This window comes from Pedobacter nyackensis (assembly GCF_032678475.1).
Lineage (GTDB): Bacteria > Bacteroidota > Bacteroidia > Sphingobacteriales > Sphingobacteriaceae > Pedobacter > Pedobacter nyackensis_A.
The window spans coordinates 57672-115342 of the sequence record NZ_JAVTSF010000007.1; the positions used below are offsets into that span (position 1 = coordinate 57672).

The 57671-nt window shown below is 39.8% G+C and carries 60 protein-coding genes, 1 tRNA gene and 1 pseudogene (1 of these 62 only partly in view); 52 read left to right on the forward strand and 10 right to left on the reverse strand.

Translation table 11 applies throughout. The features are described from left to right. The 4 genes from R2Q84_RS20075 to R2Q84_RS20090 all read left to right on the forward strand — a co-directional run. Positions 1–2593 carry the 3' portion of an FtsK/SpoIIIE family DNA translocase gene (locus tag R2Q84_RS20075; protein ID WP_316818387.1) on the forward strand. It extends 5 nt beyond the left edge of the window, so the window shows 2593 of its 2598 coding nt (coding positions 6–2598); its start codon lies beyond the left edge, outside the window; its stop codon occupies positions 2591–2593. Positions 2594–2608: 15 nt separating this feature from the next. Next, positions 2609–3262, forward strand: coding sequence for an outer membrane lipoprotein carrier protein LolA (locus R2Q84_RS20080; RefSeq protein WP_316818388.1), 654 nt, complete (start codon positions 2609–2611; stop codon positions 3260–3262). Between the two features lie 39 nt (positions 3263–3301). Further along, the gene (locus R2Q84_RS20085; protein WP_316818389.1) at positions 3302–4066 is read left to right on the forward strand and encodes an MBL fold metallo-hydrolase; all 765 of its coding nucleotides are present in this window, start codon (positions 3302–3304) and stop codon (positions 4064–4066) included. Positions 4067–4088: 22 nt separating this feature from the next. Continuing rightward, positions 4089–4172: transfer RNA gene (locus R2Q84_RS20090), tRNA-Leu, on the forward strand. Between the two features lie 757 nt (positions 4173–4929). Here R2Q84_RS20090 and R2Q84_RS20095 read toward each other — a convergent pair. Continuing rightward, a pseudogene (locus tag R2Q84_RS20095) lies at positions 4930–5712 on the reverse strand (recombinase family protein); the annotation flags it as partial. An 11-nt stretch (positions 5713–5723) separates the two neighbouring features. Continuing rightward, positions 5724–5891: a hypothetical protein gene (locus R2Q84_RS20100; protein ID WP_316818390.1), complete on the reverse strand. Its 168-nt coding sequence runs from the start codon at positions 5889–5891 to the stop codon at positions 5724–5726. 260 nt (positions 5892–6151) lie between these two features. Between R2Q84_RS20100 and R2Q84_RS20105 the strand changes: the two genes are divergently transcribed. Continuing rightward, on the forward strand, positions 6152–6382 hold the full coding sequence (locus R2Q84_RS20105) for a hypothetical protein (RefSeq protein ID WP_316818391.1): 231 nt from the start codon (positions 6152–6154) through the stop codon (positions 6380–6382). A 345-nt stretch (positions 6383–6727) separates the two neighbouring features. Here the strand turns inward: R2Q84_RS20105 and R2Q84_RS20110 are convergent, their stop codons facing one another. Next, positions 6728–8620: a hypothetical protein gene (locus R2Q84_RS20110; protein ID WP_316818392.1), complete on the reverse strand. Its 1893-nt coding sequence runs from the start codon at positions 8618–8620 to the stop codon at positions 6728–6730. A 381-nt stretch (positions 8621–9001) separates the two neighbouring features. On the opposite strand from R2Q84_RS20110, the gene R2Q84_RS20115 reads away from it, so the two are divergent. Genes R2Q84_RS20115 through mobC form a run of 3 tightly spaced genes read left to right on the forward strand, consistent with a single transcriptional unit; the run spans position 9002 to position 12452 of the window. After that, positions 9002–9556, forward strand: coding sequence for a BfmA/BtgA family mobilization protein (locus R2Q84_RS20115; protein ID WP_316818393.1), 555 nt, complete (start codon positions 9002–9004; stop codon positions 9554–9556). A gap of 2 nt (positions 9557–9558) precedes the next feature. After that, positions 9559–10449, forward strand: a complete 891-nt coding sequence (locus R2Q84_RS20120) for a DUF5712 family protein (RefSeq protein WP_316818394.1) — start codon at positions 9559–9561, stop codon at positions 10447–10449. Continuing rightward, complete coding sequence (gene mobC, locus R2Q84_RS20125) at positions 10446–12452, forward strand: conjugal transfer protein MobC (RefSeq protein WP_316818395.1); 2007 nt, start codon at positions 10446–10448, stop codon at positions 12450–12452. The genes R2Q84_RS20120 and mobC overlap by 4 nt, the downstream gene beginning before the upstream one ends. Before the next feature lie 111 nt (positions 12453–12563). On the opposite strand, the gene R2Q84_RS20130 is transcribed toward mobC, so the two are convergent. Continuing rightward, positions 12564–12800 (reverse strand): hypothetical protein, encoded by a 237-nt coding sequence (locus R2Q84_RS20130; protein WP_316818396.1) that lies wholly within the window; start codon positions 12798–12800, stop codon positions 12564–12566. A gap of 339 nt (positions 12801–13139) precedes the next feature. On the opposite strand from R2Q84_RS20130, the gene R2Q84_RS20135 reads away from it, so the two are divergent. Continuing rightward, positions 13140–14948 carry a DUF4365 domain-containing protein gene (locus R2Q84_RS20135; RefSeq protein ID WP_316818397.1) on the forward strand — a complete coding sequence of 603 codons (1809 nt, stop codon included), beginning with the start codon at positions 13140–13142 and terminating at the stop codon, positions 14946–14948. An 18-nt stretch (positions 14949–14966) separates the two neighbouring features. On the opposite strand, the gene R2Q84_RS20140 is transcribed toward R2Q84_RS20135, so the two are convergent. Continuing rightward, complete coding sequence (locus tag R2Q84_RS20140) at positions 14967–15176, reverse strand: helix-turn-helix transcriptional regulator (RefSeq protein WP_316818398.1); 210 nt, start codon at positions 15174–15176, stop codon at positions 14967–14969. A gap of 370 nt (positions 15177–15546) precedes the next feature. Between R2Q84_RS20140 and R2Q84_RS20145 the strand changes: the two genes are divergently transcribed. From R2Q84_RS20145 to R2Q84_RS20255, 23 genes are all read left to right on the forward strand, one after another. Further along, a complete protein-coding gene (locus R2Q84_RS20145; RefSeq protein WP_316818399.1) occupies positions 15547–15843 on the forward strand; it encodes a hypothetical protein in 297 nt (98 codons plus the stop codon). A gap of 39 nt (positions 15844–15882) precedes the next feature. Next, a complete protein-coding gene (locus R2Q84_RS20150; RefSeq protein ID WP_316818400.1) occupies positions 15883–16485 on the forward strand; it encodes an RNA polymerase sigma-70 factor in 603 nt (200 codons plus the stop codon). Between the two features lie 108 nt (positions 16486–16593). Next, positions 16594–17787 (forward strand): FecR family protein, encoded by a 1194-nt coding sequence (locus R2Q84_RS20155; RefSeq protein ID WP_316818401.1) that lies wholly within the window; start codon positions 16594–16596, stop codon positions 17785–17787. Positions 17788–18185: 398 nt separating this feature from the next. Next, a complete protein-coding gene (locus tag R2Q84_RS20160) occupies positions 18186–21482 on the forward strand; it encodes a SusC/RagA family TonB-linked outer membrane protein (RefSeq protein ID WP_316818402.1) in 3297 nt (1098 codons plus the stop codon). A gap of 23 nt (positions 21483–21505) precedes the next feature. Further along, entirely contained in the window at positions 21506–22939 is a 1434-nt protein-coding gene (locus R2Q84_RS20165) for a RagB/SusD family nutrient uptake outer membrane protein (RefSeq protein WP_316818403.1), read from the forward strand. Between the two features lie 3 nt (positions 22940–22942). Further along, positions 22943–24349 (forward strand): TlpA disulfide reductase family protein, encoded by a 1407-nt coding sequence (locus R2Q84_RS20170; RefSeq protein ID WP_316818404.1) that lies wholly within the window; start codon positions 22943–22945, stop codon positions 24347–24349. A gap of 50 nt (positions 24350–24399) precedes the next feature. Further along, positions 24400–25089 carry a hypothetical protein gene (locus tag R2Q84_RS20175; RefSeq protein ID WP_316818405.1) on the forward strand — a complete coding sequence of 230 codons (690 nt, stop codon included), beginning with the start codon at positions 24400–24402 and terminating at the stop codon, positions 25087–25089. Between the two features lie 139 nt (positions 25090–25228). Next, the gene (locus R2Q84_RS20180) at positions 25229–25519 is read left to right on the forward strand and encodes a hypothetical protein (protein ID WP_316818406.1); all 291 of its coding nucleotides are present in this window, start codon (positions 25229–25231) and stop codon (positions 25517–25519) included. Between the two features lie 52 nt (positions 25520–25571). Further along, positions 25572–26600, forward strand: coding sequence for a hypothetical protein (locus tag R2Q84_RS20185; RefSeq protein WP_316818407.1), 1029 nt, complete (start codon positions 25572–25574; stop codon positions 26598–26600). A 3-nt stretch (positions 26601–26603) separates the two neighbouring features. Next, positions 26604–27041: a MauE/DoxX family redox-associated membrane protein gene (locus R2Q84_RS20190; protein WP_316818408.1), complete on the forward strand. Its 438-nt coding sequence runs from the start codon at positions 26604–26606 to the stop codon at positions 27039–27041. A 352-nt stretch (positions 27042–27393) separates the two neighbouring features. Continuing rightward, positions 27394–28659: an aminotransferase class I/II-fold pyridoxal phosphate-dependent enzyme gene (locus R2Q84_RS20195; RefSeq protein WP_316818409.1), complete on the forward strand. Its 1266-nt coding sequence runs from the start codon at positions 27394–27396 to the stop codon at positions 28657–28659. Positions 28660–28721: 62 nt separating this feature from the next. Beyond that, positions 28722–29327, forward strand: a complete 606-nt coding sequence (locus tag R2Q84_RS20200; RefSeq protein ID WP_316818410.1) for a TetR/AcrR family transcriptional regulator — start codon at positions 28722–28724, stop codon at positions 29325–29327. A gap of 91 nt (positions 29328–29418) precedes the next feature. Then, positions 29419–30003, forward strand: coding sequence for a GNAT family N-acetyltransferase (locus tag R2Q84_RS20205; protein ID WP_316818411.1), 585 nt, complete (start codon positions 29419–29421; stop codon positions 30001–30003). A gap of 40 nt (positions 30004–30043) precedes the next feature. Continuing rightward, positions 30044–30991 carry a helix-turn-helix transcriptional regulator gene (locus R2Q84_RS20210; RefSeq protein ID WP_316818412.1) on the forward strand — a complete coding sequence of 316 codons (948 nt, stop codon included), beginning with the start codon at positions 30044–30046 and terminating at the stop codon, positions 30989–30991. 77 nt (positions 30992–31068) lie between these two features. Then, entirely contained in the window at positions 31069–32910 is a 1842-nt protein-coding gene (locus tag R2Q84_RS20215; RefSeq protein ID WP_316818413.1) for an ATP-dependent nuclease, read from the forward strand. 187 nt (positions 32911–33097) lie between these two features. Then, a complete protein-coding gene (locus R2Q84_RS20220; protein WP_316818414.1) occupies positions 33098–35515 on the forward strand; it encodes an ATP-binding protein in 2418 nt (805 codons plus the stop codon). Positions 35516–35730: 215 nt separating this feature from the next. Further along, positions 35731–36606: an RteC domain-containing protein gene (locus tag R2Q84_RS20225; protein ID WP_316818415.1), complete on the forward strand. Its 876-nt coding sequence runs from the start codon at positions 35731–35733 to the stop codon at positions 36604–36606. 147 nt (positions 36607–36753) lie between these two features. Next, positions 36754–37308, forward strand: a complete 555-nt coding sequence (locus R2Q84_RS20230) for a hypothetical protein (protein WP_316818416.1) — start codon at positions 36754–36756, stop codon at positions 37306–37308. A gap of 36 nt (positions 37309–37344) precedes the next feature. After that, the gene (locus R2Q84_RS20235) at positions 37345–37695 is read left to right on the forward strand and encodes a DUF4134 domain-containing protein (protein WP_316818417.1); all 351 of its coding nucleotides are present in this window, start codon (positions 37345–37347) and stop codon (positions 37693–37695) included. 2 nt (positions 37696–37697) lie between these two features. Beyond that, complete coding sequence (locus R2Q84_RS20240) at positions 37698–38045, forward strand: DUF4133 domain-containing protein (protein WP_316818418.1); 348 nt, start codon at positions 37698–37700, stop codon at positions 38043–38045. Then, entirely contained in the window at positions 38042–40516 is a 2475-nt protein-coding gene (locus R2Q84_RS20245; RefSeq protein WP_316818419.1) for a TraG family conjugative transposon ATPase, read from the forward strand. Before R2Q84_RS20240 ends, R2Q84_RS20245 begins: the two co-directional genes overlap by 4 nt. A gap of 29 nt (positions 40517–40545) precedes the next feature. Next, on the forward strand, positions 40546–40923 hold the full coding sequence (locus tag R2Q84_RS20250) for a hypothetical protein (RefSeq protein ID WP_316818420.1): 378 nt from the start codon (positions 40546–40548) through the stop codon (positions 40921–40923). 89 nt (positions 40924–41012) lie between these two features. Beyond that, positions 41013–41696 (forward strand): conjugal transfer protein TraI, encoded by a 684-nt coding sequence (locus tag R2Q84_RS20255; RefSeq protein WP_316818421.1) that lies wholly within the window; start codon positions 41013–41015, stop codon positions 41694–41696. On the opposite strand, the gene R2Q84_RS20260 is transcribed toward R2Q84_RS20255, so the two are convergent. Then, entirely contained in the window at positions 41693–42061 is a 369-nt protein-coding gene (locus R2Q84_RS20260; RefSeq protein WP_316818422.1) for a VOC family protein, read from the reverse strand. The genes R2Q84_RS20255 and R2Q84_RS20260 overlap by 4 nt on opposite strands. Before the next feature lie 34 nt (positions 42062–42095). On the opposite strand from R2Q84_RS20260, the gene R2Q84_RS20265 reads away from it, so the two are divergent. From R2Q84_RS20265 to R2Q84_RS20315, 11 genes are all read left to right on the forward strand, one after another. After that, positions 42096–42758: a hypothetical protein gene (locus R2Q84_RS20265; protein ID WP_316818423.1), complete on the forward strand. Its 663-nt coding sequence runs from the start codon at positions 42096–42098 to the stop codon at positions 42756–42758. Next, positions 42742–43383 (forward strand): TerB family tellurite resistance protein, encoded by a 642-nt coding sequence (locus R2Q84_RS20270; RefSeq protein WP_316818424.1) that lies wholly within the window; start codon positions 42742–42744, stop codon positions 43381–43383. The genes R2Q84_RS20265 and R2Q84_RS20270 overlap by 17 nt, the downstream gene beginning before the upstream one ends. A 97-nt stretch (positions 43384–43480) precedes the next feature. Next, a complete protein-coding gene (gene traJ, locus R2Q84_RS20275; protein ID WP_316818425.1) occupies positions 43481–44599 on the forward strand; it encodes a conjugative transposon protein TraJ in 1119 nt (372 codons plus the stop codon). An 18-nt stretch (positions 44600–44617) separates the two neighbouring features. Continuing rightward, on the forward strand, positions 44618–45235 hold the full coding sequence (traK, locus tag R2Q84_RS20280; RefSeq protein WP_316818426.1) for a conjugative transposon protein TraK: 618 nt from the start codon (positions 44618–44620) through the stop codon (positions 45233–45235). Positions 45236–45239: 4 nt separating this feature from the next. Then, a complete protein-coding gene (locus tag R2Q84_RS20285; RefSeq protein WP_316818427.1) occupies positions 45240–45464 on the forward strand; it encodes a hypothetical protein in 225 nt (74 codons plus the stop codon). 19 nt (positions 45465–45483) lie between these two features. Further along, a complete protein-coding gene (traM, locus tag R2Q84_RS20290; protein ID WP_316818428.1) occupies positions 45484–46548 on the forward strand; it encodes a conjugative transposon protein TraM in 1065 nt (354 codons plus the stop codon). A 1-nt stretch (position 46549) separates the two neighbouring features. Continuing rightward, positions 46550–47623, forward strand: coding sequence for a hypothetical protein (locus R2Q84_RS20295; protein ID WP_316818429.1), 1074 nt, complete (start codon positions 46550–46552; stop codon positions 47621–47623). Positions 47624–47645: 22 nt separating this feature from the next. Beyond that, positions 47646–48650, forward strand: a complete 1005-nt coding sequence (locus R2Q84_RS20300) for a hypothetical protein (RefSeq protein WP_316818430.1) — start codon at positions 47646–47648, stop codon at positions 48648–48650. Between the two features lie 68 nt (positions 48651–48718). Then, the gene (locus R2Q84_RS20305) at positions 48719–48895 is read left to right on the forward strand and encodes a histone H1 (RefSeq protein WP_316818431.1); all 177 of its coding nucleotides are present in this window, start codon (positions 48719–48721) and stop codon (positions 48893–48895) included. Between the two features lie 106 nt (positions 48896–49001). Continuing rightward, on the forward strand, positions 49002–49727 hold the full coding sequence (locus R2Q84_RS20310) for a hypothetical protein (RefSeq protein ID WP_316818432.1): 726 nt from the start codon (positions 49002–49004) through the stop codon (positions 49725–49727). Positions 49728–49871: 144 nt separating this feature from the next. Further along, positions 49872–50423, forward strand: coding sequence for a hypothetical protein (locus tag R2Q84_RS20315; protein WP_316818433.1), 552 nt, complete (start codon positions 49872–49874; stop codon positions 50421–50423). A 292-nt stretch (positions 50424–50715) separates the two neighbouring features. Here R2Q84_RS20315 and R2Q84_RS20320 read toward each other — a convergent pair whose 3' ends face one another. Beyond that, the gene (locus R2Q84_RS20320; protein WP_316818434.1) at positions 50716–51534 is read right to left on the reverse strand and encodes a PD-(D/E)XK nuclease domain-containing protein; all 819 of its coding nucleotides are present in this window, start codon (positions 51532–51534) and stop codon (positions 50716–50718) included. Between the two features lie 75 nt (positions 51535–51609). Then, positions 51610–52029 carry a hypothetical protein gene (locus R2Q84_RS20325; protein WP_316818435.1) on the reverse strand — a complete coding sequence of 140 codons (420 nt, stop codon included), beginning with the start codon at positions 52027–52029 and terminating at the stop codon, positions 51610–51612. A 190-nt stretch (positions 52030–52219) separates the two neighbouring features. On the opposite strand from R2Q84_RS20325, the gene R2Q84_RS20330 reads away from it, so the two are divergent. From R2Q84_RS20330 to R2Q84_RS20365, 8 genes are all read left to right on the forward strand, one after another. Continuing rightward, positions 52220–52786, forward strand: coding sequence for a UPF0758 domain-containing protein (locus R2Q84_RS20330; protein ID WP_316818436.1), 567 nt, complete (start codon positions 52220–52222; stop codon positions 52784–52786). 315 nt (positions 52787–53101) lie between these two features. After that, positions 53102–53782: a hypothetical protein gene (locus tag R2Q84_RS20335; RefSeq protein ID WP_316818437.1), complete on the forward strand. Its 681-nt coding sequence runs from the start codon at positions 53102–53104 to the stop codon at positions 53780–53782. Positions 53783–53838: 56 nt separating this feature from the next. After that, entirely contained in the window at positions 53839–54039 is a 201-nt protein-coding gene (locus tag R2Q84_RS20340) for a hypothetical protein (protein ID WP_316818438.1), read from the forward strand. Positions 54040–54050: 11 nt separating this feature from the next. Further along, a complete protein-coding gene (locus tag R2Q84_RS20345) occupies positions 54051–55130 on the forward strand; it encodes a DUF932 domain-containing protein (protein WP_316818439.1) in 1080 nt (359 codons plus the stop codon). Between the two features lie 44 nt (positions 55131–55174). After that, on the forward strand, positions 55175–55648 hold the full coding sequence (locus R2Q84_RS20350; protein ID WP_316818440.1) for a hypothetical protein: 474 nt from the start codon (positions 55175–55177) through the stop codon (positions 55646–55648). A gap of 12 nt (positions 55649–55660) precedes the next feature. After that, on the forward strand, positions 55661–55870 hold the full coding sequence (locus tag R2Q84_RS20355; protein WP_316818441.1) for a hypothetical protein: 210 nt from the start codon (positions 55661–55663) through the stop codon (positions 55868–55870). A gap of 11 nt (positions 55871–55881) precedes the next feature. Continuing rightward, a complete protein-coding gene (locus R2Q84_RS20360; protein WP_316818442.1) occupies positions 55882–56103 on the forward strand; it encodes a hypothetical protein in 222 nt (73 codons plus the stop codon). Then, the gene (locus tag R2Q84_RS20365) at positions 56100–56447 is read left to right on the forward strand and encodes a hypothetical protein (protein ID WP_316818443.1); all 348 of its coding nucleotides are present in this window, start codon (positions 56100–56102) and stop codon (positions 56445–56447) included. Before R2Q84_RS20360 ends, R2Q84_RS20365 begins: the two co-directional genes overlap by 4 nt. Before the next feature lie 98 nt (positions 56448–56545). On the opposite strand, the gene R2Q84_RS20370 is transcribed toward R2Q84_RS20365, so the two are convergent. Then, complete coding sequence (locus R2Q84_RS20370) at positions 56546–56896, reverse strand: hypothetical protein (RefSeq protein WP_316818444.1); 351 nt, start codon at positions 56894–56896, stop codon at positions 56546–56548. A gap of 14 nt (positions 56897–56910) precedes the next feature. Beyond that, the gene (locus R2Q84_RS20375) at positions 56911–57171 is read right to left on the reverse strand and encodes a helix-turn-helix domain-containing protein (protein WP_316818445.1); all 261 of its coding nucleotides are present in this window, start codon (positions 57169–57171) and stop codon (positions 56911–56913) included. 145 nt (positions 57172–57316) lie between these two features. Between R2Q84_RS20375 and R2Q84_RS20380 the strand changes: the two genes are divergently transcribed. Continuing rightward, complete coding sequence (locus R2Q84_RS20380) at positions 57317–57592, forward strand: hypothetical protein (RefSeq protein WP_316818446.1); 276 nt, start codon at positions 57317–57319, stop codon at positions 57590–57592. Positions 57593–57671: the final 79 nt, after the last annotated feature.

Here is a 57671-nt window from a genome sequence, read left to right on the forward strand (position 1 = left end):
GGTAAGGGGAAATCAATTTAAGTCTAATTCGTTCAAAAATGAGTCGGGAGAGAAGCCAGGTTCAAGATCATCGGCACCCAAACCATTCAAAGAAAGAATAGATATTTTACCTCGTCTGAATTTTCAGGATGGGAGGTTGTTTAAAATTATTGGACTGGTATTTCTGATTTTATCCCTCTATTTTCTGATTGCTTTTACGTCCTATCTGTTTACCTGGCAGGAAGATTATAGCTATGTAATAGATGCTAATGGGGGCTGGGATAACCTATTTAAAACTTACGAGGAGCTACAACAGGTAAATATTCCGCCGGTAGTACAGAACTGGCTGGGTAAGATTGGCGCTTTATTGTCGCACCAGTTTATTTATGAATGGTTCGGACTTGCATCTTTTCTATTTGTTTTTGTGTTTTTTGTAATCGGTTATCGCCTGTTGTTTAAGGTGAAGATCTTTTCTATTGAAAAAACGTTGGGATATAGCTTGTTCTTTTTGTTGTTCCTATCCTTAACATTTGGTTTTGCTCATGCTTTCGTTTCTAATACACCTCATTATATAGAAGGCGAATTTGGTTACTGGACAAATAAATTATTGGTGGCTCAAATCGGGGTTGCTGGCGTTGGGGGGCTGATTGCCTTTTTAGGATTAACGGTATTGATTATTGCATATAATATTGATTTTAAAATTCCAGAACGTAAAAAGAAAGAAGAGCTGGAGGAAGATCGCCTGGATTTTGTACCTCATGTACCTGAAAATGTTGAACTGGAAACTGAAGTTAGGTCGGAACCTGTAGAGTTTACACTGAATGATAAACTAGGAAATCAACGTAAACGTGAGCAGAATATCGTTATTACGCCTTCACGTTTTGAGGAAAAAGAGGAGGAAGAGCAGATCATTCCCCAATTTACACCTGCAGTAAACGTAATGACACCACCGCCTGTGGCTGTTGTTCCTCCGTTTGAAACAAACCTTCCAGTTGAAAGGAGTCTTCCGCTTGAAACAAATCTGCCAAAAGCTGAGCCTGAACTTACAATTGAAAAAACAGAAGAGGATAAGAAATCTGATGAACTGGTAGAGCAGTTTGGCAATTACGATCCAACTTTAGATCTTTCCAGCTATAAATATCCCCATCTGGATTTGTTGGAGAATTATGGTTCAAATAAAATATCAGTTAATGCCGATGAGCTTGAAGCGAACAAGAATAAGATCGTTGAAACGCTAAATCATTATAACATTGAGATTGATAAGATTAAGGCAACTATAGGCCCAACGGTAACACTTTATGAGATTATACCGGCACCTGGTGTACGTATATCGAAAATTAAGAACCTTGAGGATGATATTGCTTTGAGTTTAGCTGCTTTAGGTATCCGTATCATTGCGCCAATGCCAGGTAAGGGAACAATTGGTATTGAGGTACCTAATATGCATCCTGAAATGGTGTCTATGCGTAGTATTCTTGCTACTGAAAAGTTCCAGCAAACTACGATGGATTTACCGATAGCAATGGGTAAAACAATATCAAATGAGGTTTACATCGGAGATTTATCTAAAATGCCCCATTTATTGGTAGCGGGTGCTACTGGTCAGGGTAAATCCGTAGGTATTAACTCTATTTTGGTTTCCCTGCTGTATAAGAAGCATCCATCACAACTTAAATTTGTGCTGGTCGATCCTAAAAAGGTTGAGTTAACACTGTTTAATAAAATTGAGCGGCATTTTCTCGCTAAATTGCCAGGCGAGGCTGATGCGATCATCACTGATACGAAAAAAGTAATTAATACCTTAAATTCACTGTGTATAGAGATGGATCAACGTTATGATCTGTTAAAAGATGCGCAGGTTAGGAATTTAAAAGAATACAATGAAAAGTTTATTAAGCGTAAGCTTAACCCTAATAATTCGCATAGGTTCCTGCCTTATATTGTATTAATTGTAGATGAGTTTGCGGATTTAATGATGACGGCAGGTAAAGAGGTGGAAACACCAATTGCCCGTTTGGCGCAACTTGCCCGTGCTGTAGGTATTCACCTGGTACTGGCTACACAACGTCCTTCGGTAAATATTATCACAGGTACTATTAAAGCGAATTTCCCGGCCAGACTTGCATTTAGGGTATTATCGAAAATTGATTCCAGGACGATTCTGGATAGCGGGGGGGCAGATCAGTTGATTGGTCGTGGGGATATGCTGCTATCAACCGGAAATGATCTGATCAGGTTGCAGTGCGCTTTTGTGGATACACCTGAAGTAGATCGTATTTCTGAATTTATCGGTAATCAACGGGGCTATCCTGAGGCTTATCAGTTGCCCGAATATATTGATGAGGCTGCTGAAAATGCAAAAATGGACTTTGATGCATCTGACAGAGATTCGATGTTCGAAGACGCTGCCAGATTAATCGTTATGCATCAGCAAGGATCAACTTCGTTAATCCAACGAAAATTGAAATTAGGTTATAACAGGGCAGGCCGTATCATCGATCAGTTGGAAGCCGCTGGGGTAGTAGGACCGTTTGAAGGAAGTAAGGCAAGAGAGGTTTTAATTCCTGATGATTATGCTTTGGAACAGTTCTTGAATGACCTCAACAACAATTAAAAATTAACAGATAAGATGATGAAGAGAATTGTGTTGTTGCTAATGGCGACAATTGGATACGTACATGCGGTAAATGCCCAGACTGATGCGAAAGCAAAAACGATATTAAATGAAGTAAGTAAAAAGTATCGCTCTTATGATGTCGTGAAAGCTGATTTTACGTTGCTGATTGAGCATCAGCAGGGCAATGCTAAAGATACGCAGCAAGGTACTTTGTATGTAAAAGCAAACGCAAATAAGTATAAAATCATTATGACGGGGCAGGATATGATTAGCGATGGGAAGACGCTTTGGACTTATTTAAAGGAAGAAAAGGAGGTTCAGGTTACTAATGTAAATGCTAGTGACGAAGCGCTTAATCCAGCTAAAATATTTACTATTTATGAAAAGGGCTTTAAGTACCTATATACTGGCGATAAGAAAGTAGGGACTAAAGTTTATCAAGTGATAGATCTTACACCTATAGATATCAATAAATCTTATTTTAAAATACGTTTAACTATAGATAAGGCTGCAAAGCAAATTGCCAGTGCCCTTATTTTTGAAAAGAATGGGAATAAGTACACTTACAATGTAAAAAGCTTTGTCGCTAACGCTAAGGTCCCAGAATCAACTTTTATTTTTGATGCTAAGAAATATCCTGGTGTAGAGGTTGTAGACTTAAGGTAATTTATCTAAGTTTGGCTATATGCTTGCAACAAATATATTTTGAAGGTTACATTTTTAGGTACGGGCACATCGCAGGGAATTCCTGTCATCACTTGTAAATGCGCAGTTTGCCAGTCTGCAGATCATCGGGATAAACGCCTGAGGGTTTCTGTATTGGTGGAAACTGAGGATAAAACGATTGTTATAGATAGTGGGCCTGATTTTAGGTATCAGATGTTACGTGCGGGTGTAAAAGACCTGGATGCGATATTATTTACTCACGAACACAAAGATCATGTAGCGGGACTGGATGATATACGGCCTTTCAATTATCTGCTAAAAAAGAACATCGATATTTATGCTACAGAAAGGGTACAACATGCTTTAAAGCGCGAGTTCTCTTATATTTTTGCTGAAGCTCATTATCCTGGTTTACCTCAGATAGATTTGCATACGATTACAGATATGCCTTTTTACGTTGGTAATTCGGAGATTGTTCCGCTAAATATTATGCATTATAAATTACCTATTCTTGGGTTTAGGATCGGTGATTTTACATATATTACTGATGCAAAGACTATTGCAAATGAAACCTTGGAGAAAGTAAAAGGAACACGCATTCTTGTTGTAAATGCTTTACAACGAGAAGAACATATTTCTCATTTTACATTAGATGAAGCAATTGCATTTTCGCAAAAGGTTGGGGCAGAGACTACTTATTTTACACATATTAGCCACAATTTAGGACTGCATGGGAGTGTGGAAAAAGATTTACCAACAAATATAAAATTAGCCTATGATGGGTTGATGATATTATCTGAATAAATATATCTTTGCAACAGAAAATACCCAGGTGGCGAAATTGGTAGACGCACCAGCTTGAGGGGCTGGCGCCGGCAACGGTGTGGGAGTTCGAATCTCCTCTTGGGTACGCAAGCAGATTGAGTGTTTTTTGAAACGCTTAATCTGCTTTTTTTGTTTTCTAACTGTTTGTTAATCTGGTAAATAAGTAAGAATACTTCGTTCGTTTTTACAGTTCGATGTTTTCCTCCCTCAAAAGTCCACTTTTCTGAAAATATCGAACTAATTATATGACGTTTACCCGCAATATCTGCGTTTAAATACGTCAAATCAAGCTTTTTTAGGTTTTCCAGCACTTTATAAATCGTACCCTCATAATCCATTTCTGCCGTTGTTTTTGTACTGGCATCATTAAGCTGCGCTTCGAGTCTATTTAGTTTGTTTTCTGCTTCCTTTTTAATCTCTGAATATTCTATGTCGCTTAAAGTACCGTTCAATAATAATTCCCTTGCCCTATTTATCCTGTTATGGCAATCAGTAATGCCAGTGATGAGCTCCTTGCGCTCTATTTGAATGTATTTAGACTCATTCCTGTACAAGTCTGTCACAATTTCCTGAAACACTTCTGTAACTCCTTTTTTAGGTTTAAACAGTTTGAGCAAACCAACAAATGCCATATTGACCAATTTTGCATTTTCCCGCCATTTGCAAGGTGATTGACAATGATAATAATGTTGATGCTTAAACATTCCTTTGGAAGCACTCCCAGTTGCCCTACGCCTGCAAAATGGGCAAATTAAAAATCCCCTTAAAGGAAGGAGATCTAATGAAGTAATGCGTATTCCACGCTTACCATTAGAGCCGATATTTAGACGGCGTTTATCCAATACATCCTGAACCTGATAAAACAAAGCTTCTGAAATTAAAGCCTCATGTTGTCCCTGTACGGTATGGGCTTTTTCCTTACCATATTCAGGTACGAATATTCTGCCGCAAAAACCTACGTTCCGTATAGCCTTCCAAAAACTATGAATAGAACAGTTCAACCCTTTTGCTTTGGCTAGTCTCCAGACTTCAACTGTGGTATATTGGCTTGTAGCAAGGGTTTGAAATGCCCATACCATTATTGGTGCGAGGACTGGATCGATAGCTACATATTTGTCTCCGTTTTCTTTTGTTTTATTGAGATACCCTGGTGAGGCGATTCCCATCCATCGACCTTCTTTACGTGCCTGGTGCATACCATGTTTAACATTTAAGGAACGGCGGTCATTTTCAATTTCCGGGGCTGTAAGATAAATGGCCAGCATCATTTTATTTTCCGGTATGGATAAATCCAGCGGTTGCTCTATTGCTTGTGGCTCCACCTTCAATCTGTTAAGGGTGGCGATCATTTGATAGGCATCAGGTGCATTTCTGCTGAACCGATCCCATTTCACAAATAGGATATAGTCCGGCCGACTGGAATTCATGCGATAATTTTCAATTAGCTTTTTCCATTCCGGCCGGTTAAATGTTTTAGCTGAAAAATCTTCGTGTATTACCTTCCTGATGACCACATCATGTGTTTCACAATGTCTTCTTAAAGCCTCTTCCTGTGATCTTGGGGAATATCCTTTTGCAGCTTGCTCGTCTGTACTTACTCGAATGTATAAATCAGCGGTTTTCATTTGAATTGTATTTATAGGAATTTACTTTTGGTATAGGGTCTTAGTGCGATCTCAGCAAATTTGTACATCAAGTCGACTATTAATCTGGCTTGTTCCAGGTTAACGTGTGTACCATTTTCAGCAAGCAGTTTCATTGCCCTTTCCGGTGTTACTTTTCTTTTTTCTTTTAATTTTTCCATCCTGCCTTTTTTAGGCAAAAATGTTTGGGCAAAACAATACCAGTTAACACTTTCATAACACAGTGTTATTATTTTACAGTAAAATCCTGTTATTTTTAATTAGTTGATAGTGAGCAATGTGTTGAATTTTTAATTCATTTCAAAGACTAATTGCGTTATTATTTTTCTATATACCGGGGCTTAGAATTAGATAAAATCTATGTGTTTAAGTTTATGTGATTAGCACAATAAAAGCGCATTTCTGACGCTATATTTGCAATATGAATCTACCAATGCGCATCAATTTTGATGAAAAGGACTATATCTATTTGATCCTCACTAAGGGAATAACAAAACAAACCAGTACCATCCATATTAATTTGAATGGTATAGATTACGAGCTTGCCTGCAATGAGAAAGGGGATTGGGATGCTGTTGATGCGACTGTAAACGATCAGCCTGGATTACTTAGGGCGATAGGAAGAAATATCAAACTTCGGTACCGGTTGTGAGACTGCAAAAGGCTATTGTTTATTCAGAATTGCTTATTTATTTAGTAATGTATCTGTTGTTTCTATTTTTCATGGTGCCAACATGGCCCCTGATAAATGTTCTAATTCAGGAGGGGTTGTCTGTTGTTTTTCGTATACTGGTGTAAGTTAGTTGTCCGGTCGTTTGGGCATTGTGATATGTGAGGGGGTGTTTGAGAGGCGTTAATTGTTTATCTTTTTTGATGTGTTTATTGGGCTGCCCTTTGGGTGAATTTCATAAGCTTTATTGGATAAACTGTGCTTACTATTAGAGCTGAAAATTTTATTGAATAGGTTATTAAGATTGTTGATGAGCTATGTCAATTATTAATAGTCCTTTTTCAAAATGTTTATTTGTCCACTCTCTAAATCAGCCAAAATACAATCCTTTTTAAACTGATTCTTAAGAATAATCTCAGAGAGGCTTCCACTAGCTTCGTTATATTCCGAAATCATTTTATGAATGAAAAAATTTGAATATTGTTTTATAGTGTTGGCAAGGTATGGTAATAGCATGTTCCCATAGTGAGCATTGTGTACTATCATATTTCTACATCTATAAATTAATAGTAAGTTATTTTTTATGATTTCAATTTCTTTTTCAAAATGTTTTTTCAAAAAGTTGGGATCATTATATAATTTCTGAACATTTAGGATGCGGTAAGTCATATGTGGGTCTGTAATATAACTCCTGATTTCATCAAGACAATCTATGAAATTTTCAAGATATACTCGCCCTCCTTTCGCTCCTAAGTTAATCTGCGAACGTTCAATCAAATCATTATCCATTTTTGATATCAAGTTTTGAATCCCCATATTCGATACTAGGTACTCACGATTAAAATAATGGAACAATTCCCAGGCAGGGTCGTGTAGCGAAACAATTGCATATGCTGATGAAACACTTTCTTGTATTAAATGAATTTTGGATTTCTTTTTTCCAGTTAATATATCATTGGTAATATCTTTATCGAGAAAAAAGAGATTTTCAAGGGATATCCAATAATTAAGGATTTTATCTTCATGCTTTAAAGATTGTATACCCTTTCGATGCCAATGCAAAGAATTTGATATCTTGATTTGTGACCCTTTGTTTCCCCCAACAATTAAATCAAATTCATTTAGCACATCAATTTTAGGTTCTATTAGTTTTGCATCAAGAGCATTATGTAGACTTAGGAAAGTATCTTCTTTGTCTCTGCCATGGCCTCCTGAAATAAAATTACCATCTAAATCTACAACAGTATAATTAGTGGAATTCAATCTTAGTGCCGTTTTCGTTGTGAAGTACGAAGAAATGAGATCTAAAGCGTTTTCTACTTTTGATACTGCTTCTTGAAGGGTAGATTGTGGCATCAAATAGTTAACTTTTACTGCAACCTGAATGTGAGAATCTTTCAAGGTATGCATACTTAATGCAGGCTTACTTTCTTCGGACAAAAATGATTTTTTATCTGAACTGTAAAATGTGACATCCCCTAGATTTAACAAAGTTTGACCTTTTATTCCATTCATGGAAAACAGGTAGTACATAGGTTCTTTTTTCTTTTCGTAAAAGAAAAGAAGTGCATTCAGTCTTTCCTCTAAACTGAGATTATCAATGTACTCTATTATTGCAGCTTTATATTTTTGAAAATTAAATATTCCGGTCTCATCCATGAAATCTTTTTCATTTATATCATGTGGAAAGTCGGTTACTATAATCTCTTCATTAAGTACCTCATAATTGGATAAGATATGTTTTGGAAAATTCTTAATATCCTCTGCTGCATATCCCTTTTTAATAAATTCAATGATAAGTGACAATGATAAATACTTGACAAGATTGTAGTATTCAATATTAAACTCATTATTAGTTAGTATGGTTTTTTTTAATATAGAAAGAGTCTCTTTAAAATAGGAGCCGTTTTCAAACAGTTGCTTGATTCCCAGTGTAATCTGTTTAATTAAGTTCAATTTGTCAGAATTAAAATCCTTTCTGAGTAATTTAAATTGGGAATGGAATAGATTACTTATAATTTGATCACCCGTAAAATAGGCTGATAGTTTTTCATAAAAAAATGCGCGGTTGTCGTTATTCTGAAATGAATTGAATTCTATTTCATCTAGTATGTCATCAATCAGAATTTGAGGGTTATACAATTCAAAATCTGGGGCACCTTTGTCAACATTCTCTACAAGTTCTTCCCATAAATCTTTCCATTCTTTGGCTTTTTCCATTACTTGATTTTTACGGGTAATATAATAAAAGTGTCTTGTAATCCCGTTTATATTATTCTTTAGCGTTCATAGTCATATATTTATAACACTGTCCTGTCATAGTGTTAATTGAAAGTTTTTAGATATCTAACCTTTGTTGGCATATAAAGATGCCATGCAAGAGTTCTACCGAATTACCCCACCTTTACCGCACTGGTTTTGGTGTTTAGGAGCGTCCAATTTTCCTTCAGAAATTGGAGCAAGCGGAAATTGGGCAGCAGCCCTATTTTGCCCCTTAGGATGCTCCTATCAGGGGTTGACTTATACTCCGGGTATAAGTTATCTATATTGCAGGTACGCCAAAGCTGAAAAAAGTATAAGTCTACTTATAAACTAAAGGGTATGGCGACCAAAGACAATTACACCAAATCCTTACGATTTTCAGTAGAAACAGATACCAAACTAGGTAAACTGGCGCTAAAATATGGCTACAGCAAATTTCAGTTCTTTAACCAAATGGTTGAATACTTCCACCGGACAAAGAAAGACCCCGCCGATATCAATGATGAACTCTTAAAGCGGACTTTAAGCCGTAACCACGATGCTTACACCAGTTTTATCAAAACCCAGGAAAAGGTATTGTTGATTCCTATGCACCAAAGTGTAGAGCGAATGATCCGTAATCAGGAACAGATCGTAAAGCACTTTAATGAACAGGTGATCTTGGCCAATAAAGAATTACTTAAACATCAGCAGGACCAGAAGGTAAAATCCAAAGAAACAGAAAGCCTGATGAAAATGATCTACGAACAACTACAAAGCCGAAAGAAGTTAAAAGAGCAGTGCCTACACCTGTTTGACGGCTATGTAAAAAGCAGGGAAAATTTAGGCGCTTTTAAAGCCAGGGAAAGAGAAGAATTAATGGAACAGGTCAGAAAACAGATAGCCGATTTATAATCATGTTCATTAAGGTTACCGATAGTGAAAAATCCAATAATAAAGGTAGTAGCGGGGAACTGGTACATTACCTGGATAAGGAAAGTAGGTTGTTCCCAGATGCAAAGCAGGAGCATTGGTTTAATGGTAACGCGATCCAAATTCCGTCTTATGTAGTTAAAAATGCAATTGATGGCAACGTAGCTAAACTCTCTAAAACTGAAGCTAAATTTTTCCTGATCAATATCAGTCCCAGTCAAAAGGAAATTGAATGGTTAAAGCAGAAGCATGGTGAGCTAAACAAAAAGATTTTTAAAGAATATGCGCTGAAGATCATGAATGAATATGCCCGGAACTTTAATCGCCCAGGCATCAGTTCCCATAAAGATTTGTTATGGTTTGCAAAGCTGGAAAACCACCGCTATTACAGCCATAAGGATGGAGCGGTGAAAAATGGGGAAAAGAAAGCGGGGCAGCTTAAAGAAGGTGAGCAGATGCACATTCAGATCATTGTCAGTAGAAAGGATACTCGAAATAAGCTCAAGTTAAGCCCCATGAATAAATCAGGTGGTAGAAACAAAGTACATTCCAGGAAGATGGGAGAATTCAACCGTTCTGCTTTTAAGCAGTCTGGGGAGCGTGTGTTTGATCAGATGTTTGGATTTGATCGGCCGATTAATCAGACCTATAAATATGCCAATGTCCGGAAGAACGGCAGTGTGGATCAGCGGCTGGATCTGCATAAGGAGATTAGTAAGCAAGCGCCGCAAGCGCAGCTGTACGAAGCCAGGCAGGTTGACACCAGTTTACTGGATATACTTTTTATGAAAGCTGACTATGATCCCCTGACCAGTTTTAAAAAGAAAAAAAGGCGCAGGAAATCACAAAGTAATGATCAAAACTTAACACTATGAATACGGGAGAAGACGCGCAAGGTTTACGCAAGATTATTGATCTGACCAGGCTAATCAGTCTGGTGATCTTAGCGATTCATTTTTACCTGGTTTGTTATCAGGCTTTTTTTGAATGGGGATTAATATCGAAGATTACCGATAGGCTGTTCAGCAATCTGGCTAGGATAGCTTTATTCAAAAGTTTGTTGTTGCCGAAGTTAGCAGCTTTGCTTTTTTTAGGGATTTCGCTGATCGGGGTAAAAGGGAGGAAGGATGAAAAGCAGCAGATAAAACCAATCATCGCTTATTTGCTTACAGGGCTGTTATTGTATTTTATCAGTATCCTTTGTTTGTATTTGGGGGCTGGTTTACAGCTTGTCGCTGTTTTGTATATGGGGATTACGATGAGCGGTTATCTGCTTGTGCTTTCTGGTGGTACTTTGCTTTCCAGGTTAATTAAAGCGAATTTGAATACGGATGTTTTTAATTTAGAAAGTGAGACTTTCCCGCAGGAAGAAAGGCTACTACAAAATGAGTACAGCATTAATCTGCCAGCTAAGTACCGCTTAAAAGATAAGGTTCGTGACAGCTGGATTAATATCATTAATCCTTTCCGGGGGATATTGGTGGCGGGTACGCCTGGGGCGGGTAAGAGTTATTTTGTGATCCGGCATATTATTGAGCAGCACATTAAAAAGGGGTTCAGCATGTTTATTTATGATTATAAGTATGATGATCTGTCGAAGATTGCTTATAATATGCTGCTGAAATACCACCGGAATTATAAGGTGAAACCAAAATTTTGTGTGATTAACCTGGATGAGGTGATGCACCGTTGTAACCCTTTGGAGCCTGGGACGATGGAAGATATTACTGATGCTGGGGAGGCCAGCCGTACCATTATGTTTGGGCTGAATAGGGATTGGATTAAAAAGACGGGTGATTTTTTTGTGGAGAGTGCGGTAAATTTTGTGACGGCGGTGATCTGGTTTTTAAGGAAGCATGAGGATGGTAAATATTGCACTTTACCACATGCGATTGAGCTGATGCAGGTGGAGTATGATCGGCTGTTTGCTGTAATGAATGAACAGGAGGAGGTGCGGACGCTGATCAATCCTTTTATTTCTGCTTTAAAGCGTAAGGCGGCGCCTCAGCTGGAGGGGCAGATTGCATCGGCGAAGATTGGTTTGGGGAGACTTGCTTCTCCTCAATTGTATTATACGCTTTCAGGTAATGATTTTACGCTGGATATCAATAATCCTGAAGAGCCTAAGATTGTGTGTATGGGGAATAATCCGCAGAAGCAGCAGATTTATGGTGCGGTGTTGTCGCTGTATATTTCCAAGATGATTAAGCTGGTGAATCGTAAGGGGCAGTTGAAGAGTAGTCTGGTGTTTGATGAGTTTCCTTCGATTTTTTTGAATGGTACCGATGGGCTTTTAGCTACCTGTAGGAGTAATCTGGTGAGTGTGACTTTGGCGGTGCAGACTTTTGAGCAGTTGAAGAAGGATTATGGTTCGGAGCAGGCGGATGTACTAGTGGGGATTGTGGGGAATATGATCAGTGGGCAGGTGACGGGGGATACCGCTAAAAAGATGAGTGAGAATTTTGGGAAGATTATGCAGGACAGGCAAAGTTTGAGTATCAATAGTGCTGATGTGTCTGTTTCTAAATCTACGCAGCTGGATTATGCGATTCCTGCGGCGAAGATTGCCACGCTATCTTCTGGTGAATTTGTTGGGATTGTGTCGGATAATCCTGAACAGAAGGTGGATTTAAAGATGTTTCATGCTCAGATTCAGAATGATCATAATGCTATTGCTTTGCAGGAAGCTGGTTTTAAGCCGATTCCTAAAGTTTCTCATGTGAGTTATGGGGAGGTGATGGAGAATTATATTAAGATCAAGTATGATATTGAGCAGTTGGTGGAGCGGGAGTGTGAGAAGTTGAGGGATAAGGCGGAGGTTGTTATTGAAAAGGCTGATGATGGTGGGGCGGGTGATGAGCAGGCGGTGGTGTTGTAGGTTATTTTTTTTCTGGGCTGAGGTCGTGATAAGTGAATGGTTGTTTGAGAGGCATTAATTTCTTAACCATTTGGGAAAATCTTAGCATTTAACAAAAGTGTTTTAATAAAATTACGTGTCGAAGTTTTTGCGTATAACAGCACCTATACGTTGTACATATTCCGCTTTCATATCGCCTTCCAGATGTATCCAATTATCCTGTTCTAAGCGTTGAATGATATTAATTGAAAATGGATCTTTTACCTCAAATTTAAGGCGGTTTACACCATTGTCATTAAATGGAATGGGTGTAACAGATACATGGTATTTAGTACCATCGTCAATTGTGAAGATCAGTTCTTTTGTCATGTGCAATTTATATTCTTAGGCATGATACGCCATATTGTTATCAATTAATGTTTACTGTAAGTGACAATATACAAAATTTAAGAAATATAATCGAGGTTGAAAATGAATGGAAAGGTAGGAACCTATTTAGGTTAAATAAATTCAATTTGGTTAATTGGCGATTAATTATCTAACTTAGTCTTTGAGAGCGTTAATTTAAAACCGGGGCCTGTCGTCTGACAAGTTCCGGTTTATTTTTTCTAACCTGTGCCTTATAAGTAATTAGCGGGTTGGTTCACACCACCAATTTATATTTCCATTAAATTTTTTATGTTTGGATGATACCAAATAAAACCAATTATGGATTACCGTTCTACCTTACCTAAATCTAATCCCAATGAAGATCTGGAAACTATTTCCAGAAACAAATTCGTGCTTTTGCTGGATACCACATTGTTCGAGGTCAGGCAGGAAGTACAACGGGACAAAGGGGTTGACCTGGTTATTGAAATTAAGGAAAAAGGCTGTTATACTAATTTCCGCTTCATTGTTCAGCTCAAGGCAACTGCTACAAGTAAACTCAAAAAAGACGGTTCGTTAGCCTATGGCATAGAAGTCAGCAATATCAATTATTTACTGAACTACGGAATGCCGGCCTATTACGTGCTGTATGATCACAACAACGGTCATTTTTACTTTGCACAGGCCAGTGAAGTCTTTAAAACCCTCATCAATAAATACAAAACATCACCACTGCCTGCAAAATACAGCTACAGTTTTTGCAGAAAGCTTGATTTGGAAGCAGTAGATGACATTTATAGAAATACGCTGGATAGTGGAGTGCTGATTCGCCGTTTAAATGCCCATAGGAATGCCAAAGGTGATAACACTACTGGAGGTGCAGGCATTATGATTGATGAAGACAATGAAGTGTACAGTGTCGAGCAAAACTTATCTTTTATTGAGCAGTGTGGCTTTAGGCTGTTGAACGATTATGCATATCAGCAGATCATTGAAATAGAGCAACGCACCTATCTTGGTGGAAAAGAAGCACCGCCGATGTTCAATTATGTTTGCGGTATGGCTTATTTCGAAAAAGGAGAGCTACTGAAAGCACTTGATTATTTGAAAAAGGCAAATCGTAAAGCCGATGCATTTCAGCCTGACCAGCAGGCGATCCTGACCCATATCCTGCTTCAGGCGGCTTATCTACTGGGAATGATGAATAGGGAAACTTACGACCAAAAGAATAAAGAGCTGCTTGCTGGGGAAAAATTGGGTTCTTTTCTTGAAATAGAGAAGGCATTTCAACAGTTCCGTCACGGCGAAGGCACATATGCCCATAAAATTCAAATCCTGTATCAGACTGTCAATGATATTCTGTCCGCTGAGCCGGATAACCTGGCGGGAAAGGTAACCACATATGCAAAAATATTACACGTTGAGCTGGGACTTCTGACCCAGGACTTTATAGAAAACCTAAGTACCCTGCACTGGTATAACTGTGGACATCTTCAATCAGAATTATACCAGCGCTGGGCCGTATTACAGGAAAAGTACGGGGCAAGGTCAAAAATAGTTATGAATCATGCTGCGAAGTCTGCCAATGTGCCGGCATTGGCCAATGTGATTATGAATTATATAGATTGGGTATATAAAACAGCCTATATCAAACAATTTTTTAACAATTGGGATGCTAATACACGCCGCAGTGCAAAGGTTACCAGCCCAGAAGTCATCGCTGATCTGATTGAAAAGACCGGGGCTTTGGAAAAGCTTTATAAGGATTGTGCTAATATTTCGCTTTCCGAAACGCAGGTCTTGTGTCTGATCCTTAAATATCAGATCGAGGATTTCTGCGGGCAGAAGGAGCTGGCCGATGCGACTTTAAAGAGGTTGAAAGAACTGGTGGAAGAAAAGGAACTTAGGCATTGGTGTTTAGAGGATTATCAGGCGCTTTTTAGGGGGGAGACGGAGCATCGGGCTTTCCATTTGGATCGGGAGATGAGAATGGGACATTTTTATACCGTAGCCAGCAACTCAGGAATTGATATGAGCTTTTTAGATGATCTTCCATCTAAGTCCTTAATTGATTTCGAACATCGTTTGAGCTGGTCAGTTACTGAGCTGATGGAGTTTGATTTGCCTGAACTAAAACAGGAAAGATGATTTGAGGGGTAGTGAAATTTAAAAATCAACTAACTCGCTTAAAGTTATAGAGAGGCCTCCTGCAATCTTCTTCAGTGTCGATACACGCATGTCCACACGACCCTTTTCAATATTGATTAGTTGATGGTGTTCAATATCAGCAAGTAAGGCAAACTCTCTTACGCCAAGTTTTTTACCTTCACGTAATTCCTTAATTCGATTACCCAGCCCTTCTTTGAAGTTATCCATCTCGCTATTATGCATGGCGAAATATCCACCTAGTCGCAAAATTTATTGGTACATTATTTTGTACCACGTAAAGATTTTTTGTATTTTAGCTTAAGAAAATTAAAATAAGCATATAGTGATATAAAATTTACTTACATACAGGTTATTAACAAAAAGAGTCTCGACTGCCAAATTCTGACAATTGCAAGGAAGGGACAATAGAGTAATGCCCATAGTGATATTTTGCATACTTTTGAATGCACTATAGCTATGGGCTCTATTGTAATTCCGTTCCTAAGGTCGTCAGAAAACCTGGCAGTGCGGTTGTAGAGTCCATAGCTATAGTTCTATTTATAGCGCAGCTCTTACCCGAGATCCATAAAAGCGCATCATGAAAGTTTACCAATCCATTTTCCTGCTTATAGAAATTCCTATTTATTCATTTGAATCTTTTCTGTATGCTTATCTATCTAACGGTATAAAAGAAGCAATTTCAGGACTTAATGGGTTAAATATGAAATTTCAGTATTTGGTGGTGAATTATTTTGATTTTTTTTTCTGGACAAAATCAGCCTTTTTGACTGCAACAATCAATTCACCATTTTTTGAATTGAATTGTTTGGTATTCAGTCAATTCACCACTTTGGTAAATATTTTGAATATTGCACGGAAATATAATTTTAGGTAAATTTAAATAGCATAATGCAACTCATGTTAACTGTTTAAAATGGGAAAATCAATACATAGACTGATCAACGAAGCTGAGCTGTTTTCAGGTTTAGCAAAGGGAGATGAGCGTTGCTTTGATGCCATTTATAACCATTACTCAAACCGTCTTTTTCCTTTCGTTGATAAAATGGTTCGTTCCCGTAATCTGGCGGAGGAAATTGTGCAGGACATTTTTGTGCAGTTGTGGATCAATAGGCATTTATTGGAGAATGTACAATATCCGACTGCTTACCTTTTTAATATTGCAGCCAATAAAACGCTTACTTATTTAAAAAAGATTTCCAATAACCAGAAGTTAGTGGATAAGATTTCCGCGGGTTATCTGGATTATAGCAATGATACTGAAGAGCAACTGATACTCAAAGAGAGTGCAAAGATTATAGAAATGGCTGTAGCGCAATTGCCCCAGCAACGTCGTCTGATTTGGGAGCTCAGCCGCAATGAAGGCTTAACCCATCAGCAGATTGCTGATAAGCTAGGGATTTCTACCAGTACGGTGAACAATCAGCTTGGTCATGCCATGCAGCATGTGCGTACTTTCATGAATAATCGTACGGGATTACTTTCTTTATCAATTTTTATATTGCTGTCTGATAGGTAGTTGTGGTGTATTTAAAATATTTTTTATAATGGGATAGTTATAGTCTGGCTGAGGATAGTCTTATCCTTAAATATTCAGATAATATTCAGTTAACAAAAAATAAACATAATGCCTCAAAACTTATCCAATATCGAATCCTTGTTCCGTAAGTATAGCGCTGATGAAGCTTCGGAAGTAGAAATTCAGGAAATGTTCCAGCTGATTGCTGCTGGTGGACATGATTCCGAATTATTGAAATTATTACAAACTGAAATGGAAATGAGTGATGTGGATGGAGAAGTTGAGGTTGCACGCAGAGATAAAGTCAGAGAGAAGATCAGGGAAGTTATTGGAATATTGGATGGTCATCCGGCCGTGCCGGCTAAAAAGAAAAGTTACAGATGGTTGGCAGCAGCGGCTGCTATTATTATTGTTTGTGCGGTAGCAGTGTTGTTTTCTAGGTCTGGTTCAGATGATACTAATCTGGCTATGGCTGCAAAAGAGATTGCTCCTGGAAAAAGTGGTGCTACTCTGACCTTGGCTGATGGTAGAAAGATCAGGTTGGCTGATGTAGCTAAAGGAGAGCTTGCGCAGGAGTCGGGTATGGAGATTGTGAAAATGGCTGACGGTAAGATCATCTATAATGTAAAGGGTGAGGTTGATGCTATAGGTAAGACAAATACTTTGGCTACGGCCAGGGGCGAGACTTATGAGGTGTGTTTGCCTGATGGTTCCCTGGTCTGGCTAAACGCTGCTTCAAGTTTAACTTACTCTGCTACCTTAAATGAGCGTGGGGTACGTAGGGTAAGGCTTGAAGGCGAAGCTTGTTTTCAAATAAAAAAAGACAAGTCACATCCATTTGTAGTTGAAACTAAATCTCAACAGGTGCAGGTATTGGGTACGCATTTTAATGTGAACGCTTATCCGGAAGAAAGGGATGTACGGACAACTTTGCTGGAAGGTTCCGTGAAAGTAACGATATCTGAAGACAGCCAGCAGAGTAAGGTGTTGGTTCCGGGACAACAGGCCAGGGTGGATGGCGGTGAGCTGAATGTGTTGTCTGTGAATACCGCTGAAGTGACGGCATGGAAGAATGGCTTCTTTGAGTTTAAGCGGGTACCATTGAATGTGATCATGCGGGATTTGTCAAGATGGTATGACATAGACATTGAGTATGCGGATAATGCTTCAAGGGAGGTGGTGATGAGTGGTTATGTGGCCAGATCGCGTAACATTTCGGTCATCTTAGAAAGGATGCAGGCTACAGGTGGAGTGCATTTCAGGATTGAGGGTAAGAAGGTATTTGTGTATAAGGAGAATTAGCTTGCTGTGTAATTGTTGGAATATGGATAAATAAAAAAAAGGAGGAAAGATTGTGAAAGGTTATGGGCTATGGGAGGTGATTTTTTTTGTTCATGAGCTGGATCGGTCTTCCATTTAGATATATAAAAAATTAGGATTTGGCTGGAAACCGGCTGTATCATGGTATTAAAAACAATCAACTCGAGAATAAATTAATCAACGAACCAAACCAAAATTAGAAGATGAGAGAACATTTACGACAGCGGGAATGACCTGAGACGGGGGTGCCTGAAAATTAAAAACGTGATTCCGAGGACGAGTCGGAGCCACGTTTAAGTCTGGGTTAACCCTTTACCGATACGAGATCGGAATTAAAATCAGTTCAAGGATTTATGTATTAACCCAAACATTACAAAGGTATGCAATTATATACTTTTAACAAGGGAGTACTCCTGGATTCAGGGGTACTCCGGCAAATTGTGTTAGTTATGAAAGTAACTACGTTATTAATTTTTGCCTTTCTGATGCAGGTGTGTGCTGCGGGATTGGCACAGAAGATTACGCTGAATGAAAGAAATGCTTCGCTGGAAAGCGTAATGGATAAAATACGTTCTCAAACCGGTTATGAATTTGTGTTTAATGTAAAGGATATTGATAATGCCAAGCGGGTCAATGTCAGTTTTAAGGCTAAGGAGCTAAATGAGGCTCTGGAGAAGCTTTTCCAGAATCAGGCTTTGAGTTTTTCTGTGAAGGATAAATTTATTGTGGTGAAGCCAAAAATGCCAAGTTTTCTGGAAAATGTTATTGCTCGTCTTGTTGATATTGACGTTAGGGGTAAGGTCATTGGCGAGGATGATCAGGTGTTAGTCGGGGCGACGGTGAAGGTGAAAGGCACGAGTAAAAGTGTGAGCACTGATGTGAACGGAGAATTTTATTTGCAGGGCGTAGATGAGGGGGCGACTGTTATTGTGGCTTATGTCGGCTACATAAACGTAGAACTGCCAGCGACGAAAATGATGGGGATTATTAAGTTGAAAATGGGAAGTAGTGATCTTCAGGAAGTGACGATAAATAAAGGCTATTACAGCACGAAGAAAGCATTTAATACGGGTAATGTTAGCACAGTTAAATCTGAGGATTTAGCTCGGCAACCAATCAGCGATCCAATAGCTGCGCTTCAAGGTAGAGTGCCAGGTTTATTTATTCAGCAGACGAGTGGTGTTTTAGGAAGAAGTATGAACATAAGACTTCGCGGACAAAACAGTCTAGCAAATGGCAACGATCCGCTATATATAATAGATGGAATACCTTTTATATCTGAGCCGTTAACCTTATCGGGGATTAACGACGCAACCGGAAAACACGCGAGTCCTTTTAATTCTTTAAACATAAATGATATTGAGAAGATAGAAGTTTTGAAGGATGCCGATGCTACAGCTATCTATGGTAGCAGAGGTGCTAATGGGGTAATATTGATCACGACAAAAAAGGGCGCTAGCAACACTGACAAGTTGGCTATAAATGTATATTCTGGAGTAGGTGAGGTAGCTCGGAGATTAGAGTTTCTGAACTTGGAGGAGTACATTGCGATGCGGACAAAAGCATTTGAAAATGATAATATTCTACCCAGAGCAACAGACTATGACTTAAATGGAACATGGGAAAAAAACAAATATACAGACTGGCAGGATTTTTTTATTGGAGGGACAGCAACTGTTAACGATTTTCAAGCTTCATTATCCGGTGGGAACTCAAATACCCATTATCGAATAGGTGGTACATACCGTAAAGAAACAACGGTTTATCCGGGAGATTTTTTTGGAAGAAAGGCAGGCTTTACAATGAACCTGAATCATCAATCGGCAAATGAAAGGTTGAGTTTCAATCTTTCTGCAAACTATATAAATAATTTTAATAATCTCCCAATAAGTGATTTTACAAATAGCATTTCCATTGCACCAAACGCACCAGAAGTGTATAATTCGGATGGAAGTTTGAATTGGGCAAATCAGACCTGGGCAAACCCGCTAACAGCACTTTTTACAAAGGCTAAGGAAAATTCTAACAACCTGATTGGCAACTTCCAAGTCAATTATAAAATTTTGAAAGATCTAGAGTTTAAGACTACCCTTGGATATAACAAGTTGGATTTCCAGCAAAATAATATAACTCCATTTTCTGCGATCAACCCATCGTTTCTTCCGGCATCTATATTTCGGACAAATGATATTGCAACTAATCGAAATAACTCTTGGATAATAGAACCGCAACTTTCATATAATAAGAGCTTTTGGAAAGGTGAATTAAACATATTAGTTGGTTCGACTATCCTTGGTACCGGTAAGACAGCACTTGCAGAAAATGTTACAGGATTTTCAACTGATGCGCTTATTGAGAATATTGCTGCTGGTACCTATCGAACAATATTAAATAATTCGGATGCAAAATATCGCTATAATGCATTATTTACACGAATTGGATATGCGATTAATGACAAGTATGTTTTTAACTTAACAGCAAGAAGAGATGGAAGTAGCCGTTTCGGCCCCGATAAACGTTTTGGTAACTTCGGTGCTATCGGTGCAGCTTGGGTGTTTTCGGAAGAAAATTTTATAAAAAAAAATATTTCCTTTATTAGTTTCGGAAAAATCAGAGGAAGTTATGGAATTACTGGTAATGATCAAATTGGGGATTATGAGTACTTAAGTGCGTATACGTCTTATGCTATTGCATATCAAGGCGTTCCGAGTTTGGAGCCGACACAGCATACCAATCCATTATATGGTTGGGAGAGAGTAGACAAGATAGAAGTTGGCCTAGAATTGGGACTGTTTAACGACCGGTTACTTCTTTCATCCAGCTTCTATAGAAACAGAACAAAGAATCAATTGGTAGATTATGCTTTACCAGCTATTACGGGTTTCTCAATTGTGAAGGCGAATCTCTCGGCCGTTCTACAGAATTCGGGTCTGGAACTAGAGACATCAGGAAATATAATAAAAACAACGAAGTTTCTTTGGAATGCAAACATCAACATCACATTCCCCAAGAATAAGCTGATTTCATATCCAAATATTAAAAGTTCAAGTTTTGCGAACCGATATGCTGTTGGCCAGCCATTAAGTCTGTCATACCTATATAGCTATACAGGTATTGATCCTCAAACAGGATTGTATACATTTAAAGATGCTAACAATGATGGAGCTGTAACATCAACTTTTGACCGGGAGTTTTATTTTATAGGACAAAAGTATTTTGGTGGCTTGCAAAATAATATTGAGTATAAAAATTTTCAGCTGAACTTTTTAATACAATTTACAAAACAAAGTGCTCAGGATTTTAATCAAAGTTTTACCGCTGGCTTATTCAACTCAGGGAACAGTAACATCCCTAAATCAGCCCTTGACGGCGGACGGCAGGAACTGTCCCAAACTACCTCTGGCCTCAAACGTACCCGTCAAAATTTATTTACCAATAGTAATGGACTGATTACAGACGCCTCTTTTTTGAGACTAAAAAATGTGGCCCTGTCCTGGAAAGTGCCGGTTTCAAAGGGGACACTTAGTTTCGTTCACAGCTTTAGACTTTATATCCAGGGGCAGAATCTTCTAACATTCACTAAATACGAAGGATTTGATCCGGATATGGGCCGTTCCAGTTCTTATGGGATGCCTTCCATAAGAATGATGACAGCTGGTATGCAAATCGCACTATAATCATTGATCAAAATCCAATAATTATGAAAAAGTACTATTTTATATTAACAAGCATTTTCTTAACAGGCCTATTGGGGTGCAAAAAGCTAACAGAAGCTGGGCTGCCGGTAAATGACCTGATTTCTAAGGCTGTATTTCAAAGTGATGAAACGGCTAGTTCTGCTATTACTGGTATATATGCAAGAATGATGGACGACATCAATGCAACACCATTGTATATATCGTGGTATAGTGCTTTAGCAGCTGATGAAGTGAACACGACCTTGACAAGTGGAAATTTTTTGCAGTTATACAAAAATGACCAAAGTGCCCAGACAGCGTTGACAAATATTTTTTGGAATGGGGGATACAACTTCATTTACAGAGCGAATGCGGTAATCGAAGGCGTGAACCAATCTACAGCAATGACCACTACTGTTCGCCAGCAATTGCTCGGCGAAGCTTATTTTATTCGTGCATTTTGGCATTTCTATATGGTTAATTTTTATGGAGATGTGCCTATTATTTTAACAACTGATTATGAAGCTAATGCTAAAGCTGGACGTGCAGCAACAACCGATGTCTATAAACAGATCATTTTAGACCTCCAGGAATCCAAAAAATTGTTGACGGAAAAATATGTTGATGGAAACTCCGTTTCTGAATCCCCTGAAAGGGTAAGACCAAATACTTATGCTGCTTCCGCATTGTTGTCTCGGGTGTATTTATACAGCGGCAATGTAATCAATGCAGAAATAGAAGCGGATCGTGTCATTTCAAAAACAGCTCTTTATGAACTTGAATCAATTGATCGGGTATTTTTGAAGGAAAGCAAGGAAGCTATATGGCAATTGAGCAGACCTTTGCCAGCACCAGAAGGAACGGTTGAATCGGAATATTTTATAATACGTGCTACACCTGGTGCCGGTTTGACAGGAAGTACCACTATAAGTGATGCGTTATTGGAGCGGTTTGCAGTAAATGACTTACGAAGAAGTTCTTGGATAGGTACCTATACAGATAATTCAATTAGCCCGGCAAACGATTATCATTTTCCATATAAATACAAAGCTGATGGTACATCTGCGGAAAAGGAATATTCAATTGTATTTCGCTTGGCTGAACAATACCTGATACGTGCCGAAGCTCGCGCGCAACAAGGTAAATTAGATTTGGCAATGGACGACATTGATGTTATCTTGGTGAGGGCTAATCAGCCTAAAGTCCGCTCAGTACTACCTTCTGCTACCAAGGAGGATTTGCTAGATATTATATTAAATGAAAGAGGTCTGGAGTTTTTTACGGAGTGGGGGCACCGTTGGTTGGACCTTAAACGATGCGGAAAAATTGACGGGATAATGCCTGATGTATCGCTTGGGAAGGGCGGTGTGTGGGAATCTTATATGAAATTGTGGCCAATCCCTCAAAACGATGTAGATAATAGTAAAAATTTGATTCAGAATCTAGGATATAATTAAAAGATGAAAACATATAAATTGATAGGTATACAGCTTCTTATAGCATCTGTACAATTATTAACAAATTCTGCTAAATCACAGAATATAAACTATCCTGAAACAGGCAAGCTATTACCTGATTACACTTTAACTGATGTAAGAAATTATCCTGAGAAGAAACTGACTCTAAGTAAAAAAAAAGGCAAATGGTTGATTCTTGACTTTTGGTCTTCGGTATGTGGAGGTTGTATTCAGAGCTTTCCAAAAATGAACAAACTTGCAGAGACTTTTAAAGATGATGTTCAGATCGTAATGATTGGAATGTGTAGTGCGACAGGGGAAGGAGCTACGTCTGAAAAGAAGACAAAAAAACTCTACAACATGCTCGAAGAAAAAAACGGATTGAAATTTACAGTTGCGTTTGACACAGTGCTTCAAAGGTTATATGGAGTAAAAACAGTGCCGCATATTTTAATTGTAGATCCTGCGGGTATAGTTAACGTTATCACAACTGGAATTGATGAAGCTACTGTCAGAGGCCTTTTGAGTGGAAACTCAGTATCCGTACGCAAATCATTAAACCGATCTGAAGCATTAGAACTAGAACAGAATTATAATACAAGTATTCCTTTCCTGACTTCTGGGAAAACATCTAATGGTGGAAATGATACTTCGTTCTTATTTCGTTCGTTGCTTTCGAAAGCCAATAGAGGAATTACGCCATATTATAAATCAGTTCCTTTTGAGATGTATCCGATTGGCGACAAAGCTATGTTTGAAGAGTATTCGATTTCTGTTATAAATCTATATCAGTTGGCATATATAGGCTATTCGGTGCCCAGTCTTTTAAGAGAAGATGAAAGATATGGGAAAGATTGGCCCGTCCCTTTAATTGAAACAAATGATTCTACAAAACTGAAGTTTATAACATCAGACTATGTTACCGGTATGGGACGATTTTGTTATAGCTTGACAGTACCAATTGAAAAAGCAAATACCGGTCTGCCTATCAGTATCATGAAGCAGGATCTTAAGAATTATTTTGGACTTGAAGGCGTTATCGAAAATAGAGTTATGCCAATTTGGAAGTTAGTGGTTATTGATAATAAAAGAGTTGAAAGGCTTAGATCCAACAATGCATCTTCAAATATTCTGATTAATAAATCTGATTCGAAATTTGGAGGAATAGATTTTATAGGGGCTACGATGGAGCAAGTATTAGATGCCTGTCGAGGCCCAGTTCAAATTGGAAGGAAGAGTGAAAATATTTTTGTTAATGAAACGAACATCCCTTATAAAGTAGACATAAAGTTTAAAGCCAATTTAGTGGACTTAGAAGAAGTGAGGGCAGGTTTGCGAAAGAATGGTCTTGATCTAGTTCGAGGTACTAAAGAGATGAGAGTTCTAATCTTAAAAGATGTAATTGAATAATTATTACTAAGATGGAAAAAAAAATATCGACAATCATACTTGTACTATGTGTGTGTCTTAGCGCTTGTATAAAGGAACATATTGAAATCCCTGCATCTATCAATGTAGTTAACGTGGCTATAAATGCAGGAATAGTTAAGGTAAATTACTTTGGAAAATCTATAAATTGGGGTTCCTATACTGGAACAGAAGCAAGCGTGGTCTATGGGGCAAACAAAGTTTATAGTGTAGTGGATGCAAGATCTGAGTTTTCGCTAAATATCGTTCGTTCAACAGATACGACAAAATCAGTATTTAATGGTCATTTAAATCTGACAGCGGGTAGTATCAACAGTTTGTACTTGACTGGACAATCGCCTAATTACGATACTGTTTTTGTAAAAGAATCTGCATTCCCAGTTTATGCAGATAGTGCTTTCGCAGTGCGATTTATCAACTTGGTGCCAAACAGTGGCGATGTAAACGTGACCTTAGCGAGTAGCTCTACTGTGAATGAATTTACCGGACTCGCTTATAAAAAACAGAGCGTATTTAAAAAGTATGAGGCGACATACAAATTCCCAAATACTTATTTCAACTTTCAGGTCAGGAATAGTAACGGAATATTGTTAGCTAGCCATACAATTTCCTCTGCAAATCATATGGCAACAAGAAGGAAAAGAGCTACGTTGGTTTTTAGAGGATTGATTGGTGGAACAGGGACTAACTCTCCAGCAATAAGTTTTGTGCCAAATTATTAAGCGCATACTTATTTGATTAAATGGATAGCATGAATTTCTTTCATGGACCATTAAGAATAAAATATTAAGACATTACTGCAGTAGTTAGGATTAATCATCTCTCCTTAAGCAGATGGTACTGATATTAAATTTAAAAAATATGAAATTCAAGAAATTTGCATTAGGAACTGTTTGCATGCTTGGCGTTTTGGCTTCATTTGCTTTTAGCCCAACAGGTAAATCAAAAACTAGAATGTTTATGGCATGCAATTACTCGGATTATTTAAATCCTACGCAATGTCGAACCCAAGGACTTACTGATGATGATTGTGCTATCTATGGTACAGGTGCTCAATGCACTGCTTGGGATGTTTATTGGCATGTTGATGCTCCAGCTTTTAGCCCGACAACTTTTTACCCATGCACTTACCCATATTATCATGTAGATTAATTATTAACCATCATCACCAGCGAATTTCCGCTGGTGATGTTCACGGACTATTATGCAAAAATCAAGATTAATCATTTTATTTGCCTGTCTTGTTGCAGGAATACTTAGCATTATCTTCCTGTATGCTTTCTCTGCTTATCAAAACAACAAGAGTAACGGCTTTGTCCGCCAATACCCTTCAAAAAAGGTAGAAGGTATAAGGTTTATTGATTTGAAGCACAAAGGCTTTTACATAGCAGGTTGCAATAATGATACCATATACTTTGGGCATTATATAGATAAATTAGCTTTGTTTAGGGTAGCATTAAACAGCAGAGATACAAGTAGCATCCGCTTAAGGGCAAATCAGGAGTTGAAACTGTATGATGGAAATTACCTGCGTACCGATAGTAATGACCTGTATCTTTTTGATGGGATTAAGCAGGAGGTAGTATCCGGGAAACTGAGGGACTTCAGGTTTGATAAAATTGAAAAATCCCCATCGTTTACAGCGGCGCTTCCTATTGGTAATGACAGTAGGATATTGCGAGTAATGAACAAGAATAGGGTGTATACTTTGATCAGTCAAACAGGGACAAAGGTGCTGGATAAGCATTACCAGTTGGAGGCGCAGGGCGATGGCACATTCAGTACTGACGGTATGCTGGTTAAAAGCAGTAACAATAGCTTTTTCTATGTGTATTACTACCGCAATCAGTTTCTACATTTGGATAAAGATATGAACTTGCTGTACAAAGGGAAGACAATTGACACGGTTAGTCATGCTCAGATTAAGCTAGGCAAGATTGAGAATGGACATGCGAGTACTTTAGCTTCACCTCCTCTGTATGTGAACAAGCATTGTGCTGCCAATGAAAATTACCTGTTTATTCAATCTGCATTAAAGGCTGACAATGAAATTGAGGAAGGTTGGAAAAACTCATCGGTTGTAGATGTGTACGCAGTGAAGGATGGTAAATACCAATTCAGCTTTTACATGCTAAACATCAAAGATCAGAAGCTAAAGGATTTTAAGGTTTACGGAAGTACCTTGATAGCACTGTATGAGAATTTCATTTACACCTATAAACTGAAACTTTAAGCGATGAAGAAAAAGGAATTATTAATAGAGGCAAGCTGTGCTCTATTTATCCTGCTTATGGTATACGTGGCGAGCAGCAAGCTGATAGATTTTTCGACTTTCAGGGTTGAATTGGGCAAATCGCCCGTGCTCACTTTGTTTGCCGGTTATGTAGCCTGGTTTATTCCGCTGGTAGAAATTGTGATTGCTATGATGCTGTGTTTTGACAAAACAAGGATGTCGGGCATTTATGCCTTTGTAACGCTGATGACCATGTTTACTGCGTATATAGTAATGATACTGAACTACAGCAGTTACATTCCGTGCTCATGCGGGGGGGCACTCCAGAACATGAACTGGACGCAGCATTTATGGTTTAACGTGGGTTTTGTGCTGCTTGGCTGCATCGTTGTATTGCTTTATCCTGAACCTAAATCGAAAATTTTGAAAGACGACCTATGATCTCTCTAATACTAACAAAGAAAAAGAAAGCCAAGCATAAACGAGAAGTGAAGAAAAGCAAAAGGAGAGCCGGACGAAATAAGAAATAAAAGTGTGGGGAGCTTGGATTCTAATGAGCGTTAGTTTCCAACTAGCTTCCCCGCTTTTTCTGTTTGCTAATCATAAATGGAGAGTTCAATTTATCATAAACCCATTGCTTATAGGAATCGGCAGCTAGTTTATTATGGATAATTACCATGTTTTAATTGGTGCATCAGATGGTGTTTATAGTTTTTTTAAAAAAGTTGTGTTAATTCACCACTTTGGGTAAACTCCTGGCTTAGTTTAGCTTTCCTAACTAAATTATTATTGTATGAAAATCGATTTTGCTACTGCGTCGTTTAAGGATTTTGAAGATCCTGCTGGTTTGGATGCTTTTGGGAGGGCGGGTTATTTTAATGAGTTTTTGGATTATTTGGAGGGGGAGGAAAGGTTGAATTATCGTTTTGAGACGGTTTCTTCGGCTGGGCCGGTGGTGGATTTGTTTATTCCAGCTTTTGGAGGTAAGGGGTCTTATGTGAGTTTGGTGTCGAATGATTATCTGGGTTTTTCTCAGCATCATTTGGTGAAGAAGGCGGCGGTGTTTGGGATTCAGTATTATGGTACGGGTACGGGTGCTTCTCCGGCGATTGGGGGGCATTTTTCGTTTCATAGGGAGTTGGAGGAGAAGATTGCGGCTTTTTTTAGGCGTGAGTCGGCGATTATTTATACCACGGGGTATACGGCGAATTCGGCGACTTTGCTGGCGCTGATTGGTAAGGAGGATTTGGTGGTAACGGATATGAAGATTCATGCGAGTATGTTTGAGGGGTGTATGGGTAAGAATCAAAAGACTTTTCGTCACAATGATCTGGAGCATCTGGAGCTGATTCTTAAGGATGCTAGGGATAAGTATAAGACGCGTTTTGTGGTGGTGGATGGGGTGTATTCGCAGGATGGTGATTTGGCTTTGCTTTCCGAGATTGTGGAGTTGGTGCACCGGTATGAGGGCTATGTGATTATGGATGATGCGCATGGGGTGGGTGTGATCGGGGAGACTGGTCGTGGGGTGATTGAGCTTGATGATTTGTATCAGCAGGTGGATATCATTACGGGTACTTTTTCCAAGACTTTTGGGCATTTGGGTGGTTATGTGGTGGCTGATCCTGAACTGATCCGGTTTTTGAAGTTTCAGAGTCGTCAGCATTTGTTTTCGGTTACGGGTACGCCTGCTTCGATGGGGATTTTAAAGGCCATTGAGTTGATTGATGAGGAACCGGAATGGAAGGATTTGCTTTGGGAGAATGTGGATCGATTTACTTTGGGGCTGAAAAGTCTGGGACTCGATATTGGTAATACCCGCTCCGCGATTGTTCCGGTAAAGATCGGGGATATGGAATTGACAAATAAAGTGTCGCGGCATTTGCTCCGGGCGGGTGTGTATGCTAATCCGATTATGTATCCTGCGGTGTCGAAGAAGGATACGCGGATCAGGATGAGTTTGATGGCGACGCATACGGCTGCGCATATTGATCAGGTATTGAATGCTTTTGAGGATGTGACAAGGAAGTTGCCGATCCGGAGGGTGGAAGAGGTTTAAGTATGGATCAGCAGCAAGGTGTCAGGAAAAAGCGCGGGCCGAACCGTTCCCGTGATCCGGAGGTGACCCGGCAGATGCTGATTGATGCGGTGGGTGATATTTTGCGAGAGGACGGATGGCGTGGTCTTGGGGTGAATAAGATTGCTTTTCGGGCAGGTGTGGATAAGAAGATGATTTACTGGTATTTTCAGAGTTATAACAATTTGCTTAGGACTTATATCAAGAGTAAAGATTTCTGGATACCGGTGTTTGAGAAGTTTCAGTCGGAAGGTGCGGAGCTGGATCAGGAGTTACCAGATTTTATCCGTTCGATCTTTACGGAGCTGTTTAATGTATTTTACACTGAACCCGAGATGCAGACTTTTATTCATTGGCAGATTTCAGATTCCAGACCGGTATTGCGGGAGATTTCAGAGGAACGAGAATTTCAGGGTGCAAAGATCGCCGCGATGACAGATCCGCATTTCAAAGGAACGGGTTTTAATTTCCGGGCGGTGCTGGCGCTGATCTTAGGCGGGGTATATTACGTGGTCTGGCATGCGAAGATGAATCAGACTTCTGTTTGTGGGATTGACATCAATGTGGAGAAAGACCGTTTGGATCTGATCCGTTCCATCGGGCAGATCATTGACTTGGTTTGGGATGCAGCGGGGAAAGAAGTGGCCTAGTTGTTTGGTAATTGTGTATTGATTTAAAAAAAAATGCCTATCGGATATTTTTACAATTTTTGTTTTTCATCGGATTATTGATGTATGGGGTATGAAGATCATTAAAGCGAAAAAAGCAGATAAGGACAGGGTAGTGGAACTGTTATCCCTGTCCTTTAAAGAGAATTTAAGTGTGGCTTACCTGACTGGCTCAGGTAATGGTGCCGTTTTGCGGGTACGGAGGTTGATGAGCTATGCTTTTGAGGTTTGCTTTCGGTTTGGGGTGGTCTGGATGACGGAGAAAAGGGATGCCTGTGCACTGGTGTTATACCCACACTTGAAAGGTTTTTCGCTTTATGGGATATGGCTTGATTTGAAGCTGATTGGTGGCGTGATCGGGATGTTCAGGTTAGCTAAGGTGATGAAGCGGGAGCGGCTGATTAATGCGTGTCATCCTGATACGGCATTTGCTTACCTCTGGTTTATCGGGGTAAACCCCTGGGTACAGGGGCGTGGTGTAGGTTCAGAATTACTCGCAGCGGTACTGGCAGAATCGGCTTTGTTGGGATTGCCGGTATATCTGGAAACTTCAACGCTGAAGAATGTTCCTTGGTATGAAAAGCGGGGTTTTAAGGTTTTTCATGAAATGGATCTGGGGTATAGACTTTTTCTCTTGAAAAAGGAGGTTGGGATCTGAAGGTAGATTTGAATTGCTTTATTTCATTTATAGCTATCCTATGTATGTATTTAATACCGAGATGTATGTGCTGACATTCATCATTTGTTTGCTTGAATTTGGGATGTGTTGTTACCAGTTGGTGCATTACCTTTCAAGACCGGAGGATAAAAGACGTTTGTGGTATCTGGTGTTATTGGTACTGTTGATTGTGTATAATGTAACTGGTGGTTTGTTTCCCGATCCGCGTTATCGTTTGCCACTAGTATTGCAGAATATCATCGCTTATGGCAGTGGCTTTTTAATGGCGGCTTATTTTCCGTATTATTTCTATAAGGCTTTTAACCTGAAAGCTTTGCGTTTTCATGCTTTGTATGGTGTCTTTTTGTTTTTACTGTTGCCTTACGTGGTGTGTTTTTGGGTGGTTTATCCAGTGTTTGGTAAACTGGAACTGGCGACCAGTTACGGGATGATTGTTCCCGGTGTTTATTCCATTGTGCTTTTGTATGTCATGCTTCGCGCGATCTGGGTTAGGATGAGGGTAAGAAGTGCTTCAGCTTATCCTTATAGTAAGATGGAAATGTTCTGGGTTTATGCTGCTGTATCTCCTTGGGCTTGTATGGCAGCTTTTTCTTATTTTCAGGTTAGTCAGTTGATTGAAGTATTGGTGACCAATTCGGGCTTTCTGATTATTACGGTGCTTTTTATTGCAAGGATTGTGAAATGGGAGCGGATCCGGGATGAACAGCTGGAGGCGAAGTATATGGTGGGAAGCGGAGCTTCTGTGTTTGAGTGTAATTGTGCTTTTTTCGGGTTAACTAAAAGGGAGGTGGAGATTACTTTACTGATTAGTCAGGGCAAGCAGTATAAGTATATCGCTGATGATCTGTTTATTTCACTGGATACGGTAAAAAGCCATGTGAAGAATATTTTTAGGAAGGTGATGGTGAATGATAAAACAGAGTTGGTATATAAGTTAAACCTAGAGAGTGATAGGGCGGTGATTTAATGTTCATTTTGTTTAATAAATTTTTTATCTCTTTAGGATATTGTACCTTGTAATTTCTAACCATCTAAAACCTCTCTATGAAGATAGATTACTTCTTTATTAAAGGCTTCCGTAGGATAAAGGAAGCTAAAATACTTTGTGGCGAAGCTACATTTTTAATAGGCGAAAATAATATAGGCAAAAGTACAATACTTAAAGCTATGGAAATATTTTTCTCTGCCGAAACTAAACTTCCAGACCATGATTATTTTAAAATTGATGAGATTGATTTTCAAGTCGATGAAATTGTATTTGAGGCGAAGTTTTATGATTTACCAGATGAATCAAATAATTGGAGAGGATTTAAGGGGCGTGTCATTTCGGAAATGATAAATTCTCAACAAAGTAACTGCTTATATTATCGAAAGAGCTTTCCCAGAGGGGGGAATTTGAAAAGGGAGATGAAGACTTGTACAAAGTCAATAAAGGAAGAATATAAACAATGTAAATCCTTGAATGATTATGTCTCTGTTGGGATTGCCGAAGAAATTATTAAAGAATGTTTTGGGGAAGATACTGACTGGTCAAAAAACCTTACCGCGAAGGATAAGGAACGTTTAGATTTAATTTCTGAATTATGGGATGTGGATGAAACAGAAAATGATTGGGCAAATAACCCTGGCGGTATTGAAGGAAATATATCCATTAAACTTCCGAAATTTCTTTTGATACCCGCTGAAAATAGGAAAGAAGAAATTGAGGCTACTGGTGGTGCATTGCAAAAAACTATGAAAGAACTCTTTGACGAGGTTCGAGGAGCATCGGAAAATTATCAGCAAGCACAACATTATTTAAATCTACTAGCTCTTGAGCTTGACCCTGAGGACAATCAAAAAGAATTTGGAAAAATGCTTGTCGATATTAATAAAATCATTGGCGGGGTGTTCACAGATTCTAGAATTCATATTTCAACCAATCTAAGCGATCCTGGTTCATCCATTCGACCTTCTTTTGATATTGAAATGTCAAGTAACGTTAGGACTAAGCCAGAACGACAAGGTATGGGAGCGATTCGTTCTACGGTTTTTGCCCTTTTAAGATATAGAGAACAGTTCGTGGAAAGAAAACGACAACAAGGAATTGAAATAAGGCCTTTAATTATTGGTTTTGAAGAGCCTGAAATGTATTTGCATCCAAATGCAGCTAGTTTAATGAGAGAAAAGTTATATGAATTAGCAACATCATCAAATTCTAAAATTATCTGTACTACGCACTCTCCTTACATGATTGATTTGAGTAGAAAGATTGATGAAGATTCTTATCCAAAGCAAGTACTTAATTTGTTGAGTTTAAAAATTGATTTTGAACATAATATATCTGTAACTAATATTTTTCCATTTAACACAACAAAAGCTTTTAAGGAACTTCAAAATGAAGATAAGCAGTTTGTTAAGTTCCTTTTAAAAATAGACGATAGTATTGCGAAGGTTTTCTTTTGTAGACGGGTGATAATAGTTGAAGGTGACACAGAAGAATTATTAATAAAAGAAACGATTCAGAGATTGCCTGAGGAAAAGATGAAAGCTTTTTTATGTAATTATCAAATTGTTAAGGCTAGGGGGAAAGCAGTTATTATATCATTAGTAAAGTATCTACATATATTAGGTATTGAACCTTTTGTAATCCATGACGAGGATACAGAAGAAGGAGCTGTGAAATTTAACAACCCTATTTTAGTTAGTCTTAATAATTTAGAAAATAGAAGGTTAATGATTAAATATACGATTGAAGATATACTTGGTTATCCTGAGCCTAAAACCGAAAAGCCATATAAAGCATATAAACACATCAATGAAAATTGGGGGGAAGATTGGGCAGGTGTTCATATAGGTTGGAAAACACTATTTGAGGAGAGAATCTCGCCGGAGCTGTTTAATTAATTCAAATTTTACATCTAAATATATGTGATTTTGGGGGTAGACCAAAATAATATTGGCCTATTTATATAACTATTAAAGTGGTCAACAAGTCTTTATTCAAAGTGAAGACAGGAGTGAAGATGCAATTAGGAAGGAATTTCATATAGCATCCAGTAGTCAATTAACGTTAATAAAATTTAATAAGAAGATGATAGAGGATACCTGGCGGGTAGAAACGCAGCTACAGCTTGAAACTAGTGCGATCTATAAAGAATTTAAATTAAAAGCTGGAATAGATCCTGCAGGAAAACAAGTTCTAGGCTTGGTCGATGATACAGTACAATATGCATTCCAAGCTACGAAAACTGTATTGATTCATATGGGGGAATACACCCTGCACGATGGAGATCATCTATTTAGGGTGCTTAAACTCATGGAGAAAATAGTACCTCCACCCACTATTCAACTTTTGTCAGTACCTGAATTGTTATTACTAATATTAACAGCATTCTTTCATGATATTGGCATGGCTGCTTCTAATAAAGATGTTTCTTCCTGGGCTTCAGTCTGGAATGATGAGCTGTTTAGAGATGAAAGCGATGAACAGTATTTGCTGTTCAAAAAATACTGTCAAGGTTTTCCTTCAATAATGGCTGATATAGAGTTCTGCATTGCAAGTGGAAATTTAACCAAAGCGGGCTTGCTTCAAAAACATTTGATTTCGGAGTATATTAGGTCAACGCATGCTGAACGCGCACGGTCAATTATTGAATCAGAGTGGGAAGGAAAGATTAAATACCGCGACATAGATTTAACTAACGAATTTGCGCAATTGTGTTTTAGCCATAACGATGATGCTTCCACATTGCTGGATATGGATACATCGTTATTGTGTGGCCCTGGTGTGTATGCTTGTTTACCTTTCGTAGGGGTAGTGTTACGTCTAGCAGATATATTAGATTTTGACGCTAAACGGACACCTCCTGTGCTATTATCTCATTTATTCGTCCGTAATCCAGTTTCTATTCGTGAGTGGCAGAAACATCGAAATGTGGATGCCTGGGATATCAACAGTACAATTATAAGATTTCAAGCGAGATGCGAACACCCGGCTATTGAAGTTTCTATTAGGGAATTTTGCAATTTAATTGATCGAGAATTGGCAACATCTAATACTATTCTTAATCGTCTTGTCGATTCAATTCGTAATCCATTTCCAGAGCATTATAAGATTAATCTCCCGCTTAATGTTGATCGAACAAAGATTGGCCCAAGAAAAATGTCCAATGGTAGACCATTTTATACCTATCAAGAAACCAAATTCACTCTTAACAAAAAACAAGTCATTGACTTGTTGATGGGGACAAAATTGTATGGTCAGCCTGATGTTGCGCTAAGAGAACTAATTCAGAACTCAATTGATGCTTGTCTTTTACGCAAGGCAATGGCTGAAAGTTGGAAAAATCCATATCGACCACAAATAATAATTAAATACTATAAAACGGATGGTGATTATTTAGTAGTAAGTGATAATGGAACCGGTATGGATTTGGATATTGTGAATAGATACTATTCCAGCGTAGGTACTTCTTATTACAAGTCTTCTGAATTTTATGAGTTAAAAGCAAAAGTCAATCTCGAGTATACCCCAATTTCAAAATTCGGTATTGGGGTGCTTTCCTGTTTTATGGTTTCCGATTCGCTAAAGGTAAATACTAAACGTTTAAAAGGACCTTATGAATCAGGAGAGGCTTTGGAAATTATTGTGGAAGGACAGGACAGTGTTTTTTGGGTTCGTGAAGGTATGTTAACAGAACCAGGAACAAGTACAGAACTCATTTTAAGAGCAGAACATCCATGGAGATTTTATGACGATAATAAGTTCATTGAATCCATATGTAAATTAATACCTCATCCCCCATTTCCAATCATTATAGAGACTGGTACAAGAACGGAAACCCATACGGGAGAAAGTTTTAAAAATTTGAGTTTGGATGACTTGCGTGATTACTATTGGAAACAGGATGCGAATATTAGGGAGTTAAGTTTTGATATTTCAAACAATGACTATGGAATATATGGCAAAGGAATGGTGGCAATCCTTGATAAAAAGGGCACGCCAGTGTCAGAGATTTCTCTAACGGCGAAAGAAGTTAACGTTGATGGCACAGATTATACTTTGGATAAAGCGATCAAGTACAATACTAATGAAATTAGGAAAACTTCGACCACAATTGAGATAGACGAATCTGGAGAACCACAATTAAGTAATTCATCAAATAAGCTAGCAGCTTCAAAAGCAATTATTGCGCTCCATGGCATTGAAGTTCCATTTGATCTTTTTCCAGATTATTGGAGTGCTAAAAATCAACAGGTAAAGTTGGAGTGGCCTTTACCTGTTCGTATTGTAATTGATATCAGCGGTGATCATGATCTAAGTCTTAATTCTGCAAGAAATGGAATCATTTTGGACGAAAAGTGGGTAAGGTTTGAAGAAAGTTTAGCTTTTGTTATTTGTCAGCAAGTTTCATCGAGTCTTACAGAAGAATACTGGAAGAAGCTGAAAATTATATTATTAGAGCAATGTCAAAGCGATCAATTTACAGCGGCTTTAAATAAATTTTAATGGAATGACTCGATTACGCATATAGCACTTTATGACACCTTAGTTGCTAAATGAAATTCAGAAAAGATCTTCAATTGTTTTACTAATAAGGCATAATTCACCATATGGTGGTAGCCTCTCTTGCCTGAAATTCCTACTATCGTGGTATTTATAAGGACTATTGTAATTTAGATTTTTGTGTGGATGGTGATGGTACCATCCCTAAATCTAATTCTATGACCAACCAATTCTTAAATGAATGTTTCCAGGAACTGCTTACTCAGCTGGAAGAAACTAAAGCCGCGAAGCTTAATCCTCTACAGCAGGTGACTACGTCACTGCGGCTGATCAAAACTGCGATTTCACGGATCAGGGAAGCTTTACAAGATTATACTTTTAATGAAGAATTGACTGAAATCAGGCTGAATAAGTACTGGATGGTGCGGTTTTATGCGCTGTTTATTTACCAGACGGAATGTTTTCGTGTGATGGACAGTTTGCCAAAGGGGGGCGTCAAGGTTAAATGTAAGCATTATCAGAAACATCAGAAGGCTTTGCAAAGGCATTTGCAGGATTATTCGATCTGGTTCGGGTATTATAAAAATGAGCTGGAGATCTTTGATGGAGCTTTGTTTCGTGGGCGTGGGGCTGATGTACTGTTCTTACCGGAAAGTCCTGATTTCTTTGGACACGAATTGCCGCATTGCAGCTATATTTTTGCGCGTTTTATGGCGTATGAGAAGTTGATTGAAGAATTGGAACTGAAGGTCAATCCTGTTAAAGCTGACGGGGCAAAGGTTTATACCCATGGGTTAACCTGGACGGGAAACAAGGTGAATATAGCGGAACTGGCTTATGGGTTGTATTATGCCGGGCAGTTCAATCATGGCAATGCGGATGTGAGTGATATTTATAGATGGTTGGAGGAGAGTCTGGGGATCAGTGTGGGCAGTGTGCATCGTAAATTCGTTGATCTTCGCCGGAGAAATACTGATAGTCCGACTAAGCTCCTGGATAAGATGCGGGAGGCAATTCACCAAAGGATTGATGAGGATTTAAGGTATAAACCTAACCGGGGGATAAAATTAGCTAAACCTATGGACGAGGATTAAAGCAGTTTAAACTGTGTTTTTTGTCAGCTTCATTAAGAAATTTTAACACTGTGTTATCGTAGTGTTAATCCACTAGGCCGGCTCTTTCAAACTTTGCTTTATCAAATCCCGGTGGTAATGGTGCTTCCCGGGTTAAAGTCAAAGGTTATGTTGTTTCCATTTACAATGCAGGATTTTTTAATTGCTGCGCTCGTGCTGAGCCTGGTCTGGTATGCAGGTGTTTTTTTATGGTTTAATCGCAGAGAAAATCTGGTGCTGAAGTTGGGCGGGGCTGCGGGGGCCGGAACAAAAGTGCGGACTAAGCTTAGGCCTGGTTTACCGGGCAAAGGCTCTGGGGGAGAGTTGGAAGAGGATTTTGCAGTGGAGGGACTCATGGCTAAAGTGAAGTTGCCCGAGGGCATGGAGCTGATCGCTTCTAGTGAACTGCGTTTTTCGGGTATGGCTGGGGAAGCTGCCTCGGGTTCAGTTTATTATGACCAGCTGGGACTGATCCCGGACGTACTGGAGGAGATTAAGGAGGTTTTCGCGATTCTGGCAAAGGAGGATGGGACTAAGCAGGATTTTTTTGGTCTGATGAAGCTGGTTCAGCAGAAGTATCCGAGGATTAGTTCCCATCCGGGGCTTAGTGGGTTGAATGCCTTTATACGGGATCATGCTCCTTTTGCGATTTCGGTTGAAGAGCTGGAGGACCTCTGGGATTAGTTTAGCTGTTTAAGTGTTCATTTTTAAATCCTTTTTATGAAGTTTTATTTCAATTCTGATCGCGGGCGCACGATGGCAAAAACGCTGCTGCTGGGTTTTGTGATCTGCTGTTTTAACTTGTTGTGTTTATTGCCATTAACGCTCTCGGCGCAGGATGGGGTGGCTGGGATCAACCAGGCAACTTCACAGATCCAGCGTTATTTTTCGGCCGGGGCGAACCTGATGTATGCCATTGGTGCGGTAATGGGTATCGTTGGGGCCATTAAGGTCTATAACAAGTGGAATGCTGGTGAGCCTGATACCAATAAGCTGGCGGCTGCATGGTTTGGTTCGCTGATCTTTTTGGTGGTAGTGGTGGCGATTATTGAATCCTTTTTCGGCGTATAGAGATGGCAAGCATGTATCAGATCAATAAAGGGATCAATCGTCCGATTGTCTTTAAGGGCTTAAAGGCGCAGTACATTGCTTTTTTAGCGGTGGGCATGGTACTGTTGTTACTAGGTTTTGTTGGAGGTTACCTTTCAGGGGTGAGTTTGTATGTGCTGCTGCCCGCTGCGCTGGCTTTTGGCAGTGGACTGGTATATGTGCTGACAAGGCTAAGCCATAAATACGGGGAGCATGGGCTGGCTAAGTTTTTTGCTAAACGCGGCTTGCCTGAAGTCATTAAGTTCCGTTCCAGAAGGGTGTTTACTGCCCTGAAATATTCTGCTAACCATATTCATTCTGATGTGTCATGAAGCAGGAGGCAGTGAATTTATTACCGGTGTATAAGGTGGAGCATGGTTGTATCTTATCTTATCAGGGAGACGTAACGATTGCTTACAGGGCGGTTTTGCCGGAGCTGTTTACGCTTTCAGACAGGGAGTATGAGGCTTATCATCAGGCCTGGGTGAAAGCGATCAGGGCTTTGCCAACTTTTTCTGTTTTTCATAAGCAAGACTGGTTTTTGGATGCGGCTTATAAGGCGGATTATGAAACCAGCGGCAGCGGTAACGGTTTCTTGTCCCGTTCTAGCGAGGCGTTTTTTAATGAAAGGCCTTATCTGGATCACGAATGCTTTATTTATTTAACCAAGAAGCCTGCTGGCAGGAAGTTATCCAGCTCAGTTTACAGTAATATCCGAAGGAAGTCACTAGTTCCACCTCAGACAATTGATCCGCTTCTGCATGAACAGTTCCTGGATGCGGCTGGTACTTTTGAGCGTATCTTAAGGGATAGCGGTTTTGTTTCGCTGGAGCGGCTTTGCGATGATGAAATGGCGGGAACGGCCGGTAAGGCTGGTTTACTGGAGCGTTATTGTTTCCTATTAGGCAAGGAGCAGATGCCGGTGATTTCTGATATCCAGGTGCGGGATGGATTGCGTGTAGGGGACAAGCAGCTGGAAATGTATACACTATCGGATGCAGAGGATTTACCTGCTTTATGCGGGAGCAGGATCAATTATGAGAAGTATTCTACGGACCGAACAAAGTTCAGCGTTGGGTTTGCAAGTCCGCTGGGGGCACTTTTATCCTGTAATCATATTTTTAACCAGTATGTGTTTATTGAGGATAGTCAGCTTACGGTTAAAAAGCTGGAGGCTAAGAAACTTCGTTTACAATCACTGTCGGCTTATTCCAGGGAGAATGCGATTGCACGGGATGCGACTAATGATTTTCTGAATGAGGCGGTTTCTACGCAAAAGCTTCCGGTAAAGGCGCATTTTAATGTGCTGGCTTGGTCGGATGATGTGGTAAAGGCCAAAGAGCTGAAGAATTTAGTGGGTACAGCAATGGCGGGGCTTGATGCGGTGGCGAAGTTAGAGACTGAAGGGGCAGCACAGATCTGGTTTGCGGGACTTCCGGGTAATCAGGCGGATTTTCCGATGAATGATACTTTTGATACTTTTTTAGAGCAGGCCACCTGTTTCTTTAACATGGAGACCAATTACAGGTCTTCTTTGAGTCCTTTCGGGATTCGGATGGGTGACAGGCTTACTGGTCGTCCGGTGCATGTGGATATTTCAGATGAGCCGGTTCGGCTGGGCTGGATGGCTAACCGCTCTAAGTTTGTGTGTGCTGGAAGTGGTTCTGGGAAGAGTTTCTTTTGTAACCATCTGGTCCGCTCTTATTATGAGCAGGGGGCGCATGCGATTATTGTGGATATCGGAAACAGTTATAAAGGGCTTTGTGAGCTGGTGGGTGGATATTATTTTACTTATTCAGAACATGACCCTATTTCCTTTAATCCGTTTTATCTGGCTGCTGGTGATCTGCTGGATACCGAAAAGAAGGAAAGTATCAAGAATTTGCTGCTCGCGCTTTGGAAGAAAGATGATGAGCCTTACACCCGCTCAGAATATGTGGCGATCTCTAATGCGCTGAAGTTATTTTATGTGTATCTGGGCCGGCGGCCTGATGTATTTCCTTGTTTCAATAGCTTTTATGAGTTTCTGCTGTCGGAGTATTTGCAGGTACTTGAGGATGGTAAGGTGAAGGAGAAGGACTTTGATGTCGGGAATTTCATGTACGTGCTGAACCCTTACTATCGGGGCGGGGAGTTTGATTACCTGCTGAATGCGACTAAGAACCTGGATATGCTGCATGAGCGGTTTATTGTGTTCGAATTAGATGAGATCAAAGACCATCCGATTTTATTTCCTGTGGTGACACTAGTGATTATGGAATTGACGCTATCTAAAATGCGGAAGCTCAAAGGGGTGCGAAAGCTGGTTTTGATCGAGGAGGCCTGGAAAGCGATTGCGAAACAAGGCACTGCGGAATATGTACAATACCTGTTTAAAACCATGCGGAAGTTCTTTGGCGAGCCTATGGTGGTGACCCAGGAAATTGAAGATGTGATTTCTTCTGCTGTGGTTAAAAATGCAATTGTAAACAATGCGGATTGTAAGATTCTGCTGGACCAGAGTAAGTACCAGAATAAGTTTGACCAGATACAGGAGCTTTTGGGGCTGACTGATAAGGATAAGGCTTTGATCCTGTCAATGAATAAAGCGAATGATCCTAAGTGTAAATATAAAGAGGTGACTTTTATTCTGGGGAGTCATGCTAAAGTTTACCGGACGGAGGTTTCGCTTGAGGAGTATTACGTGTATACCACCGAGGAACGGGAAAAGGTATTGGTGCAGGAGTATGCGGCAAGATATGGTTCTATTCAGAAAGGTATAGCCATGTTGGCTAAGGATGTAAGGGCTGGTAAAATCAAGTAATTAATTGTAAACCTATTAAATTTTGTGTGATGAAAACAAGTGTTTATCTATTGCTGTGGCTGTTGCTTTTTAGTCTGGCTTGTCAGCAGAAAAAGACGGAGGATTTTATTCCGGGAGTGTATGTGAATCATTCTAAAGGTGAATATAGTATTGCGGATGATACGCTGGTGGTAAGGCTAGTGGATGGTCGTAATTACCAGATTATTCGCAGTACGGGGTTTAACCGCATGGTGGATGGAGAGCGCAGAGAGCTCGGAAAGCGGGAGTATGAGCGGGAAACCTGGAGCGGGGTTTATGATGCTGGGACTGGGGTGATCAATGAAAGCAGGTATGGTAAAGTGCTCAGCTTTTTTCCGGATTCTGGATTACTTCGGGTGAGTAGCCGGGTGTATAAAAAAATCAAGTAAAAATAATCAATTTTTTGGATATGCATATCTCTAACCCAGCCAGGGTATGGCCATGCCTTGGCTTTTTAAAAAAGAAAATAACAAAAGTTATGAAGAAGTACATGGTCATTCTGCCATTGAGTACCATGACCTTGATGGTGGCTGTACCCAAAGGGGCGACGGCTCAGATCGCGGTTGTGGAGGTCATTAAGGCGGGAGTTAAGAAAGTAATTAAGGCAGTGGATCTGAAGATTCAGCGTTTGCAGAACCAGACGATCTGGTTGCAGAATGCGCAGAAGGTTTTAGAGAATCAGATGTCGAAGTTAAAGCTTGGGGAGATTGCGGACTGGACTAACCGGCAGAAGGAGCTTTATAAGAACTATTACAATGAGCTGTGGGAGATTAAATCTTATCTGACTTATTTCAAGCGGATCAAAGAGCTGACCCAGAAACAGGTGGCGATTGTGGATGAGTATAAGTGGGCATGGGGACTGTTTAAAAAGGACAAGCATTTCTCAGGTGAGGAACTGGATTACATGGAGAAGGTCTATTCGGGTATTCTGGAAGAAAGTATCAAGAATCTGGACCAGATCTTTCTGGTGATTAATTCCTTTAAGACCCAGATGAGTGATGCGGCGAGACTGGAGTTGATTTCCCAGGCGGCCGATCAGATGGATGAGAATTACGGGGCGCTGAAGCGCTTTAATTCTGGTAATATCCAGACTTCTTTGCAGCGGGCGAAGTCGCTGGATGAGGTAGCTGTTTTAAAGGAAATCTATGGGGTCGGGAATTAAAGTATTTCATGGGCGATGGTGCTGCCGAATACCAGGGTATTGCCGTCAGGATCATCTACGGCAAAGTCCCTCATGCCGTATACGCGGTCTTCCAGGGTTACTGAGATGATAGCCCCGTTTGCGCTTAGCCGCTGGTAATAGTCATCTACATGGTCTATGTCTATGCAAAGGTGCGCGCTACCGGCAGGTTTTTTTCGTCCGGGATTTTCTGCGCCGCTGATGTGCACGAAGACTTCGTCTATAAACAGGCCCGCATACTGGCCGAATTCAAAATCAAATGTGAAGCCCAGGACCTTAGTATAGTAATCAAGGGAACTGCGGAAATCATTTACATGGATTACGGTGGCTGAACTGAATGCTTTCATGGGCTTGGGCTTTAATTCATTTAAACTTTAACGAATGGTTGAATATAAAATTATAAAAAATAAAGTGATGTGCCTGTTTGCTGCAGGGCTACTGGTTTGTGGTTTTCCGCTATCGGGGGCTGCTCAAACTTTCGGAGAGTTTTTTAAGCAAAAGAAAACGCAGAAACGGTACCTGTTACAGCAGATTGCGGCTTTGAAAGTGTATTTGGGCTATGCTAAAAAAGGTTATGAGATGGTGGGATCGGGATTGAGGACTGTTCGTGATATTACTAACGGGGAATTCTCTCTTCACAATGCTTTTATCTCTTCGCTTAAAAAGGTAAGCCCGTTTGTGCGCAGTAATAGTAAGGTAGCGGAGACTATCGCCTGTCAGCTGGGGGTAATGCGTGCTTTTGATATCGGTGAAAGGGATAAGCTACCGGTCTCCAGTCAGCTGTATCTGCAGGATGTAAAAGCTCATTTGCTGGATGAATGCTTTAAAGACCTGGAGGAGTTGCTGCTGGTGGTAACTGCGGGAAAAGTGGAAATGAATGATTTGGAAAGGTTGGAAAGATTGGATAAGGTTTATCTCTCGATGATGGATAAGTACAGTTTTGCTTTGGATTTTTCAGTGCAGGTGAAACTGCTGATTGCTTCGGGAATGAAAGATCAGGAATCAATTAATTATTTAAAAAAGCTTTATGAAAACGATAAATAAAATACTGTTTGCGGCGCTATTGCCGCCGATGCTGGGTTTAGGTGCTTCTGTTCGGGCGCAAAGTACCGAGGTGCAGCAATTGCTGCTGAACGTGGAGAAATTAAGCCAGTTAAAGAATATCCTGGCTGATATGAAAAAGGGATATACTGTGGTGATGGGTGGTTATAATACCATTAAGAACATCTCCCAGGGGAATTTTTCGCTGCACGAGTTCTTTTTAGACGGGCTGCTGCTGGTGAGTCCCGAGGTGAAAAAATACCGTAGGGTGATTGATATTATTGATTACCAGAAGGCTTTGATCAGAGAGTATAAGCGGGCATATCAGCGGTTTCAAAGGTCGGGCAATTTCGGGGTTGGGGAATTGGAATACTTGGGCAGGGTGTACAAGCAGTTGTTTGATCAGAGCGTGGATAACCTGGATGAGCTGGCGATGGTGATTACTTCCAGTAAGCTAAGGATGAATGACCAGGAGCGGTTAGCAGCTATTGACAGGATCTTTGCTTCGACTGAAGAAAAGCTGGCGTTTTTACGCTATTTCAATGAGCAGGGGTTGCTATTGAATAAACAGCGGGAGAAGGAGCGTTTGGAGATAGAGGCGATCAGGGGTATTTATAGTCTGGAGTAATTGCTTTGGTATGAAAAGATTATTTAAGGTTTTGTATTTGCTTGTAACTGCCCTTGTTTTTCCCCAATTGGCATTTGCTCAGGGCGGTGGGAGCGTCTTGGCCGGAGAGATCGCCGGATTGCAAAGTGTGCTGGACAGGGTGTACAGTGAGATGTTGCCCCTTTGCAGTGGGCTGATTGGCGCTGGTCGGGCGATCGCGGGGTTTGGCGCGCTATGGTATATCGCAAACAGGGTTTGGCGGCAGATAGCAGCGGCTGAACCGATTGATTTTTATCCGCTGATGCGTCCATTTGCGATTGGTCTTGCGATTGTGCTTTTTCCGGCGGTGATGGCTGTATTTAATGGGGTATTGCAGGTGAGTGTGATCGGAACGCAAGGAATGGTCAGGGATTCGGATAAGGCGATTAAGGCTTTGCTTTTACATAAGGAAAGGGAGCTGAAAAAGTCGATCAAATATAAGTTGTATGTGGGGGCTGATGGTGATGGAGACCGCAAGGAGTGGTATAAATATACGCACCCGAAAGACCCCCAGGGGCAGGATGAGAATTTTTTAGAGGGGATTGGTAATGATATCCGCTTTTGGGCTGACCGGCAGGATTATAAGATGCGGCATTCTTTTAAGCAGTTTATGAGTGAGATTTTGCAGGTGCTTTATCAGTCTGCGGCGTTGTGTATCAATACCCTGCGGGTGTTCTTTCTGATTGTGCTTGCTGTACTTGGGCCGCTGGTTTTGGGATTTTCGGTGTTTGATGGTTTGCAGCATACGCTTTCGGTCTGGATTGCGCGGTACATCAATATCTTTTTGTGGTTGCCTATTGCCAATATCTTCGGTGCCATTTTAGGTAAGATCCAGCAGAATATGATTAAGCTGGATATCGCTGAAGTGGCCAGTCAGGGGGATACTTTCTTTTCCAGTACTGATTTAGCTTATCTCATTTTTTTAATTATTGGCATCGCTGGGTATTGCTGCGTACCAACGGTAGCAAATTATGTGGTACACGCGGGTGGTGGAAATTCTATCCTGACTAAAGTAAATTCTATGGTGTCCGGGGGAAGTGCGATGAGCCAGCATGTCGGGACTAAGAGTTACGCTGGCGCAAGGCAAGGAGCGGGAATGATCGTAGACCGCTTTGATGATGCGCGCAGAAACCTGTTACACGGCATGGCTGAAGCTGCCGGTTCAGATTATTTCAAGGATAAATTATCGGGTAAGTAACCATTTAAAATTCATTTTATGTTCAGTCAATTCAAAAATATAGATACGGCTTTCAGGCACATCAAGCTATTCAGCTATCTGTTTCTTGCCGGGAATGTGCTGGTGGTATGCTTTGGACTTTTCCTGTTTGCTAAGGTCAGCAGGGAACAGGCACAACGGGTTTACATCCTTTATAACGGGAAAGTTTTACATGCTTTTGCTTCAGAAAGAAAGAGTAATCTACCAGTGGAACTCCGGGACCACATCAAGACCTTTCATCAGTACTTTTTTACACTTTCTCCTGATGATAAGGCCATCCAGGTAACTATTGGGAAAGCTTTATACCTGGCGGATGAAAGTGCAAAAAGGGCTTATGATAATCTCCGGGAACAGGGGTTTTATAATAACCTGATTTCAGCGAATATCTCTCAGCAGATCGAAGTGGACAGCACTAAACTGGATCTGGATTCTGAACCTTTTGGTTTTATGTGCTTTGCCAGGCAAAAACTGGTGCGCAGTAGCGGAGTTACTTATCGAAGACTGGTAACCCGCGGTCAGGTTCGTTTGCTCCAGCAGCAGAGTGATGATAATCCGCATGGTTTTCTGATCCAGCGCTGGGAGATCGTGGAAAATAGGGATGAACCTGTAAATCCTTAGGGCTATGAGATTATTTAAAAAGCGTGTCAGGCAAGAGCAGGTTGGGTTTGCCGCTATTCTGGCTGAAAAAATAACAGCTGGTATTTTAACCAGGCAGCGTAAATGGGCGTATTATCTGAACCGTAAAGCAAGTAAGCTTTCATTTAAAAGCAGGTGCTTTGCATTATTTGCCTTTTGCCTGATATCGGGTAGTTACCTGGTTTTTCTGCTGGTCTCATCAATTCTTTAGTTACTAAAATCAATTCAATATGGAAACAAGTTTAAAAGACAAAAGGAAAAAGCGGTTGCTACTGGTATTGCCTTTACTGGTGTTTTGTCCGCTGCTGGCATTTTTTGCAATCAAAGGGGCGGGGGGGCAGTTTTCTTCCGATAAGGAAACTTTACCGCAGGGGATTAATACCAGTTTGCCGGATGCGAAGCTGGAAAAGCAAGAACCTGCCAGTAAACTGGGCTTCTATGAAAGGGCTGGTAAGGATACCAGTTCGGTAACTGGTACTGGTTTTAATGAATCTATGCAAGGTTTTAATCTCTCCAGTAACAGGACCGGCCCGCAGGAGGACCGGATCAATCAAAGGCTCATGGTATTGAATCAGGAACTGGCAAGGCCGATAGAAAATGCGGCTCCAGTTAAGGATAGGTTTCAACAGGTACAGAATGTGAATATGAGAAGCGATGTGGATCGCCTGGAGATGTTGATGAGATCTATGCAGGATAAAAAGGAGGAGGACCCCGAGATGCAGCAGCTGGGCGGTATGTTACAGCAGATTATTGATATCCAGCATCCTGAACTGGTTAAGGAAAGGTTGTCAAAGCGCACTTTAGCTGGTGGTAGCCCGGATAGTTTGTTTAAGGCTATTCCTGCGGTTGTGGTCAATAAAGGGAAAATTGTGCATGGGGCGAGTGTTGAATTGTGTTTACAGGATAGCGTGCGGTTAGGCGGGCAATTGATCCCAAAAGGACATCAGGTATTTGGGGTATGCAGGATCACAAACCAGCGGCTGATGGTGGATATCAGGAATATCCGTATTGGGAATTCTATTGTTCCGGCCAGCCTGTCTGTTTATAGTCTGGACGGAATGGAGGGGTTGAATGCACCTGAAGCGATGCTGACTGATGCTTTGAACAGCGGGACAGTTGATGCCAGCAGTTCAATCGGGCTGGGCGGTTTTGAGCAGTCTTTGGTAACACAAGTGGCCGGGGCGGGTATTGATGCAGCGAAGGGTTTACTTTCAAAGAAGCTTAGGCGCGTTAAAGTGAGTTTAAAGGCTGGGGAGGAAGTTTTGCTTAGGAATAATCAGAATCAAACCCGATAAGATGGAATATAAAGTAAATAGGGCTAAAGCATTATGGGAGCATTGGGAACTTCGGGAAAAGGAATTGGGAAAGATAGGGGAAATGACCGATGAACATCCGGTAGATATCACCCGGCAAAAATATGACTTTTTGCGCGAGGGGTATTACCGATTGTCTGAAAACCCACTTCGTAATGAGACCGCTTACCGGGAAATGATCCGGGTAATCTGTGATAAACTGCAAAAGCAACTTTATCCTAATAGGGCTTTGAGAGCCTTGCACCGCTTAAAGGTTGCTGTGTTAGATTGCCCGGCTCACCTTAAAGCTCATCAGGAATTGGTCAGTGGTAACCTTTTCAGGCTTAAAAAGGCATTTGACTCCCGTGGACTGGATGTCTTTGCTGCTAAACTGGATTATTACCTGGATTATCAGCGGGAGAAAATTTCTATTCCCGTAGCAGGCCAGCTTGATGGTTCTCGTACAGTAACCTTAATTCAGGATTTGCAGCTGAACGGAAAGGGACAATATGAGCTGATGGGAATGGATGCGAGTATTTATGGATCAGCTGATCCGATGTACCATGTCAGTATTCGTATTGACCGGGAGTTTAATTTGAACAGGGCTCAGATTGGAAACCTGCTTCAGCAACGTCCGGTATATCTCTATCCTGACAAGCACCCCGGTTTAGCGGAAAATCAGTGGCTTCAGGTAGCAAGGGGGCAGGATTATGGTGAATTCCGTTTGAATTTGTTTGGCGCTGATTATGGTTATGATCTTAGTGCTCATCTGGATAAGTTGGCGGCTGAAACGGGGATTTACAGGGTAACTGCTGCTGATGTGATTTCTCAACTTAACCAGGGGCATCAGGTGAAGGTAAGCGGCAGGCATCCGATGGATCAGCCGGTGTTTATTGAAGCAAGTCCGGGTACAAAAGGAATTTTGATCCGGGATGTTGATCAAAATGTAATAGGCCTGGATGAAATGTTTCTGGGCAGCAGGCAAGCTAAGGAAAAGGAGCGGGGAAATCAGCTTGATGTTTCCCAAAATCAATCAAAAAATAATCAACAGGATCAATCCTTTGGTCTTGGTTCTTAATTATTAACCTAATCAATTTATTATGACGTTGAATTTGAATAACCTGGAAGACAGGAAAGAAGAAATGGCGGCGCTTAAGGCTTCTGATGCTGCTATTGTGAAAATGGAGGAGATGATGCGTAGTGGCTTACCTGCATTTCGCGTGAATGAAGCGCATCCTGCAATTAAAGGGCAGGTAGATGTGGTGTATCATTTTCAAAAGGGTAGGAATTCTGATAATTTTTACCTGAATAGGTATACGGTTGCCCATAATGTGGGTAAGCCTTTACTTGAAGGGCATCGTTATATGGTGTTTACCCCAGGTGAGGAGAAAAATAATATAAAACACCTGGATAATATTACTGAAGCTATTGAACTGTTCCAGAAACGTGGGCCAAAAGTGGAACTGGCGGTGGGTAAGAATGCGCAGGATAAGGTGACTATTGCCAGTATGGATGAGGGTAAGGTGAATTATGTGAACCGTGAATACAGGGGAACTTATTACGGGAAATTCGTTACTCAGACGGTTTGGCCGGAGAAGGGTAAGGGTTTTACTGTGCCACAATCCGCTCAGATGATCCAGGGGCATTCTGTGTTTCGCGATGATCTGGTAAATTTTAAGACGGGTTTGGTGTATGCTGCTTGGGTGAAACTGGATATGGATAAGGGAGTGGGCAGGTCTGGGAATTTTGATTTGCAGCAATACCGTGTTCCGGAGTATGGTTTTATTTTGAGTAAGGTGCTCGATGAGTATAAAATCAAGGAGTTGCAGGACCCGGCTAAAAGGGAGGAACTGGAACGTAAGCTGGAGAATGGTTTTACGCCGCTGGTTACGGTAGAAAAAGATGGACAGTCTTTGAAGGTGCTGTTGGAAGCTTCGCCAAGGTATAGTAAAATGAACTTTTATAACCTGGATGGCAGGATGGAAAAAAGGGAGCAGTTTGAAGCTAAACTGGCTCCTGAATTGAATCGTGTAGCGGAGATCTTTCCGAAAAAAGACCAAGCTAAGGAGGCTGAAAAATCCGAGGAAATGGGTATTGGCAGGTAATTTAAATTGTATTAGCTTAGTTTTCTGAAATTAACTAACCAAGTATAAAAAAGCAAAAAAGTAATTGAATGGAAAAGTTTGAAAAAGTTAAGCAGCTTGTCGCTTCTATTGAGGCTGATGCGGACAAATTCTACAACAAAGCTAACGGTGCTGCAGGTACCAGAATCCGTAAAGGAATGCAGGATTTAAAGGTGTTGGCTGGTGAAATCCGTAAAGAGGTAACTGAACGTAAGAACAGTAAATAGGATAACTGTTGTTTTGGGAATTATGGAACCTGATCACTTTGTGGTCAGGTTTTTTTGCAGCTTTCTTTCCAATCTTACATATCTTCGTAATAGCAAAACAAACAATATGTATGATATATCCCGACTTGGGCAATCACTAGAAGAAAGCTTAGCTAATGATAAATTGACAGAAATGGTTGCGGATCTTGGAGATGTTACGTTAGATCAACTTGTTGAAACAGGTGATTCACTGCCGATAATCTCCTTTATATCTAAATCGATAAAAACTTACAATAGCGTTCGAGATCATTTTTTTATGGAAAAAGTGATACGCTATTTAACAGAAATTGCAACTATATCACCAGAGCTAAGACTTAAAGTTATAGAGAGAATAACGAATGATCCTATTTACGGAGCTAAGTTTGGCAAAAAGATACTTAATATTATCGATCGGCTGGACGATGATATAAAAGCTTATTACTTAGCTAAGGCCTATCGATATCTTGCAGAAGGTCAAATTACGCTAGAATTCTATCTTCGTTTGGGCACTATGTTAGATAGCATGTATCTAGCTAACTTGGAAACCCTTCAAAATGACTGGATCTCATTGCCAGGATTTCCAACAAATAGCGTATTTGAGACCCTTGGATTAGCAAGACAGTCTTTTCATATATTCGATGTGAAAAATCCTGGCAAGGGAATTACTGCAGAAAAGTACAGAGTCGTATATCAACCCGGCTATCGACTTACAGAAACCGGTCGTGTTGTCAATAATATTTTTCTTGGAAAACCAGTTTACTACAAATCTAGATATACTACAATTGAAGAGTTTAATAAACATGTTAAATACTAATCGTTAGAAATGACACTCGATTAATTTCATCGGCTGTAGTAATGAGGAGAGGAGCAGATGTTTTTATGTGTAACCCTGAAAATTGTCTAGATGTTAAAAACTAAACATTTTAGTTAGTTAATTATTGAGTAAATTTATCCTTTAATGGAAACAAGTAAGGATTATTTAATTGGTTTATTAAAGGATAAGTATGAGCATGAAATGCGTAGAAAATCAGACTTTGATAATTCGTTGAATATCCCCATAACTTTGCTGACTGCACTGTTTGCGGGAATTTACTTTGTATCCACTGATGCTTCTTTAAAGATACTTTCATGCCCCCTGACAATAACGAAGTGGATATTGCTTGTTTTGCTATTTTTAAGCAGTGTCATAACCATGGTCTTATTGTTTAAAGTATACTTTGGTTATAAGCGCGCTTACTGTACTTTTCCGGATAGCAAAACCGTTGTCGAAAATGATTTTAAAGCATTGGAAAAATATCATGAAGAATATAATAAAAACAAATATGAGGCGAGTCTGCTTGATAGTCTAAAGGATAGAGTGGTAACTTGGTATCTTGAATGCAATAATAACAATACGCCTGTTAATGATTCCCGTGCAGATGCACTTTTTTACGCACGTCTTTCGATTTGTATTTCTTTAAGCATAGGACTAGTACTTTTAATTTTTATATGTTATCTTAAATCTCTTTAATATGGCCAAAAAAACAAGTCCACCACCACCTCCTCCGCGTCCCAGTCCTGTAAGGCAAGAAAGATCAGCTGGTTCAGATAAATCCTTACCAAGACCTGTCCAGAAATCAAAGTAAAATTTAAAGTGTAAAAATATGAGTAAACAAAATCAAACACCACCACCACAACCACCACCGTCTCCGGTCAGGAGAGAGAAGTCTGATACGATAGCTCCTCAGCCTTCTACAACTAAGAAATAGAATTTGCCGGTATTTTTGCCGGCTTTTTTATTATAAATGGATAGAATCTAAGTTTTATGCAAGCTTTTCGTAAATGAATCCATTAATATTTTTACTGGTTTTATCAAAGCTTATACCGATACCAGTTATTTCTTTATGTTCGATAATAAACTTTTCAGCATAGGCTTTATTTTTTATCTGCTGTAAAGCGACTTTGCTCTTATCTAAACTATCCTCAAATTTAAATTCAATAATGTATATTATATCCATAAACCGAATGACTGCATCAATTCTACCATTGTTTGTTAGTTCTTCAGAAATGATCTCAAAGCCCAATAATTTTAAAATTAAATGGACATTTGAATGAAAATATCCTTCATGAACTTTAGTTATTGCATAAGATACAGAAGCCAGAATACTTTTCAATATGTCAATAAATTTTGGAACATTTTTCGTAACTAGATAATATCTTAATTCCTGATAGGGGATTAAGACATCCTCCATTTCATATACCTGTTTGACATAGTCGATCATCTGTACGAGATCATCTTTAATTTCCTGAATTTTTACAATAACAAAGTCAGTATCTTCATCTACATTATTTATGTCAATAAGATGCTGATGGTCATTTAAGTAGGTTTTAAAATTGGCAAGGAAGTTAAACAGACGTTCAGGTGTTACGAATTTGTGAGGAATTAAACGTTCTGCGTACAAATTATCCTCTATATTACTATGTATGCTAATTACGAAATCCATTAAACGGGTTCCCTTCTTTAGCTTGTATATTTCATGTTGTCTATTCTGATGGGTTGTTTTGTAGAAGTAATTTATGTCTTCATAACGAGTAGAAAAAAAATCAGATATGTATTTTTCTAATGTTTCAATTTTGTTCATTCCTTAAAATTAATGCTTCGATAACTTAAATTGACCGGTAAATTAAGGAAACAAGTTAGTGCTTTTAATGCCAATTTATTTTTTAAGATCGAGAATGTTGGCTTGTTCTGGTATATTAATGAATTCAATAATACTATCACTTATTGAAAATCCCAGATCAAAGCAGAAGTACCATGGACGGTTATTTATTAATTTTACATTGGTATAAAATTTTGGGTTAAACTCTTTCCAATCTTTCAGACGCTCAATTTCTACATAGGTATATTCATCCTCACTTTCCTGTGGTGCATGCTTTCTAAGAAACTCATAATTCCTTTTGATGATCTTAAGGATCTCTGATTTGTTTTTATGAACGGGTAGTTTTCCTTCGGCTTTCTTTTTTTTATTGAAGCTGTTCCTGCACGTATCCCCACAAAATCGTTTGTCATTACGGCTTCCTAGTGGAAATGTGATCCCGCAGAATTCACATTTATTAACTTTCAACTCTTCTTTCATTATTTGACTTAAAGGTTTAGCATATAACTCTATTTAGCTCGTAAAAGTTTTTGAGATCGGGTAATTGTTTTTTGGATCGGGTAATGTAAGTTTTTATCGGGTAGTGTTTTAACTGATCAAGTAAGTGTAAATAATACCGAATGATGACCATTTGCTGTTTCAATTTTGTGGCGTACTAATTCTTATGACTATGAAAAATAACACGTTGGCTACAGAAACTTTTTCTAATAGGAACATGCATTATTTCCTTGATTTTAAGGTAGCGGAAAATAATAGTAATTACATCCGTATTGCGCGCAGTGATCAGCAACCTGATCAGTCTTATGTGCGTTCTCAGGTGGTGATTTTTGAGGAGGACTTCCATTTTTTAATCCAGGCTTTTGCTTCGCTTTTTAAGAGTGTGATTGATAAGGATCAAAAGGAGGTTAATGTGCATGAGTTGCGTGAAGCGCGAATTCAGCACCAGAAAGGCATTAAGGGGATGGAGCCTGATCTTCGGCCGAGGGAGAAATTGCTTGCCCGTGGTGCTTATGTTTTGTCTGATGCTGAACTGTTGGCACTGCTAATAGGTTCTGGTGCTTCGGATTTGACGGCGGTTGATTTGGGTAAGCAGATTATGGGGTCTATTGGTGATGAGCCGAGCAGGTTGGCTTTTTTGGATGCCGACCGGTTGAAGCTTTTTAAAGGTATGGGTGTTGCCAAATCGTGTTCTGTTTTGGCGGCTGTTGAGATTGCCCGCAGGATGTATGGCTTTTAGGCTGTTGGTTTTCGTTTAGATTTTTGGGCTGGTGTTTTTGCGCTGCATTTAAGGATAAGGGGGTGCTATGGCTTTTTTAAGTCAGGGAAAAATGGCCTCTCGGGTCTTTTGGTTACAAATTTCTGAACAATCCCTTTTCCGTCAAGACCGGTGCCCCTTCGGGGTTTGCTGAAAAAAAATCTCCACACCTCGCTACGCTCGGGTTGTATTTTTTTTCGCAAAGTCTTGCCTTGAAAAAGGGATTGCATTCAGGTGCGGGGTGGTATCAAAAAACAGGAGGCTCCGGCCGACTGGATTTTTTAAAGGCAAAATCCCATGAAAACACAAATTGGCAGAGGCCCACCCACAGCACCTAAAGGCAGGGATTGCATCCCGAAGATGATGCGCCTGTATGATTTCGCCCCTTTTGGGGTAGTTCTTATTTCTCATTTAATCATTTTAAAAAACAACATTATGAAAACTACAATAATCGAATCTGGAAAAACTAACGCTATAGCTGGTCAAGTTTCTCAAAGTCCGGTAGGGGCGGCAAGTACTGGTATTGTATCTAACAAGTCTTTTGAGGTTAAAGCAGAGGTTAAACCGCAGGAAGCATCTAAAGTGGAGAATGTTAATGCTGATAAAAAAGAAAATGCGGTTATAAAGTCCGAATCGTCTAAAGCGGAGTTGAGGGATCAACTGGCTACGCAGAAACCTGCTTTGAATTTGGAAAGTACTTTGAAATTGGTGGAGCAGTTGCACCGCCGTAAGATTCAAAGGGATAAGTTGATTGATACGATTGATAATTTGGGTGAGTTTGAGGTGGCGCAGCAAAATGATGCGGAGGAAACAGATAGCAATCATTTTCAGGGTTGTGAGCTAACGATTGAGGATGATAAGCGCAGGGAATTTGTGACTAAAAATCCTGTGATTATCAAAAAGGTAGCGGAGTTTATCCATACGCTTTGTGTGGACAGGTTGGCGGAGATCGAGGGGGAAATCTTTTTACCTGCTTAGTGTTTTGATGCCTCTGCTGGGCTAGCAGGGGCATTGCTTACTCATTTATACTAATCATGATGAAATACGAAACCATTTACATGATGGTTCGGGTGGTAGTCCACGCCGACCATACCAGTATTGCCGAGATCGTGGGGGAGGTTGAGAACTATTCCAAATTAAGTTTAACCGATACGGCAAATGTGAATATTCTGGAAACTGAAATTTTGGTGTCCAGAGTGCGCAAACCTAAAGCTAAAAATCTTTTAACTCTTTAAATTTTTAAGTGATGGCACATGATATTAATTACAATAGTCACACTGAAAAGCATAGTTTTTTCAGCGTGAAACAAAAAGCATGGCACGGATTGGGTCAGATTATTGAAGATTACCCAACCAGTGGGGAAGCAATCCGGCATGCGGGATTAGATTACACGGTAGAAAGGCGGCCTTTATTTACGGTGGATAAACCCAATTTGGTGACTTTTAAAGACCCCGATGCAGATGATTATTTCGATGAGGTGACTGCGGGTATTTTAGTGCCGGATTTTTATGCGAATGTGCGGGAAGATACCGAAGATGTTTTGGGTGTAGTGGGGAAGGATTATCAGATTGTCCAGAACATGGAAGCTTTTTCTTTCTTTGATAGTATTGTAGGGGGAAAAGATGGGATTTTGTATGAAACAGCGGGCGCATTGGGTAAAGGGGAACGTATTTTTATCACAGCAAAGTTGCCTGATTATATCCGTGTGGGCAGAAATGACTGTATAGAAAAGTATATTTTCCTAAGTACTTCGCACGATGGTTATGGGAGTATTACCGCTGCTTTTACACCTGTTCGCATTGTATGCCAAAATACTTTAAATGCTGCAATGAAAAATCATACCAACTGTATTAAAATCCGGCATACCTCTAGTGCCACCGAAAGATTGAAACAGGCGCACCGTTTAATGGGATTGAGCAATTTGCTGGCAAATGAACTGGAACAGGTGTTTAATCAATGGTCAAAAATCCGAATTACAGATGAGCAGGTGAAAAGATTGGTGCAAATGGCAATGGCACCAAATCCGGAAACCTTGCAGAACCTGAAGCAGGGTAAAACCGGGGAATTTTCTACAGTTTATAACAATGTGGTTGATGCAGTGACCAGCTACGCTTTTACCAGCCCTACCCAGCAGGATTTAACCACAAAAGGTACGCTGTATGGCGCATATAATGCGGTTACCGGCTATTATCAGAATGTTCGGAATTACAAGGACGGGGAGAGCAAGTTTAAAAGTATTTTGTACGGTACGGGCTTACAACGGGGTCAGACTGCTTTTGACCTCTGCACGGCCTATGCTAAAACTGGGGCAGGTGTCTTAAACTAAATTGGGGGCAATGCCCCCAAATCATTCATTTTAATAATCATGTTATGGCAAATTGGTGCTTAAATACGGTAACGTTTGAAGCAGATGGAACCGTTATGGAAAAAATACGTGTCTTGTTTTTGGAAATGGCGGAGCGAGAAATATTATATTTTAGAGGGCAATTGCCTCAGTTCTGTTCTAACAAGCACGGTTATCTTTTTGAGATTGACTGGGAAAATGACGAATTGTTTTACCTGACCAAATGGTCACCCAATATTACTGTGATGATTGCTGTGGCTAATCATTATGGTGCTTGCTTTGTCTATAATTATCAGGAACTGGCCATGGGCATATATGGTGTAGCAATCTATAAAGGGGGGACACTTTGGGATGTTTATCTGGAACCGGATGATTTTACACTATTCAATTACTTTGAACAAGCGGACAAATATGAGTTTGAAGGCAAGCATTATACCAATGAATTTGAAGTGCTTGATATCTTGTTGCAACGCAAGATAGAGCGGATTTATAAATGTTAAATCTCTGCGGTTATGGTTCACTACATTACAGATTTAGACGGGAATCTCTTGGAGGTGACCGACTTAAAAGAAGCAATTTTTCAAGTGGCTATGTATATAAGTTATCTGCACGATCAGCCGAGAGAGGAACTGGAAATTTTTGCTCACAGACGCAAAATCTATTGGAAAGACATTTATACTAAGCTTAACCAGTTGAAAATTAAACAGTCGCTAAGTGCTTAAATGGAAAAACAATGGAAACACTTTTTTTAGCCTTGCTAACGGTCATTAAACAGAAATCGTATTTGAGAGAAAGAATGTACCTCGCTGAAAGTCTGCAGGGAGCAAAAGACCTGTTTATTATGGCTTGTTGTGCAGATTATTTTGATGCACTGGAAAGATATGGCTTTTATGGCAGGCTGACCGATGAAACAGTACAGGCATTTTATGAATTTATGAAAGGACAGAAGTTATGAGTTTTAGAACAGAGCTGGCGAAATTAGCCTTAGCACAGATCAACTTTCAGGTCATGGTACAGTTTGAAGAAATGACCTCGGACATTGATCTTTTTGATACCGCCGTTGCGGAATATGATGGAGTGATCCTGCAATTGCTTTTCCCTAATCCGGCTGCAGGTTACCCGAAATTTCAACTGCTGAAAACTGACATTGGCTTATCAGAACCGACGAGCTATTTTGAAAATGGAGCAGGGGAAACTGATTTAACTATACAGGAGGTAATTATCTTAGTGAACGTTTATGTTCAGGCAGTACAGCAGACGTATAAAGGCAAGAACAAACCGCCCGGTCTGAAAGATTAACTGGTTGTAAATTACTTCTTATATCGCACTATAAGGACTATTGAGGTCTATCCCAGCTTTGGAATAGACCTTTTTTTTGGGGCTGCCTTAAGTGCATTTTAACAGTCTGATAGGTGATCATTAATCACATCTAAGTTTTTATGAGTAGGCAAGGGATCAGGCTGCATAATATGCGCTGTCCAGTAAATTAAACTTCCAATTGGATGATAGGAGGGTTCGTATTTGATAAAATCCAATTCCACCAAATCCCGGATACATTTATGATAAGTGGCGAATGCTTTGATTTTTGATGTGCTCATTAGCTTTGATCTGGAAATACGAATGGGGTTAACAAATCCATGATTTTGCCATTGATGATATATAGCCAGAAACAAACAGATGTGGGAGCGTTCAATTGTATTTTCATTGCTGGCCTTAGTAAGAAAGCGTTTTATGATTTCCTGTTTCATAATAGATAAACTCGTCAGTTTAATTGAGACATCATTTTTGAAATATCGTCTGCGTCATAATAAAATATTCCGCCAACTTTGGAGTACTTAATACTGCCATTGATCCGGAAATTTTGTAAGGTGCCGGAAGATATGGAAAGCATTTTTCGGACTTCAACGCTTCTAAGCCATTTCTTGGTTGGCATGGTGTTCTTCCCAATGAGTTCAGTCAGTTCCTGGATCAGTTCTTTTTTTAATTGATTAAGGTCTTCTTTAGTAATTAGTTCAACGTTCATTAAAATTGGTTTTAAGTTTTGTGGTACTAATCTATTTTTAATTAGAAGGTTAAGTGGTGAATTACTTAAAAGAAAATAGCAGCCTGGAGATATAGTTGGCCTCCCTGGTTTTTGTTGTAAATTGTATCATTAAATTTTAAATGTTATGGAAACCATTTTACTTCAATCTATTACCGTTGACGAGTTCATGGATAAAGTTCGTGCAATGATTAAAGAAGAACTTAAGATTGCCTTACAGCAGGATCAACTCTTAACTAAAGAGGGAGCGTTGAAAATAACAGGGGCGAGTAATGCCGTGTTTTTGAAAGCGGTGGAGCAAGGTATTGTAAAACCTCAACTGGTTAAAGGACGTAAAAAGGCAATGTACCTGGAATCAGAGGTTTTAAAAATTGAGGTCAGGAGAAGGCGTATCGTCTCATAATTCGAACATATCATCTTCTTTCAATGGTATAAAATTGGCTTTTTTCTGACTTAGCAATTCCAGTGCTGTATTAGCGTAA

Coding starts and splice junctions, on each gene's coding strand:
- R2Q84_RS20105 (WP_316818391.1), top strand. CDS start 6,152: ATGAATCTACCAATGCGCATCAATTTTGATGAAAAGGACTATATCTAT.
- R2Q84_RS20110 (WP_316818392.1), bottom strand. CDS start 8,620: ATGGAAAAAGCCAAAGAATGGAAAGATTTATGGGAAGAACTTGTAGAG.
- R2Q84_RS20195 (WP_316818409.1), top strand. CDS start 27,394: ATGAAAATCGATTTTGCTACTGCGTCGTTTAAGGATTTTGAAGATCCT.
- R2Q84_RS20135 (WP_316818397.1), top strand. CDS start 13,140: ATGGATTACCGTTCTACCTTACCTAAATCTAATCCCAATGAAGATCTG.
- R2Q84_RS20225 (WP_316818415.1), top strand. CDS start 35,731: ATGACCAACCAATTCTTAAATGAATGTTTCCAGGAACTGCTTACTCAG.
- R2Q84_RS20330 (WP_316818436.1), top strand. CDS start 52,220: ATGAAAAATAACACGTTGGCTACAGAAACTTTTTCTAATAGGAACATG.
- R2Q84_RS20120 (WP_316818394.1), top strand. CDS start 9,559: ATGTTCATTAAGGTTACCGATAGTGAAAAATCCAATAATAAAGGTAGT.
- R2Q84_RS20375 (WP_316818445.1), bottom strand. CDS start 57,171: ATGAACGTTGAACTAATTACTAAAGAAGACCTTAATCAATTAAAAAAA.
- R2Q84_RS20300 (WP_316818430.1), top strand. CDS start 47,646: ATGACGTTGAATTTGAATAACCTGGAAGACAGGAAAGAAGAAATGGCG.
- R2Q84_RS20305 (WP_316818431.1), top strand. CDS start 48,719: ATGGAAAAGTTTGAAAAAGTTAAGCAGCTTGTCGCTTCTATTGAGGCT.
- R2Q84_RS20355 (WP_316818441.1), top strand. CDS start 55,661: ATGGTTCACTACATTACAGATTTAGACGGGAATCTCTTGGAGGTGACC.
- R2Q84_RS20115 (WP_316818393.1), top strand. CDS start 9,002: ATGGCGACCAAAGACAATTACACCAAATCCTTACGATTTTCAGTAGAA.
- R2Q84_RS20210 (WP_316818412.1), top strand. CDS start 30,044: ATGTATGTATTTAATACCGAGATGTATGTGCTGACATTCATCATTTGT.
- R2Q84_RS20350 (WP_316818440.1), top strand. CDS start 55,175: ATGGCAAATTGGTGCTTAAATACGGTAACGTTTGAAGCAGATGGAACC.
- R2Q84_RS20185 (WP_316818407.1), top strand. CDS start 25,572: ATGCAAAAATCAAGATTAATCATTTTATTTGCCTGTCTTGTTGCAGGA.
- R2Q84_RS20215 (WP_316818413.1), top strand. CDS start 31,069: ATGAAGATAGATTACTTCTTTATTAAAGGCTTCCGTAGGATAAAGGAA.
- R2Q84_RS20380 (WP_316818446.1), top strand. CDS start 57,317: ATGGAAACCATTTTACTTCAATCTATTACCGTTGACGAGTTCATGGAT.
- R2Q84_RS20180 (WP_316818406.1), top strand. CDS start 25,229: ATGAAATTCAAGAAATTTGCATTAGGAACTGTTTGCATGCTTGGCGTT.
- R2Q84_RS20145 (WP_316818399.1), top strand. CDS start 15,547: ATGAAAGTTTACCAATCCATTTTCCTGCTTATAGAAATTCCTATTTAT.
- R2Q84_RS20285 (WP_316818427.1), top strand. CDS start 45,240: ATGAGATTATTTAAAAAGCGTGTCAGGCAAGAGCAGGTTGGGTTTGCC.
- R2Q84_RS20245 (WP_316818419.1), top strand. CDS start 38,042: ATGAAGCAGGAGGCAGTGAATTTATTACCGGTGTATAAGGTGGAGCAT.
- R2Q84_RS20100 (WP_316818390.1), bottom strand. CDS start 5,891: ATGGAAAAATTAAAAGAAAAAAGAAAAGTAACACCGGAAAGGGCAATG.
- R2Q84_RS20260 (WP_316818422.1), bottom strand. CDS start 42,061: ATGAAAGCATTCAGTTCAGCCACCGTAATCCATGTAAATGATTTCCGC.
- traM (WP_316818428.1), top strand. CDS start 45,484: ATGGAAACAAGTTTAAAAGACAAAAGGAAAAAGCGGTTGCTACTGGTA.
- R2Q84_RS20160 (WP_316818402.1), top strand. CDS start 18,186: ATGCAATTATATACTTTTAACAAGGGAGTACTCCTGGATTCAGGGGTA.
- R2Q84_RS20265 (WP_316818423.1), top strand. CDS start 42,096: ATGGTTGAATATAAAATTATAAAAAATAAAGTGATGTGCCTGTTTGCT.
- R2Q84_RS20130 (WP_316818396.1), bottom strand. CDS start 12,800: ATGACAAAAGAACTGATCTTCACAATTGACGATGGTACTAAATACCAT.
- R2Q84_RS20190 (WP_316818408.1), top strand. CDS start 26,604: ATGAAGAAAAAGGAATTATTAATAGAGGCAAGCTGTGCTCTATTTATC.
- R2Q84_RS20340 (WP_316818438.1), top strand. CDS start 53,839: ATGATGAAATACGAAACCATTTACATGATGGTTCGGGTGGTAGTCCAC.
- R2Q84_RS20310 (WP_316818432.1), top strand. CDS start 49,002: ATGTATGATATATCCCGACTTGGGCAATCACTAGAAGAAAGCTTAGCT.
- R2Q84_RS20165 (WP_316818403.1), top strand. CDS start 21,506: ATGAAAAAGTACTATTTTATATTAACAAGCATTTTCTTAACAGGCCTA.
- R2Q84_RS20335 (WP_316818437.1), top strand. CDS start 53,102: ATGAAAACACAAATTGGCAGAGGCCCACCCACAGCACCTAAAGGCAGG.
- R2Q84_RS20155 (WP_316818401.1), top strand. CDS start 16,594: ATGCCTCAAAACTTATCCAATATCGAATCCTTGTTCCGTAAGTATAGC.
- R2Q84_RS20080 (WP_316818388.1), top strand. CDS start 2,609: ATGATGAAGAGAATTGTGTTGTTGCTAATGGCGACAATTGGATACGTA.
- R2Q84_RS20230 (WP_316818416.1), top strand. CDS start 36,754: ATGTTGTTTCCATTTACAATGCAGGATTTTTTAATTGCTGCGCTCGTG.
- R2Q84_RS20345 (WP_316818439.1), top strand. CDS start 54,051: ATGGCACATGATATTAATTACAATAGTCACACTGAAAAGCATAGTTTT.
- R2Q84_RS20295 (WP_316818429.1), top strand. CDS start 46,550: ATGGAATATAAAGTAAATAGGGCTAAAGCATTATGGGAGCATTGGGAA.
- R2Q84_RS20315 (WP_316818433.1), top strand. CDS start 49,872: ATGGAAACAAGTAAGGATTATTTAATTGGTTTATTAAAGGATAAGTAT.
- R2Q84_RS20235 (WP_316818417.1), top strand. CDS start 37,345: ATGAAGTTTTATTTCAATTCTGATCGCGGGCGCACGATGGCAAAAACG.
- R2Q84_RS20365 (WP_316818443.1), top strand. CDS start 56,100: ATGAGTTTTAGAACAGAGCTGGCGAAATTAGCCTTAGCACAGATCAAC.
- R2Q84_RS20205 (WP_316818411.1), top strand. CDS start 29,419: ATGAAGATCATTAAAGCGAAAAAAGCAGATAAGGACAGGGTAGTGGAA.
- R2Q84_RS20170 (WP_316818404.1), top strand. CDS start 22,943: ATGAAAACATATAAATTGATAGGTATACAGCTTCTTATAGCATCTGTA.
- R2Q84_RS20320 (WP_316818434.1), bottom strand. CDS start 51,534: ATGAACAAAATTGAAACATTAGAAAAATACATATCTGATTTTTTTTCT.
- traK (WP_316818426.1), top strand. CDS start 44,618: ATGTTCAGTCAATTCAAAAATATAGATACGGCTTTCAGGCACATCAAG.
- mobC (WP_316818395.1), top strand. CDS start 10,446: ATGAATACGGGAGAAGACGCGCAAGGTTTACGCAAGATTATTGATCTG.
- R2Q84_RS20325 (WP_316818435.1), bottom strand. CDS start 52,029: ATGAAAGAAGAGTTGAAAGTTAATAAATGTGAATTCTGCGGGATCACA.
- R2Q84_RS20240 (WP_316818418.1), top strand. CDS start 37,698: ATGGCAAGCATGTATCAGATCAATAAAGGGATCAATCGTCCGATTGTC.
- R2Q84_RS20150 (WP_316818400.1), top strand. CDS start 15,883: ATGGGAAAATCAATACATAGACTGATCAACGAAGCTGAGCTGTTTTCA.
- R2Q84_RS20250 (WP_316818420.1), top strand. CDS start 40,546: ATGAAAACAAGTGTTTATCTATTGCTGTGGCTGTTGCTTTTTAGTCTG.
- R2Q84_RS20270 (WP_316818424.1), top strand. CDS start 42,742: ATGAAAACGATAAATAAAATACTGTTTGCGGCGCTATTGCCGCCGATG.
- R2Q84_RS20370 (WP_316818444.1), bottom strand. CDS start 56,896: ATGAAACAGGAAATCATAAAACGCTTTCTTACTAAGGCCAGCAATGAA.
- R2Q84_RS20140 (WP_316818398.1), bottom strand. CDS start 15,176: ATGGATAACTTCAAAGAAGGGCTGGGTAATCGAATTAAGGAATTACGT.
- R2Q84_RS20220 (WP_316818414.1), top strand. CDS start 33,098: ATGATAGAGGATACCTGGCGGGTAGAAACGCAGCTACAGCTTGAAACT.
- R2Q84_RS20255 (WP_316818421.1), top strand. CDS start 41,013: ATGAAGAAGTACATGGTCATTCTGCCATTGAGTACCATGACCTTGATG.
- R2Q84_RS20360 (WP_316818442.1), top strand. CDS start 55,882: ATGGAAACACTTTTTTTAGCCTTGCTAACGGTCATTAAACAGAAATCG.